This window comes from Amycolatopsis speibonae, assembly GCF_042647925.1.
GTDB classification, from domain to species: domain Bacteria; phylum Actinomycetota; class Actinomycetes; order Mycobacteriales; family Pseudonocardiaceae; genus Amycolatopsis; species Amycolatopsis speibonae.
The window spans coordinates 104,463-160,350 of the sequence record NZ_JBHRWK010000059.1 but is presented as its reverse complement, the minus strand read 5'-3'; the positions used below and the strand labels follow the sequence as shown (position 1 = coordinate 160,350).

51 protein-coding genes, 1 tRNA gene and 1 pseudogene (1 of these 53 running past the window's edge) are annotated in these 55,888 nt (G+C 68.3%); 26 read left to right on the top strand and 27 right to left on the bottom strand.

Annotation, left to right across the window (positions count from 1 at the left end; all coding sequences use genetic code 11):
* Positions 1 to 104: 104 nt before the first annotated feature.
* A complete protein-coding gene (locus ACFOSH_RS32320) occupies positions 105 to 1,583 on the bottom strand; it encodes a hypothetical protein (RefSeq protein WP_378243391.1) in 1,479 nt (492 codons plus the stop codon).
* 113 nt (positions 1,584 to 1,696) lie between these two features.
* On the opposite strand from ACFOSH_RS32320, the gene ACFOSH_RS32315 reads away from it, so the two are divergent.
* Entirely contained in the window at positions 1,697 to 2,869 is a 1,173-nt protein-coding gene (locus ACFOSH_RS32315) for a sensor histidine kinase (RefSeq protein WP_378243389.1), read from the top strand.
* The gene (locus tag ACFOSH_RS32310; RefSeq protein ID WP_378243387.1) at positions 2,866 to 3,534 is read left to right on the top strand and encodes a response regulator transcription factor; all 669 of its coding nucleotides are present in this window, start codon (positions 2,866 to 2,868) and stop codon (positions 3,532 to 3,534) included. The genes ACFOSH_RS32315 and ACFOSH_RS32310 overlap by 4 nt, the downstream gene beginning before the upstream one ends.
* Positions 3,535 to 3,547: 13 nt before the next feature.
* Here the strand turns inward: ACFOSH_RS32310 and ACFOSH_RS32305 are convergent.
* Positions 3,548 to 3,621 (bottom strand) — tRNA-Leu (locus tag ACFOSH_RS32305).
* A 126-nt stretch (positions 3,622 to 3,747) separates the two neighbouring features.
* Between ACFOSH_RS32305 and ACFOSH_RS32300 the strand changes: the two genes are divergently transcribed.
* Positions 3,748 to 3,969 (top strand): DUF3618 domain-containing protein, encoded by a 222-nt coding sequence (locus ACFOSH_RS32300; RefSeq protein ID WP_378243385.1) that lies wholly within the window; start codon positions 3,748 to 3,750, stop codon positions 3,967 to 3,969.
* Between the two features lie 3 nt (positions 3,970 to 3,972).
* Here the strand turns inward: ACFOSH_RS32300 and ACFOSH_RS32295 are convergent, their stop codons facing one another.
* A complete protein-coding gene (locus ACFOSH_RS32295; protein WP_378243383.1) occupies positions 3,973 to 4,383 on the bottom strand; it encodes a hypothetical protein in 411 nt (136 codons plus the stop codon).
* Positions 4,384 to 4,616: 233 nt separating this feature from the next.
* On the bottom strand, positions 4,617 to 5,174 hold the full coding sequence (locus tag ACFOSH_RS32290) for a TetR/AcrR family transcriptional regulator (protein ID WP_378243381.1): 558 nt from the start codon (positions 5,172 to 5,174) through the stop codon (positions 4,617 to 4,619).
* 120 nt (positions 5,175 to 5,294) lie between these two features.
* Here ACFOSH_RS32290 and ACFOSH_RS32285 point away from each other — a divergent pair, with 120 nt between their 5' ends.
* Positions 5,295 to 6,755 carry a flavin-containing monooxygenase gene (locus tag ACFOSH_RS32285; RefSeq protein WP_378243379.1) on the top strand — a complete coding sequence of 487 codons (1,461 nt, stop codon included), beginning with the start codon at positions 5,295 to 5,297 and terminating at the stop codon, positions 6,753 to 6,755.
* 73 nt (positions 6,756 to 6,828) lie between these two features.
* Here ACFOSH_RS32285 and ACFOSH_RS32280 read toward each other — a convergent pair whose 3' ends face one another.
* From ACFOSH_RS32280 to ACFOSH_RS32260, 5 genes are all read right to left on the bottom strand, one after another.
* Entirely contained in the window at positions 6,829 to 7,299 is a 471-nt protein-coding gene (locus ACFOSH_RS32280) for a helix-turn-helix transcriptional regulator (RefSeq protein WP_378243377.1), read from the bottom strand.
* A 176-nt stretch (positions 7,300 to 7,475) separates the two neighbouring features.
* Entirely contained in the window at positions 7,476 to 9,092 is a 1,617-nt protein-coding gene (locus ACFOSH_RS32275) for an LCP family protein (protein ID WP_449224198.1), read from the bottom strand.
* Positions 9,093 to 9,254: 162 nt separating this feature from the next.
* Entirely contained in the window at positions 9,255 to 11,417 is a 2,163-nt protein-coding gene (locus ACFOSH_RS32270) for a phospholipase A2 (RefSeq protein WP_378243375.1), read from the bottom strand.
* 54 nt (positions 11,418 to 11,471) lie between these two features.
* Entirely contained in the window at positions 11,472 to 12,926 is a 1,455-nt protein-coding gene (locus ACFOSH_RS32265; protein ID WP_378243373.1) for a GGDEF domain-containing protein, read from the bottom strand.
* 458 nt (positions 12,927 to 13,384) lie between these two features.
* A complete protein-coding gene (locus ACFOSH_RS32260) occupies positions 13,385 to 14,599 on the bottom strand; it encodes an MFS transporter (protein WP_378243371.1) in 1,215 nt (404 codons plus the stop codon).
* 371 nt (positions 14,600 to 14,970) lie between these two features.
* Between ACFOSH_RS32260 and ACFOSH_RS32255 the strand changes: the two genes are divergently transcribed.
* Entirely contained in the window at positions 14,971 to 15,864 is an 894-nt protein-coding gene (locus ACFOSH_RS32255; RefSeq protein ID WP_378243369.1) for an SDR family NAD(P)-dependent oxidoreductase, read from the top strand.
* A 152-nt stretch (positions 15,865 to 16,016) separates the two neighbouring features.
* Here ACFOSH_RS32255 and ACFOSH_RS32250 read toward each other — a convergent pair whose 3' ends face one another.
* The gene (locus tag ACFOSH_RS32250; protein WP_378243367.1) at positions 16,017 to 16,673 is read right to left on the bottom strand and encodes a maleylpyruvate isomerase N-terminal domain-containing protein; all 657 of its coding nucleotides are present in this window, start codon (positions 16,671 to 16,673) and stop codon (positions 16,017 to 16,019) included.
* A 222-nt stretch (positions 16,674 to 16,895) separates the two neighbouring features.
* Complete coding sequence (locus ACFOSH_RS32245) at positions 16,896 to 18,755, bottom strand: AMP-dependent synthetase/ligase (RefSeq protein ID WP_378243365.1); 1,860 nt, start codon at positions 18,753 to 18,755, stop codon at positions 16,896 to 16,898.
* A 149-nt stretch (positions 18,756 to 18,904) separates the two neighbouring features.
* Here ACFOSH_RS32245 and ACFOSH_RS32240 point away from each other — a divergent pair, with 149 nt between their 5' ends.
* The 7 genes from ACFOSH_RS32240 to ACFOSH_RS32210 all read left to right on the top strand — a co-directional run bounded on the left by ACFOSH_RS32240 (position 18,905) and on the right by ACFOSH_RS32210 (position 25,547).
* Positions 18,905 to 19,552 carry a transcriptional regulator gene (locus ACFOSH_RS32240; RefSeq protein WP_378243363.1) on the top strand — a complete coding sequence of 216 codons (648 nt, stop codon included), beginning with the start codon at positions 18,905 to 18,907 and terminating at the stop codon, positions 19,550 to 19,552.
* Positions 19,536 to 20,717, top strand: a complete 1,182-nt coding sequence (locus tag ACFOSH_RS32235) for a kynureninase (RefSeq protein ID WP_378243361.1) — start codon at positions 19,536 to 19,538, stop codon at positions 20,715 to 20,717. The genes ACFOSH_RS32240 and ACFOSH_RS32235 overlap by 17 nt, the downstream gene beginning before the upstream one ends.
* Positions 20,718 to 20,947: 230 nt before the next feature.
* Positions 20,948 to 21,298, top strand: a complete 351-nt coding sequence (locus tag ACFOSH_RS32230) for a hypothetical protein (RefSeq protein ID WP_378243360.1) — start codon at positions 20,948 to 20,950, stop codon at positions 21,296 to 21,298.
* A 373-nt stretch (positions 21,299 to 21,671) separates the two neighbouring features.
* Positions 21,672 to 24,182 carry a sensor histidine kinase gene (locus tag ACFOSH_RS32225; protein WP_378243358.1) on the top strand — a complete coding sequence of 837 codons (2,511 nt, stop codon included), beginning with the start codon at positions 21,672 to 21,674 and terminating at the stop codon, positions 24,180 to 24,182.
* The gene (locus ACFOSH_RS32220; protein WP_020631067.1) at positions 24,183 to 24,593 is read left to right on the top strand and encodes a roadblock/LC7 domain-containing protein; all 411 of its coding nucleotides are present in this window, start codon (positions 24,183 to 24,185) and stop codon (positions 24,591 to 24,593) included.
* Positions 24,590 to 24,961 carry a DUF742 domain-containing protein gene (locus tag ACFOSH_RS32215; protein ID WP_101610141.1) on the top strand — a complete coding sequence of 124 codons (372 nt, stop codon included), beginning with the start codon at positions 24,590 to 24,592 and terminating at the stop codon, positions 24,959 to 24,961. The genes ACFOSH_RS32220 and ACFOSH_RS32215 overlap by 4 nt, the downstream gene beginning before the upstream one ends.
* Positions 24,942 to 25,547 carry a GTP-binding protein gene (locus ACFOSH_RS32210; RefSeq protein ID WP_101610140.1) on the top strand — a complete coding sequence of 202 codons (606 nt, stop codon included), beginning with the start codon at positions 24,942 to 24,944 and terminating at the stop codon, positions 25,545 to 25,547. The genes ACFOSH_RS32215 and ACFOSH_RS32210 overlap by 20 nt, the downstream gene beginning before the upstream one ends.
* An 82-nt stretch (positions 25,548 to 25,629) precedes the next feature.
* Here ACFOSH_RS32210 and ACFOSH_RS32205 read toward each other — a convergent pair whose 3' ends face one another.
* Positions 25,630 to 26,052: a DoxX family protein gene (locus tag ACFOSH_RS32205; RefSeq protein WP_378243355.1), complete on the bottom strand. Its 423-nt coding sequence runs from the start codon at positions 26,050 to 26,052 to the stop codon at positions 25,630 to 25,632.
* 196 nt (positions 26,053 to 26,248) lie between these two features.
* Positions 26,249 to 26,698 carry a DoxX family protein gene (locus ACFOSH_RS32200; protein WP_378243353.1) on the bottom strand — a complete coding sequence of 150 codons (450 nt, stop codon included), beginning with the start codon at positions 26,696 to 26,698 and terminating at the stop codon, positions 26,249 to 26,251.
* 142 nt (positions 26,699 to 26,840) lie between these two features.
* Here ACFOSH_RS32200 and ACFOSH_RS32195 point away from each other — a divergent pair, with 142 nt between their 5' ends.
* Positions 26,841 to 27,308 (top strand): NUDIX domain-containing protein, encoded by a 468-nt coding sequence (locus tag ACFOSH_RS32195; protein ID WP_378243351.1) that lies wholly within the window; start codon positions 26,841 to 26,843, stop codon positions 27,306 to 27,308.
* A gap of 15 nt (positions 27,309 to 27,323) precedes the next feature.
* On the opposite strand, the gene ACFOSH_RS32190 is transcribed toward ACFOSH_RS32195, so the two are convergent.
* Positions 27,324 to 27,968 carry an HAD-IA family hydrolase gene (locus ACFOSH_RS32190; protein ID WP_378243349.1) on the bottom strand — a complete coding sequence of 215 codons (645 nt, stop codon included), beginning with the start codon at positions 27,966 to 27,968 and terminating at the stop codon, positions 27,324 to 27,326.
* A 148-nt stretch (positions 27,969 to 28,116) separates the two neighbouring features.
* On the opposite strand from ACFOSH_RS32190, the gene ACFOSH_RS32185 reads away from it, so the two are divergent.
* The 3 genes from ACFOSH_RS32185 to ACFOSH_RS32175 all read left to right on the top strand — a co-directional run bounded on the left by ACFOSH_RS32185 (position 28,117) and on the right by ACFOSH_RS32175 (position 32,006).
* Positions 28,117 to 29,706 (top strand): discoidin domain-containing protein, encoded by a 1,590-nt coding sequence (locus tag ACFOSH_RS32185; RefSeq protein ID WP_378243347.1) that lies wholly within the window; start codon positions 28,117 to 28,119, stop codon positions 29,704 to 29,706.
* Between the two features lie 75 nt (positions 29,707 to 29,781).
* A complete protein-coding gene (locus ACFOSH_RS32180; protein ID WP_378243345.1) occupies positions 29,782 to 31,026 on the top strand; it encodes an MFS transporter in 1,245 nt (414 codons plus the stop codon).
* Positions 31,023 to 32,006, top strand: coding sequence for a hypothetical protein (locus tag ACFOSH_RS32175; protein WP_378243343.1), 984 nt, complete (start codon positions 31,023 to 31,025; stop codon positions 32,004 to 32,006). Before ACFOSH_RS32180 ends, ACFOSH_RS32175 begins: the two co-directional genes overlap by 4 nt.
* A gap of 312 nt (positions 32,007 to 32,318) precedes the next feature.
* On the opposite strand, the gene ACFOSH_RS32170 is transcribed toward ACFOSH_RS32175, so the two are convergent.
* The 4 genes from ACFOSH_RS32170 to ACFOSH_RS32155 all read right to left on the bottom strand — a co-directional run bounded on the left by ACFOSH_RS32170 (position 32,319) and on the right by ACFOSH_RS32155 (position 35,596).
* Positions 32,319 to 32,864: an O-acetyl-ADP-ribose deacetylase gene (locus tag ACFOSH_RS32170; protein ID WP_378243341.1), complete on the bottom strand. Its 546-nt coding sequence runs from the start codon at positions 32,862 to 32,864 to the stop codon at positions 32,319 to 32,321.
* Between the two features lie 10 nt (positions 32,865 to 32,874).
* On the bottom strand, positions 32,875 to 33,672 hold the full coding sequence (locus ACFOSH_RS32165; RefSeq protein WP_378243339.1) for an alpha/beta fold hydrolase: 798 nt from the start codon (positions 33,670 to 33,672) through the stop codon (positions 32,875 to 32,877).
* Positions 33,673 to 33,695: 23 nt separating this feature from the next.
* On the bottom strand, positions 33,696 to 34,340 hold the full coding sequence (locus ACFOSH_RS32160) for a DUF998 domain-containing protein (RefSeq protein ID WP_378243337.1): 645 nt from the start codon (positions 34,338 to 34,340) through the stop codon (positions 33,696 to 33,698).
* A 122-nt stretch (positions 34,341 to 34,462) separates the two neighbouring features.
* Positions 34,463 to 35,596 (bottom strand): metallophosphoesterase, encoded by a 1,134-nt coding sequence (locus tag ACFOSH_RS32155; protein WP_378243335.1) that lies wholly within the window; start codon positions 35,594 to 35,596, stop codon positions 34,463 to 34,465.
* Positions 35,597 to 35,732: 136 nt separating this feature from the next.
* Between ACFOSH_RS32155 and ACFOSH_RS32150 the strand changes: the two genes are divergently transcribed.
* A complete protein-coding gene (locus ACFOSH_RS32150) occupies positions 35,733 to 36,593 on the top strand; it encodes a hypothetical protein (RefSeq protein WP_378243333.1) in 861 nt (286 codons plus the stop codon).
* 51 nt (positions 36,594 to 36,644) lie between these two features.
* Here the strand turns inward: ACFOSH_RS32150 and ACFOSH_RS32145 are convergent, their stop codons facing one another.
* Positions 36,645 to 38,906 (bottom strand): ATP-binding cassette domain-containing protein, encoded by a 2,262-nt coding sequence (locus ACFOSH_RS32145; protein ID WP_378243331.1) that lies wholly within the window; start codon positions 38,904 to 38,906, stop codon positions 36,645 to 36,647.
* A 78-nt stretch (positions 38,907 to 38,984) separates the two neighbouring features.
* Between ACFOSH_RS32145 and ACFOSH_RS32140 the strand changes: the two genes are divergently transcribed.
* From ACFOSH_RS32140 to ACFOSH_RS32120, 5 genes are all read left to right on the top strand, one after another.
* Complete coding sequence (locus ACFOSH_RS32140) at positions 38,985 to 39,767, top strand: TetR/AcrR family transcriptional regulator (RefSeq protein WP_378243329.1); 783 nt, start codon at positions 38,985 to 38,987, stop codon at positions 39,765 to 39,767.
* A gap of 10 nt (positions 39,768 to 39,777) precedes the next feature.
* The gene (locus tag ACFOSH_RS32135) at positions 39,778 to 40,209 is read left to right on the top strand and encodes a nitroreductase/quinone reductase family protein (RefSeq protein ID WP_378243327.1); all 432 of its coding nucleotides are present in this window, start codon (positions 39,778 to 39,780) and stop codon (positions 40,207 to 40,209) included.
* Between the two features lie 98 nt (positions 40,210 to 40,307).
* A complete protein-coding gene (locus tag ACFOSH_RS32130; RefSeq protein WP_378243325.1) occupies positions 40,308 to 40,787 on the top strand; it encodes a pyridoxamine 5'-phosphate oxidase family protein in 480 nt (159 codons plus the stop codon).
* Between the two features lie 30 nt (positions 40,788 to 40,817).
* The gene (locus tag ACFOSH_RS32125) at positions 40,818 to 42,365 is read left to right on the top strand and encodes a sensor histidine kinase (RefSeq protein WP_378243323.1); all 1,548 of its coding nucleotides are present in this window, start codon (positions 40,818 to 40,820) and stop codon (positions 42,363 to 42,365) included.
* On the top strand, positions 42,362 to 43,009 hold the full coding sequence (locus ACFOSH_RS32120; RefSeq protein WP_378243321.1) for a response regulator: 648 nt from the start codon (positions 42,362 to 42,364) through the stop codon (positions 43,007 to 43,009). The genes ACFOSH_RS32125 and ACFOSH_RS32120 overlap by 4 nt, the downstream gene beginning before the upstream one ends.
* Here ACFOSH_RS32120 and ACFOSH_RS32115 read toward each other — a convergent pair.
* Positions 43,006 to 43,638: a sigma-70 family RNA polymerase sigma factor gene (locus ACFOSH_RS32115; protein ID WP_378243319.1), complete on the bottom strand. Its 633-nt coding sequence runs from the start codon at positions 43,636 to 43,638 to the stop codon at positions 43,006 to 43,008. The genes ACFOSH_RS32120 and ACFOSH_RS32115 overlap by 4 nt on opposite strands.
* Before the next feature lie 243 nt (positions 43,639 to 43,881).
* Here ACFOSH_RS32115 and ACFOSH_RS32110 point away from each other — a divergent pair, with 243 nt between their 5' ends.
* The gene (locus ACFOSH_RS32110) at positions 43,882 to 45,651 is read left to right on the top strand and encodes a chitinase (protein WP_378243317.1); all 1,770 of its coding nucleotides are present in this window, start codon (positions 43,882 to 43,884) and stop codon (positions 45,649 to 45,651) included.
* Positions 45,652 to 46,195: 544 nt separating this feature from the next.
* Here ACFOSH_RS32110 and ACFOSH_RS32105 read toward each other — a convergent pair.
* The 3 genes from ACFOSH_RS32105 to ACFOSH_RS32095 form a co-directional block, all read right to left on the bottom strand.
* Positions 46,196 to 47,554, bottom strand: a complete 1,359-nt coding sequence (locus tag ACFOSH_RS32105) for a cellulose binding domain-containing protein (RefSeq protein WP_378243589.1) — start codon at positions 47,552 to 47,554, stop codon at positions 46,196 to 46,198.
* 39 nt (positions 47,555 to 47,593) lie between these two features.
* Entirely contained in the window at positions 47,594 to 49,243 is a 1,650-nt protein-coding gene (locus tag ACFOSH_RS32100) for a glycosyl hydrolase family 18 protein (protein ID WP_378243315.1), read from the bottom strand.
* Between the two features lie 262 nt (positions 49,244 to 49,505).
* Positions 49,506 to 49,937 carry an RpiB/LacA/LacB family sugar-phosphate isomerase gene (locus tag ACFOSH_RS32095; RefSeq protein ID WP_378243313.1) on the bottom strand — a complete coding sequence of 144 codons (432 nt, stop codon included), beginning with the start codon at positions 49,935 to 49,937 and terminating at the stop codon, positions 49,506 to 49,508.
* 60 nt (positions 49,938 to 49,997) lie between these two features.
* On the opposite strand from ACFOSH_RS32095, the gene ACFOSH_RS32090 reads away from it, so the two are divergent.
* Entirely contained in the window at positions 49,998 to 50,627 is a 630-nt protein-coding gene (locus ACFOSH_RS32090; protein WP_378243311.1) for a TetR/AcrR family transcriptional regulator, read from the top strand.
* On the opposite strand, the gene ACFOSH_RS32085 is transcribed toward ACFOSH_RS32090, so the two are convergent.
* Positions 50,624 to 51,145 carry a DM13 domain-containing protein gene (locus tag ACFOSH_RS32085; RefSeq protein WP_378243309.1) on the bottom strand — a complete coding sequence of 174 codons (522 nt, stop codon included), beginning with the start codon at positions 51,143 to 51,145 and terminating at the stop codon, positions 50,624 to 50,626. The two genes, ACFOSH_RS32090 and ACFOSH_RS32085, sit on opposite strands and share 4 nt — an antisense overlap.
* Positions 51,146 to 51,204: 59 nt before the next feature.
* Positions 51,205 to 52,230 (bottom strand): medium chain dehydrogenase/reductase family protein, encoded by a 1,026-nt coding sequence (locus ACFOSH_RS32080; RefSeq protein WP_378243307.1) that lies wholly within the window; start codon positions 52,228 to 52,230, stop codon positions 51,205 to 51,207.
* 169 nt (positions 52,231 to 52,399) lie between these two features.
* On the opposite strand from ACFOSH_RS32080, the pseudogene ACFOSH_RS32075 reads away from it, so the two are divergent.
* Positions 52,400 to 53,215 (top strand): annotated as a pseudogene (locus ACFOSH_RS32075) (bile acid:sodium symporter family protein); the annotation flags it as partial.
* Between the two features lie 113 nt (positions 53,216 to 53,328).
* Here the strand turns inward: ACFOSH_RS32075 and ACFOSH_RS32070 are convergent.
* Positions 53,329 to 54,657 carry an aspartate aminotransferase family protein gene (locus ACFOSH_RS32070; protein ID WP_378243305.1) on the bottom strand — a complete coding sequence of 443 codons (1,329 nt, stop codon included), beginning with the start codon at positions 54,655 to 54,657 and terminating at the stop codon, positions 53,329 to 53,331.
* Positions 54,658 to 54,744: 87 nt separating this feature from the next.
* Between ACFOSH_RS32070 and ACFOSH_RS32065 the strand changes: the two genes are divergently transcribed.
* Positions 54,745 to 55,641, top strand: a complete 897-nt coding sequence (locus tag ACFOSH_RS32065) for a LysR family transcriptional regulator (RefSeq protein ID WP_378243303.1) — start codon at positions 54,745 to 54,747, stop codon at positions 55,639 to 55,641.
* Here ACFOSH_RS32065 and ACFOSH_RS32060 read toward each other — a convergent pair.
* Positions 55,562 to 55,888 carry the final stretch of an MFS transporter gene (locus ACFOSH_RS32060; protein ID WP_378243301.1) on the bottom strand. 900 nt of this gene lie beyond the right edge of the window, so only the last 327 of its 1,227 coding nucleotides appear in the window; its start codon lies off the right edge, out of view; its stop codon occupies positions 55,562 to 55,564. The genes ACFOSH_RS32065 and ACFOSH_RS32060 overlap by 80 nt on opposite strands.

Sequence of the window (55,888 nt, the reverse complement as noted above, 5' to 3'; positions counted from 1 at the left end):
GGTCTTAAGTATGACCTCATCTAAGTAAGATTCGATCTTACTTAGATGAGCCAGACCCGTGGTCGGGTTTCAAGGGTGTTCCGCCTGCGGCCCGGACGAGCTCATCAAAGCGTGGCAGCACTAACCCGGCAGCGGCGTTGCCGAAAAAAGGCAAAAGCCAGCAAAACAGCGGCATAGCCACCCAGAACAGCGAGCCCGGCCCACCCCGGCAGCGGGAAGTACCCCTCGGACGGCGAGTAGTGGGCGACCACCTGCGGGTATTCGTGTTTCGCCCGCAGGACGGCGAATCCCGCGGCCGGGGTCAGGCTCAGCAGCCAGTCGGCCAGGGTGTCGGGCAAGAGCGGGAACGCCGTCAGCACAGAGGGAATCACGATCGCGGCGATCGCCACGAGGCTCGCCGCCCAGGCGCGCCGGAACAGCGCGCCGAGGGCGAAGGTGAAGAGGGCGGCGAAGGCGATCAGCCCGGCGACGCCGACGATGATCCCCAGTTCATCGAGCGTGGACATCGGACGGACGGTGCCGCCGTTGGCGCGCATGAACGCCACGCCGACAGGGAGTGCCACGCCTGCCATGACGAGCCCGGTCATGAAGGTCGCGCCACCGAGGACGACGGATCGCGCCGCCGACACCTCGACGCCTGGCCGCCTGAACCGCGCCGCCACGACGATCACGACGACGAGGCCGAGCACCAGGCCGATCAGGGTGTCCGTGACGTCGAAGCCCGGGGCGGTGCCGATCGGCCCGATGTCGCCGGACCCGGTGACGGTGAACGTGCCGTCCGCCGTGACGAGTCCCGGCGCCTGATGCTCGCGTTCCCATTCGGTGCCGCCCATTTCACCCACCGCGTCGGCGCGCCAGCCCGCCTCGGCGACGCCGGTCGGGGTGACGTTGTCGAAGGTGGCGGAGGCTTGGGTGAAGCGGACTTCCGAGGAGCTCCCGCCGAGACCGGTGGGCCTGAGTGTCAGGTCGCCGGGAGAGGTGGCGAACAGTCCTATTTGGACTGTCTCGGCGACGCCGGTGAGGACGGCCGTGCCGACCTGTGTCCAGTGGGCGCCGTCGGGCGACTCGTAGCCGGTGACGGTGTCGCCGGAGCGGGTCAGCCGGAGCCAGCGCGGTGCCTGCGGCGACACTCCGCCGGGGCTGCCTGCCGTGTCGTGGACGTAGTCGGACTGCATCCGCACGCCGTTGGCGCCGGTGAGCATGAGCGCCGCGTAGGAAGAGCCCTGCGTGACACCGTCCTTGATCATGATGCCCGTTTTCGCCCACGGCACGAGGCCGGGCACGATCTCGTCGTGGTCCGGCGGCGGATAGGTGATGGTGCCGGTCATCGAGGTCATCCGGACGGTGATGCCGCCGTCGCCGGTCAGCGACCGGTGTCCGAAGTAGAACGTGTCGCTCACCGCTTCGCCCAGCGGTCCCCGCGGGTCGGCGGGACAGGCGACCTCGACCGTCTCCCGGCTGCAGGTCGAGCGGTTGCTGAAGGCGAAGAGCAGCCCGGACAGGACTACGACAGCCATCGCGACGATCAGCGCGATGGTCCTGCCCCTGCTGAGGAAGGCGCGCCATTCCTGGCGTAGGGCCACGGCGGAAGTTCTGGTGAGTGAAGGCACGCCGCCGGTTCTACGGGCCGGGGCCTGACACCGTCCGAACCGTCGCTGTCATACCGCTGTTAGGTCCGGTGCGGCATCCTGGGCCCATGGACGGCAAGCTACGGCGTCTGACGCGGCCAGTGCGGCTGAGGTTCACCCTCCTTTACGCCGGGCTGTTCCTCGCGTCCGGGATCGTTCTGCTGGTACTGACCAACCTGCTCGCCGGGAACCAGTTGACCGAGACCGTGCCGGCGCGGTCTCCGGGCACGGAGCAGACCAGTCTCGCCGCCGCGCAGCAGGTCATCCACGGCCTGCGGGACCAGCTTTCGGATCTGGAAGCGGCGCGGGCACGCCAACTGCTGGTGGGTTCGCTGATCGCGCTCGCCGTGATGGTGGTGGTTTCGGTGGTGCTGGGCAGGATCGTCGCCGGCCGGGTCCTGCGCCCGCTGCGGACCATCACCGGCGCCACCCGGCAGATCTCCGCCGAGAATCTGCACGAGCGGCTGGCCGTGCCGGGGCCGGCCGACGAGGTGAAGGAGCTCGCGGACACCATCGACGACCTGCTGGAGCGGTTGGAGGCGTCCTTCGCGGCCCAGCGCCGGTTCGTGGCCAACGCGTCGCACGAGTTGCGCACCCCGCTGGCGACGATGCGGGCATCGCTGGACGTGGCCGTGGGGAAACCCCGGCCCCCGGCCCAGACGATCACCCTCGCCGACCGGTTCCGCACCGAGTTGGACCAGGTCGACAGCCTCCTGGAAGGCCTGCTCGTCCTCGCCAGGGCACAGCACGGCGTGCTCGACGACGAAGTGCCGGTTTCCCTGCGTGACCTGGTTTCCGCGGCACTGGCGACACGCGCCGCCGACATCGCGGGCAAGAGCCTGACCGTCGACGACGGCGACCTGCAGGAGACCGCGCGGACCCTGGGCAGCCCCACTCTGCTGGCCCGCGTGGTGGACAACCTCATCGACAACGCGATCACGCACAACCACACCGGTGGCTGGATCCGGGTCGCGACGAAAGAGGAGTCCGGCGCAGTCGCCCTCCTCGTGGAGACGGGCGGAGCGCTTTTCGCCCAGGAACACGTCGACGGCCTCACCCAGCCGTTCCGGCGACTCGCCGCCGACAGGACCGGTTCGGAGCACGGCTCCGGTCTCGGCCTGTCGATCGTCGCGGCCATCGCCGAGGCCCACGGCGGTCACGTGCGGCTGCGCGCGCGACCGGCGGGCGGGCTGGACGTCGTCATCTCGCTGCCGCGGACCGCGGAACGGGTCCCGGCATGAGGGTCTTGGTGGTCGAAGACGCCCGCGCGCTGGCGGACGTGCTGGCCGAGGGGCTCCGTGACCAGGGCATGGCCGTCGACATCGCCTACGACGGGGTCGCCGCCGCCACCAAACTCGACGGCACCGCCTACGACGTCGTCGTGCTCGACCGCGACCTGCCCGGGATCCACGGCGACACCCTCTGCCGGATGATCACCGGGCGAGACGAACGCGCGATGGTGCTCATGCTGACCGCGGCGGGTTCACCAGGGGACCGGGTCAGCGGCCTCACCCTGGGGGCCGACGACTATCTCGCGAAGCCCTTCCACTTCCCCGAACTCGTCTTGCGGGTCCGGGCACTGGGCCGACGCCGCCCCACGGCCCGCGCCCGCACCTTGCGCGGGGCAGACATCGAACTCGACCCGGCGTGCCGCACGGTCACCCGCGACGGCAGGCTGCTCGACCTCTCGGCCAAGGAGTTCGCGCTCCTGGAAGCCCTCCTGCGCGCCGGTCCGGTCTACCTCAGCGCGGAGAAGCTGCTCGAACAGGTCTGGGACGAAAACGCCAACCCGTTCACCAACACCGTCACCGTGACCGTCGGCAGGCTGCGCCGCAAACTCGGCGAGCCCGCGGTCATCACCACGCTGCCCGGCGTGGGCTACCGCATCGCCGGATCGGGGACGTGACCGGTGAACCCTGTGGGCCCGGAGAGACTCGAACTCTCACTGGCACGGACCTAAACCGTGTGCCTCTGCCAATTGGGCTACGGGCCCCCCAGTACTGCCCTGAAAGCGTAGCGTGCGACACGTTCGGCGTTTCTCGGCGTGGCCGGTGCCGCCCGAGGGGGTGGTGTCCTCTAACGTGGGCTTCCAGCAAGTCCGTCGCGGCGAGGAGGACACGTGGCTCGCGATCCCGAGACCATCGAGCGTGAGATCGAGCAGGCCAGGAACGCGCTGGTCGCGACTCTCGACCAGCTGGGCACGAAGGCGAACCCCGCGAAGCTGGTGGATTCCGCGAAGTCCGGTCTGCGCGCCAAGCTGGACGACCCCAAGGTGAAGTACCCGCTCATCGGCGGGGCGGTGCTGATCGGCGTCCTGCTGATCCGCAAGCTCCTGAAGTAGCTCTCAGGAGGTCTGGGCCGCCTTGGCGGGTGTCTTGGCAGGCTCGGCCTTCTCCTCGGGTTTCGCCTCGTCGACGACCTTCGGGAGTTCCTTGCCCTGGGGCACCGGAGGCTTGGCCACGATCTTCTCCTTGGCCTTGCCGTTCGCCGGGGGAGGAACCTCGAGCGGTGCGATCTCCGGGAGCGTCAGCCTCGCCGTCATGTAGGCGGCGGTGAAGTCGAACGCACTGCCGTTGAGCAGGTGTACCACGGTCGACCTCTCCGGCGGGGACAGTTTCTCGACCAGCTGGTCGGCCCTGTCCCGCGCCGCGATGATGCCCGGTGCGCGACCGGTCAGTTCCTTACCGGAGCCGCTGACCGTGACCTTCCAGTCGTCGTCCTCCTGGACGTACGACGCGGTGATCGGTTCGGTCATCCGCCTCACCCCTCTCCTCGCGAGCATGCGTCACTCTGTGGACCTCGCCACGCCCTCGTCATGACGCCACTTTCGGGTGGTGGCGCCCCCTCCTGACCGAGGCCGTGACGGTCCATCAGAGTTTCTACAGTGTCATCGATACAGTAGGACAACTCTGTGTCACAAGACACTGGCGGCAATGTGCTCTGAGTGACGACCGAATGGCCTAATGCACGCGCATCTTCACAGTCGTTTCAGCGGGCCCTCGCGGACAGGCCTGACCAGAGGACATCCATCGCGTATTCGGTCGCCAGTTCGGGGCTGACGTCCTCGTGCCGCTCGCACCAGATCGCGAGCCGTTCGCACGCGCCGACGACGAACTCCGCGGACGCCTCGGCGCGGAGGTCGTCACCCGCGTCGAAGTAGCCGCTCATCAGGGCGGCGATCAGATCGGTCTGCTGACGCCGGGTCTGCTCGATCTCGTCGGCGGCGCCGGTGCCGATCAGCGCCATCTCGTGACGGAGCAGCGACCAGGCCTGCCGTCGTTCCCGGATGAAGACGAAGAAGGCGAGCAGTCCGCGACGCAGCGCGTCCTCGGCGGAGGTCGCGCCGACGGTCGCCCGTTCGGTGACCTCGCGCAGTGCCGCCCGCGACTGCTGGATGCAGGCCAGCAGCAGTCCCTCTTTCGAGTTGAAGTACTCGTAGAGCATCGGCTTGGAGACCCCGACGCGCTCCGCGATGTCGTCCATCGACGCCGCGCCGTAGCCGCGTTCGGCGAAGACCTCTTCAGCGATCTCGATCATTTGCCGCATTCGCTCTGCTCGTGGCATGCGTTTGCGCTTCGCCGTCGTCACCACAACACTCTACCGAAGGTAACCTACTTCAAGTAAGGTGAACTCTCGGTAACAGGTAAACGAGCGAGAGGTCGGGTCATGGGCAACCGCACCGAGACCGGTGTCGTCATCGTCGGAACCGGCTTCTCCGGGCTGGGCATGGCCATCCAGTTGCGAAAAGAGGGCCGCGAGGACTTCGTCATCCTGGAGAAGGCCGACGACGTGGGCGGCACCTGGCGGGACAACACCTACCCCGGCTGCGCCTGCGACATCCCCTCGCATATGTACTCGTTCTCGTTCGAGCAGAACCCCGGCTGGTCCCGGGCGTACTCGCCGCAGCCCGAGATCTGGCGCTACATGCGCGACGTCGCCGCGAAGTACGACCTTCACCGCTTCATCCGCTTCGGCCAGGAGATGACCAGCGCTCGCTGGGACGCCGACGAGAACCGCTGGCACGTCGCGTCGAAGTCGGGCGAAGAGTTCGTCGCGCCCGCGCTGGTCGCCGGAGTCGGCGCGCTGCACCTGCCGCAGATCCCGAAGCTGCCCGGCATCGAGCGCTTCAAGGGCAGGGCGTTCCACTCCGCGCGGTGGGAGCACGACTACGACCTGACAGGCGAACGGGTCGCCGTGGTCGGCACCGGTGCGAGCGCGATCCAGTTCGTGCCGCGGATCGCGCCGGACGTCGCCGAACTGACGCTCTTCCAGCGGACACCGCCGTGGATCATGCCGAAACCGGATCGCGAGATGCCGCAAGCGCTGCAGAAGACGTTCAGCTCGATTCCGCTGCTGCAGCGCGCCTTCCGCAACGTTCTCTACTGGGGCCTCGAAGCCCGCGCGATCGGCTTCAACGGGCAGCCGTGGGTGATGAAAATCGGCCAGCGCATCGCGCGGCGCAACATCTTCAAGGGCGTCAAGGATCCCGAACTGCGCCGGAAACTGACGCCGGACTACACCATGGGCTGCAAGCGCGTCCTGGTCTCCAACGACTACTACCCGGCGCTCGCGCGGGACAACGTCGACGTCGTCACCGAAGGCGTGAAAGAGGTCCGCGAGCACAGCGTCGTCGACGGCGCCGGCGTCGAGCACGAGGTCGACGCGATCATCTACGGCACCGGCTTCCACGTCACGGACGCCTTCGACGACCTGGAGATCATCGGCCGGGACGGGCGCAACCTCGGCAAGGAGTGGGCGGCCGAGGGCATGCGGACGTATCAGGGCATCACCGTGTCCGGGTTCCCGAACCTGTTCTTCCTGCTCGGCCCGAACACCGGGCTGGGGCACAACTCCGTGGTGTTCATGATCGAAGCGCAGATCTCCTACGTCGCGCAGGCGCTGCGGCTCGCGCGCGGCAAGGCGCTCGACCCGAGGCCGGAGGCGCAGGAGCGGTTCAACGGCGAGATCCAGCGCAAACTCGCCAAGGGCATCTGGACCCAGGGCGGCTGCAAGAGCTGGTACCTGGACGCGAAGGGCGTCAACCGCACGATCTGGCCGGGCTTCACCTGGCGGTACTGGCTGGACACCCGCAAGGTGCGGCGCGAGGACTACGAACTCCTCGGCTGAAGCCGCGAAGTGGGGAGGGTCCGTGAAAGCCAGGATGGGGGGCATGGCCTTCACGGACCTGGGGATGCCGCGCTCATGAGGGGTTGAGCCGGCGAAGCCTTCCGATGAGATCGACGGTGGGGATGCCGCAGAGTTCGGCCATCCGCTCCAGCGCCGCGAAGTCGAGGTGGACTTCGGCGGAACCGTTGTCGCCCGACCGTTTGAGCCGGTCGTCCGCCCACCGTCGCAGCGGGAACAGTTCGTCCTGGTCGTCGTTGATCACCAGGCGCAGGTCGATCCGGACCCGGCCAGGTTCGTCCACGAACACCCGGCGATGCACCTTGGCCAGCAGGTCCTGTGGCAGCTCGTCCATCGCCACGCACAGCTCGACCAGCCGCACCACCGAACAGTGCCGGGTGCCCAGCTCGTAGGTGGCCAGCGTCTGGAGCGAGATCTCGCTCTGCAGATGCTGGTTCAGTTCCTTGCGTGTCCAGCCACGTTTACGGCGGAGCTTGCGGAGCTCGTCTCCGAGTATCCGCTGATAGCTCTCAGCGTCGATCAGCACTCTCCCCGACCCCTCTTCTCCACCGGCTCGCCCCCTGTGACAAAAAGCGGCACGAGCGCACTCACGTGTATGAAAGTCGGCAGGTCGCCCGCTCTTACGCGGTTTCGGGGGTGCTTTTCATACCGATTTTGACCTGATGGGCCGAACGGGTGAAGAAAGCGGGTGTTCCGAGGGCGTCAGTTGACGCAGGGGACACCCTCGGCGGTGATCGGCTGCTCGTCGGACTGCTCGGGCGGCGGGGCCGCGGCCGACGAACCGGCGGCGTTCTGCGAGGAGCCGGAGCCCTCCGCGCCGCTCGGCGTCTTGAAGTCCGAGCCGAGGAACACCATCACATGTCCGGCTTCGACGCTCTTGTCCTCTTGGACGGTCGGGTTGCCGCCGAGTTCGTCGGCGACAGCCTGGCCCGCCGCCTTCTGGCCCTTGGCGACCCAGACCACCGTCTTCTTGCGCGCGCTCGCGGTGGCCGTGTCGCCCGCGGTGAAGCCCTTGTCGGTGAGCTGCTTCAGCACCGCCGAGGCCAGTCCGTCCCGGGTCGTGGAGTTGCGGACGTCGACCGTGGTCGCCTTGTTGGGCGACTCGGCGGGCGGCGCCGGCTGTTCGCCGGGCTGCGGGCCCGCGAGTCCCTGGACGAAGTCCTTGACCTGCTTCGGGTCGACCTGGATCGCGGTGCCGTCGTTCGGGGTCTTGTACTCGATGTTGACGATCGGGATCGTCCGGAACTCGAGCTGGCCGCCGGTGAGGCCCTTCATCTGCTGCGCGAAGCCGAAGATGTCCCAGTTCTGGTTGAGCACGACCGACTTCTTGATGGCCGCGATCAGGTCGTTGAGCCTGCCCGGGTTCGTGAGCGTGCCCGCCGAGAGCACCTTGCGCGCCATCCCGGCCATGAACACCTGCTGCCGGACGACCCGGTCGAGGTCGCCGCGCGGCAGCCCGTGGCGCTGCCGGACGAAGCCGAGCGCCTCCACTCCGGAGATGGTGTGCGGGCCCTTGGTGAACTTCGCGCCGGAGAACTGGTCGTCGACGTCGTCGCTGAGGCAGACGTCGACTCCGCCGATGGCCTGGGTGATCTCGCTGAAGCCCAGCAGGTTGATGGCGGCGTAGTTGTCGATGGTCGAGCCGGTCAGCTGCTCGACCGTCTTGATCAAGGTCTTCGCCCCGGCCTCGTTGGCCTTCTGGTCGAGTTCCTTCGGGTCGGAGACGCCGTTCTCCTGCTGCTTTTTGCGCTCGTCGAGCATCGCGCGGGCATACGCCGAGTTGATCTTGTGCTTGCCGAAGCCGCCGGGGATGTCGACGTAGGAGTCACGCGGCAGCGAGATCGCGACGGCTTTGGACCCGTCGTTCGGGATGTGCACGAAGATCAGCGAGTCGGTGTTCAGTTCGCCGTCGGCCTGCCCGGCGCGCAGCTGGGCGAGGACCTCCTTGGACAACGGGTTGCCCTGCGCGTCCGTGCGGCTGTCGAGGCCGACGAGCAGGATGTCGCGGGCGCCGTCGGCGGGCTTGTCGCCCTCGTCGGCGCCGATGCCGACGTTCGCGAAGGTCAGACCGTCCATCGCGGCCCACGCGTAGCCGGTCAGGCCCATGATCAGCAGCGAGACGAGGCCCAGCGCGATCTTGGGCCCGCGGAACGACCGTCGCGGGGAACGCCGCTGTTCCGGGCGCCGGGGCGGAGGGCCCGCGGGCGCCGGGCGGGCGCCACGGGGCGCGGCAGGGCGGGAAGGAACGCGTCCGGGCGCGTCCTGCCGCGGCCGGGCGGGACGTCGATCCCCTTGCCCATTCCGAGGCGGGTACTCCACGCGGTCTGCTCCTTCTGTTCGTTACCGGTTTGACGGTCTGCTCAAGGGACGCATGGTGCCTGTTGCGGGTTGTCGCAGGATTACACATCCCCCCGAAGATGTGTCATGCACCACCGGTTTCCCGTCAAGAGTACGGAGAATGCCTGGTCAGCGCCGCCTGGATCAGGGCAGTACGCGCCGGGCCGCGCGGGCCGGGACCAGTGTGGCGGCGGCCGCCAGCATCGCGACGACGATCGTCGCGACCGGCAGCGCGACGGAGGCGGCGCTCACCTGTCTGCCGTCGAGGGCACCCATCAGGGGCGGCGCGCACGCGACCGCGCACACCAGCCAGGTCCCGGTCATCCGGCTGGTGCCGTTCCGCACGGTGTGCAGCAGGTACACCCCGAGCAGCAGGTTGACCAGGCTCTGGACCGGCCCGAACCGAAGCCCGAGGAGATCGGCGTCGGCCGAGGCGCCGCCGAAGCGGGTCAGCGCGAACCCGAACACGCCGAGCATCGCGTACGCCATCCCGACCGTCGCCGCCGCGCGGCAGAACACCGCGGCGCGCAGGCCCGGCTCGTCGACCGCCCGTTGCCGCGGTCCCGAATGACGTTCGAACCACCAGAAGACGAGCACGGCGGGCACGGCCAGCAGCGCGAGCGCCAGCAGGACCCTCGGCCTGGCGAGCCAGCTGAGCCCGTCCACGAACGGGCCCGGCAGGTAGACGACGGCCACGAGCAGCAGCATCGCGGACAGGAAACCGAGGTAGAGGCTCATCGGGGCGCGAAGGACCAGGCGAGCGGTGGCGGCGACCACGCGACGCGAGCCGAGCCGGGTCAGCGGCCGCGCCGCCAGGCCGAGGAGCGCGAGCTGGATCAGGCCGAGCAGCAGCACGCCCCACGGCGGGCCCGACAGCGCGGCCGGGGCGCCGGGACCGCCGAGCAGCATCGGTCCCTCACCGCGGGCGGCGACAGCGAGGCCCAGCCCGGCGGCGCCGGTGAACGCCGTCGCCAGGAGGACACCCCGCGGCGGTCGGACGCCGTCGGCGTGGGCGAACGCCAGTTGCTGGACGAACAAGGCGAGGAACAACGTCTCGGCGTAGCGCGGGACGGCCGAGCCGGACCACTGCGCAGCGGCCTCGCTCGCCAGGGTCAAGGCCAGCAGCCCGGCGACGGAGGCGATACGCGTCCGTCGGTACAGGGCCAGCAGCGCCGGCGCGAGGACCACGGTCAGCAGGAAGACGCCGAGCAGCCAGAGCGGGTGCAGCGCTATCCGCATGACGGTGGCGTTCGTGCCCGTCGGGATCCCCAGCACCTCCAGCGCGAGCGGGACGACCAGCGCGACGACGGCGAAGATCAGCGCCGGGCGCAGAAGCGGGCTCGCGCGGTCGGCGAGGTACTGCGGATACCGGCCGCCGCTCGCGCGGATCGACCGCCAGCCCGTCTCGTTGATCCGGCCTACCGCGAAGAAGATCACCGGACAGAGCTGGGCGAGCCAGGTGAACGGCCACAACGACCGCTCCGGGGCGCCCGCCCAGTGCGCGAGCGCGACGGCGGATTCGCCGAGCAGCATCAGCACGACACCGGCGACCCCGAGCAACGCCCATCGACCGACCGGGACCATCGGCCGCGGTTCGCGGGGGAGCGTGACGACGGTCCGGCGGACGCGGGCCCAGCCGCGGAGACGGAACACCAGCAGCGCGCCGATCACCAGCACCCCGACGATCATCGGGCCGAGCGGGTCGCCGACCGGCGGTCCCCAGCGCTGGTGCCAGGAGTTGAGCACGAGACCGGCGGTGTAGAGGGAGGCGACGACGTCGCAGGTGCCGCGTGAGTCCATCGGGTTGATGACGCAGGCGTTGTGCATGTCGGTCGAGAGCCGGTCGTCGAGCGAGGCCCTGGCCTCCTGGCCGAGGGGATGCCCCTTGCGTTCGGCGTAGCGGAGGATGTCGTAGCCCAGGTCGTGGGCCTTGCAGGGGATCGCGTAGTCCCATTTGGTGTTGTCGTCGCCCCAGGGCGCCGAGCAGCCGCCGTCGGTGTGGACGGCGCGCACGGTGCCGTCCCGCGCCGTCATCACGCCCGGGGTGATCCCGCTGACGGAGGTGAAGTCGGCGGGCAGTTCGGCGATGACGTTCTCGACCGGGCCCGGCCGCACCAGCGCGTCGACCGCGTTCTGGGCGGCGAGGATGTCACCCGTCGGTGGGCCCTGGTCCGGCGGCGAGGCGGGCCGCGACGCGATCAGGCCGAAGCCGAACACCAGCACCGTGACCAGCAGCAACCAGCCGGAGGTCGACCAGGGCCGCCGGATCCGGGCGGGCTCGCTGTCGGCTGCGGCTGTCGCTGGCATGCCGTTCAGGGTGCCATCCGCCGTTCGGGGCCGACATCCGGATAACCCCCGGGTTCACCCACCGGGTGGCCCGAGGGCGGGGGGAGGAGGAGTAGTCCGTTCCACGTCCTGGGCGAACCGCACCTGGTTCCGTCCGTTCTCTTTGGCCACGTAGACGGCGGCGTCGGAGGCGTGCAGGAGTTCTTCCAGGGATTCACCGTGACGAGGGAACAGAGCCGCCCCGATCGAGGTAGTGCGGCCCGAGATGGTCACGCGACTGCCCCGTTTGTCCGTGGTCACTATATGCAGTTCCGCGATAGCACTGCGCACTCGCTCGGCGGCGAGTTTGGCCGCCGTTTCGTCGATATCCGGCAGAAGGACCAGGAATTCCTCGCCGCCGAACCGGCCGATCACGTCGGCGGGCCGGGTGACCTCGTCCAATTTCTGTGCCACATCGCGGAGGACGTCGTCGCCGGCCGGGTGTCCATATGTGTCGTTAATCCACTTGAAGTGGTCGAGATCAATCATCAGAAGTGCCAGGTTGTCGTCCGATCGGGCAGTCCTTCCGAGCGCCCGATCGGCCGACTCCGACCATCCGCGCATGTTCAGAACACCGGTTTTCGGGTCCGTCCGCGCGTCGTTTTGCAGTTGGTCGATCTCGGCGAGGCGATTGAACACCACTGTCACCACGGCCATCACGATCACCATCGGAGGCATGATCAACAGCAGTACCGCGGTGACCGCGCCGAGGCCGATCGTGATGGCCTCCAGCAGGTTGTCCGCCGCATTGCCGAGCACGGTCGACATAGACGGCCGCTTCGGCGAGCCGATCGCGAGGATGCCGCCGATGTAGGCGATCTGCACCGCTTCGAAGACCATCCCGGCGATGATCAGGACACCGAATTCGCCGAGTGTGTCCCAGCCGGAAATCCGTCCCCATTCATGCGGTCCGAACGCGGCGAAGGTGAGCGAAGCCAAGGTCACCGAAACGCCGTGGGTGACCGACGAGAACACGAAGTTGTGCGCGGGTCGCCGGGCGATGAACCAATGCTGGATCCGGACCAGTGCGATGATGGAAAGCGTCAGTGAAAGCGGCAGGATGACCGCAGCGGGAAATGTCCAGACCGCGGTGAGGTCGATAAGGACGGTGCGGCTTCGATCACGCCGTCTTTCCTCTTGCCGCTGGGTGAGCTGAATATGTGCCGTGGCGCCGACGGCGAGAATTGCGAAACGAACCCAGTCTATTCTTTCCGGATTCGCGGAATCCATCGTCGCGAGGACCATGATCGCGATTCCGATGGCCTCCATCGCGAAGAGGAACGCGATGAATCGCTTCGGCCGCTGCCACAGCGCCCAGGCCCTGGGATCGTACGGATGGCGCTGCGGCGGTTCGGCCTGGTCACCTTCCGGGCTTGCCTGCCCGCGTTCGGTCACCGGTGCACCGCTCTGGGCGTCGGCCGCCGCCGCTCGCCCCTCAGGCTCGCCGGTGCCGTCGCCGTGCTGGCGGCGGTCGCCGGTCTCGGCTGGCAATTGCTACCTCTTTTCCGCGCGGATGGCACGGCTGAGTAATCTCACCGGTACCGACTGACACACCGTTCGTATTCCACGGCCGGTATCATCCCATCGCATCAGTTGTTCGACACCGGCAAGGGTGCCCGCGAACACGGACCGGAGGTGGCAATCGTGTCCCGTGATTTCTGATCTTGGCAGCTGAATGTTTTTCGAGACGCGACGCGGAAGGGGTGACGGATAGTGTCCAGCCGTGACTTCTGAGCCCGGACAAGGTATTAGTTCGCAGTAACGAGGTGGCCGGGAGGTGTCTGACCGTGTCGAGCCGTGACTTCTGATCGAGAGTCGTTTCTTTTTGCCAACGTGCCGAAGACCCCGGTGCCGAAGGTCGGAGCGTCGAAGCAGTGTTCCGTCGAGATTCACGAGTACGAGCCCGCCGGGCGGCAGTGCCGCCCCAGGGGTCGTCCAGTGTGGATTCCTCATGACAGCAACGGTTCCGGGCTGGATCCGTTGATGCGCCCCCAACTGAGTGCGACCAGCACGGCCAGCAGCAGGCCGACCACGCCTGCCAGTGCGATGGCCGAGGTCGCGGCCCCGAGCCGATCGGCGGCGAGCCCGCCGAGTCCCGCCCCTATTCCCTGAGCCACCCGCAACCCCGTGCGATACACCCCGCCGGCACCGCCCCGGAGTTCGTTCGGGACCCAGGTGATGAACGTGGCGCTCACCGTGATCAGGTACGCCCCCGCGGCACCCGCCGCCGCCAGCAGGAGCAGTGCCGGGATCAGCCCCGGTTTGAGCACGAAGCCGATCAAGGCGACCATCGGTAGTGCTGCCAGCACGCCGAGAAGCTTCCGTCGTTGTTCCGCGGAGACGAACCGGGACAACAGGAACGCCCCGATGACGAAACCCAGCGGATCGGCCGCCAGCAACCAGCCGACAGCCTGTTTCCCCACGCCCATCTCAGCGGCGAGCGGCGCGGCGAGCCCCTCGGGGATGACGGCCAGGCCGACCAGCCACGAGAACCAGATCAGCACCCGCAGGTGACGGTTGCCGAAGACCTGCTTCACCGCGCCGAACCAGCTGCCGTTGCCGTCGGACGCAGCCGCCCGCCGCGAGACGGAGAAGCGGACAACGGCCGCGCTGAGCAGGAAGGTCGCGGCGTCCAAAGCCAGCGCCCAGCTCACCCCGACCTGCGTGACCAGCAGACCGCCGCCCGCCAGCCCGAGCAGCATGGCGGTGTTGGTCGAGATGCCCCGGATGTCCTGGCTCTTGAGATAGAGGTCGTCGTCGGTGAACACCTCGCGCGTCAACGCGTTCTGCGCCGCGTTGCCGGGCGCGTTCGCGAGCCGGGCCAGCACCACCAGCCCGCACAGCAGGGCGAGCGGGGCGCCGGGGATCGCCATGATCGCGATCAGCACGCCTTGGATCAGCGAGGAACAGACGAGGACGGTGCGCCTCGGGTAGCGGTCGGCCAGCTGGGAGAGGCCGAGGCCACCGGCCAGCGCGGGCAGGAAGGTCAGGGAGTAGACCACCGCCGAGAGCAGGGCGGAGCCTGTCCTGTCGTAGACGAGGATCGCCAGCGCGACGATGGTGAGCTGGTCCCCGATGAGGGACTGCACCTCGGCGAGCCAGAGTGCGCGGAACTCGCGGTTCGCCAGGGCGGCGGTCATCCGCGGCGCCGCGTTCGTCTTCACTCCGTGACCACCTCCCCCCGATCGGGTGAACTTAGCTCCCTCGCATTCTTGCCTGTCTTGTTACGTGGCCGACGAGGGAGTCACAGTTGTCGACCCGCCGAGCAACGTTCAGTATGCCTCTGACTACAGGGAGACGAACAGAAGACCAGTGAATCCTTCCCCTGTTAGGCCGATCAAGCTACGCCGTCTGACCGGTGAGTGACGCCGGACTGACTCGCCCGCGGGTATCTGCGCGCCGATCGCCCGTCCTTCGCTCGGCGCAGCCCGGACGCCGTTCGCCGCCGGTTGAGTTTCGGTTGAGCCGAATGGGCCAACACTGAGTAGAGACCGGCCTGGAGGTGGAGGCCGGCTGGGCCAAAGGGGTGAAGGCGATGAACGGTTTGCTCGACGACAAGGCCGTCGTCGTGACCGGGGCCGGGAGGGGCCTCGGCGAGGCGTTCGCGGTGCACGTGGCCAGGGCGGGCGGTGCCGTCGTGGTCAACGACGTCGACGCCGAACTGGCCGCGCGGACGGCGGAGAACATCCGGCAGTTCGGTGGCAGAGCGGTCGCCAGCGGGCACAGCGTCGCGGATCCGAAACAGGCGCAGGAGATCGTCGACCTCTGTCTCGCCGAGTTCGGCGCGATCGACGGGCTGGTCAACAACGCGGGACTGAACTACGAGGCGTTGCCGTGGGAGGACGACGTCGACCAGGCCCGCGAACTGGTCGAGGTGAACGTCCTCGGCGTCATGTACACCGGGCTCGCCGCGATCAAGGCCATGATGGCGCGGGGGAGGCCGGGCTCGATCGTCAACATCTCGTCCGGGGCGTCGCTCGGGCAGCGCAAGCTCGGCGTGTACGCCGCCAGCAAGGGCGCGGTCGCTTCGCTGACCTATTCCTGGGCGCTCGACCTGGAGGAGAGCGGGATCCGGGTGAACGCGGTCTGCCCGCTCGCGCACACCCGGATGGTGTGGAAGTCCGAACGGTCACTGCGGTCCTGCCCGCCCGACCGGACGCCGTCGCGGATCGCGCCGGTCGTACTCTTCCTGCTCGGCGCCGGATCCGACGGGATCACCGGCCAGATGATCCGCTGCAACGGGCCGCAACTGCACATCATGGGGCAGCCGTACCTGAAGCAGCCCATCCTCGAACGGCCGGTGTGGGACACCGAGACCGTGCAGCGCGCCTTCGACGAGGTCTTCAGCGCGCACCTGGAGAACTACGGGCTCGAGAAGCGTGTCCCGCCCCGGTTGCGCAAGTGGACGGAGTCGACCCGGACCGCCTAGTTCGCGTGACTCGCGTGATCAGACGGCGAACTCGCGTGATTGGACGGCGAACTCACGTGATTGGAGGCGGAACACGCGAGTTACCCCTTCAATCACGCGAGTTACGCCTTCAATCACGCGAGTTCCGTGTCTGATCACGCGAGTGTCGTCCGCTAGCCGACGACGAAGGGGAGCTTCGCGGCCAGGTCGCCGAGGGCGGCCTTCTCCGCTTCGGTCGGTGAGCGGCGTCCGGTGCCGACCAGGAGCGCGTCGGTGTCGGAGAACGACTCAGGGAACTTCTCGCCGGTGCGCTGCTCCAGGATCTGCCGGGTCCTGGCGAGGCTGTCGGCGGCGGGTCCGTCGAGGTGCGGGAGATGCGCGACGAGGTCGAGGTGGTGCAGCGTCCACTCCAGGACGTACGCGGACAGGAAGTCACCCGCGGACAGGACGATGTCGCGGGTGGCGACCCGCGTCGCGGGGTCGGCGAGGCGCGCGGCACGGCCCGCCGCGGACCCGACGTCGTCGAGGTGGAACTTGAGCAGCCGGGGTTCTCGGTACGCGGCGGCGAGGCGCACGATCAGCGCGTCGAGGTCGTCCTCCCCGGTGGGCGGGGTGCTGGCGACCTCCCAGTAGGTGACCGCGTCGCGGGTGGCCGCCGTTTCGACGGGGGTGGCGAGGGTGATCAGGACGTCCTGGGCGTCGATCACCAGGTGGCACGCCAGATCCTGCACCAGCCAGCCCGCGCAGCCGGACGGTTTGGCGAAGTCTTCGTCGGGGGTTTCGGCGACGGCGGCGAGGAGCGCCGCCCATGAGCGGGAGAAGAGATCCACGGCGGCAAGTTAGCAGCGGCGGCGGCTTGGCGGCGACCTCTTTGCGCGGCTTCACTTGGGTGGGTCGTGAGTGGCGTTTCGTGTTCTGACCCGAATCGCCACTCACGACCAACCTGACCGACGCGTCACCGCCGCTTGGCCGTCTCACGTCCGTGAAGGCCTCCTTACCTACCTTCAGGGTAGGTAAGGAGGCCTTCACGGACAGGCCTTCTCGGCGGCGCGTCAGGAGCCGGCGGCGGGGGCGGGAGTGTCCGACGGGTAGAGGTCCGCGATCGTCGGCGCGTACCGGTCGTTGATGATCCGCCGCTTCAGCTTCAGCGTCGGGGTCAGTTCGCCGCTCTCGGGCGTCCACGCCTTCGGGATCACGTGGTACCGCTTGATCTGCTCGATCCGGGACAGCCGCGCGTTCGCCGCCTCGACGGCCTTCTCGATCTCCGCGCGCACCTGCGCGTTGTCCGCGAGCGACTCGCCCTCGGTGAGCTCGATGCCGTTCGCGGTCGCCCAGCCGGGCGCGATCTCGTCGTCGACGACGATCAGCGCCGTGACGTACGGCCGCTTCTCGCCGATCGCGACGGCCTGTCCGATCAGCGGGTGCTCCTTGAGCAGCCCTTCGATCTTCGTCGGGGCGATGTTCTTGCCGCTCGAAGTGATGATCAGTTCCTTCTTGCGGTCGGTGATCGTGACGAAGCCGCGTTCGTCGATCGTCCCGATGTCGCCGGTGGCGAGCCAGCCGTCGGCGTCGACGTCCGGTTTGATCGAGCCGTCCTCCTGCAGGTAGCCGAGGAACACGATCGCGCCGCGGACCAGCAGTTCGCCGTCCTCGGCGACCTTCACCTCGACGCCTTCCAGCGGACGGCCGACCGAACCCGCCTTGAACGCCGACGGCGTGTTCGAGGTGACCGCGCCGGTGGTCTCGGACAGCCCCCAGACCTCCTGGATCTCGACGCCGAGCCCGGCGATGAAGTACAGGATCTCCACCGGCAGCGCGGCGGCACCGCTGGAGGCGACCTCGACCTTGTCCAGGCCCAGCATCGCCCGCACCGGCGCGAGCGCGGCCGCGTCGGTCCGCGCGATCTTCTCCGCGAGTTCCGGCGGCACCTCCTTGCCGTCGCTGCGCAGTTTGTAGCCCTGTTGCAGCAGTTCGTTCGCGCCGATCAGGCCGTTCCGCTTCTCCTCCGGCAGGGAGCCGAGCAGGTTCTTCAGGCCCGCCACCATCTTTTCCCACACCCGCGGGACGCCGAAGAAGCTCAGCGGATGCACCTGCCCCAGCGCGCCGACGACGGCCGTCGGGTCGCCGACGGTGTGCACGTGCCCGGCCCACACGATCGGCATGTAGATCGACAGTTCGCGTTCGGCGATGTGCGCGAGCGGCAGGTACGCGATGTTCGTGGCGTGCATCGGCGAGTCGTGCAGCCGCATGACCGCGGTGGCCTCGTGGATCGCGTTGCGGTGCGACAGCACGACACCCTTGGGGTCGCCGGTGGTGCCGGAGGTGTAGATCATCGACAGCGGGTCGTCCGGGCTGATCGCGGACCACGCCGTCGCGAACGCCTCCGGGTCGGCCGCGTGCGCTTCGGCGCCGGCCGCGCGCAGATCGGCGAACGACAGGAATCGTTTGTCGTCCTGGGGGAGCACGGACGCGTCGAGCAGGACGACGTGCCGCAGCGCGGGCAGGTCGTCGAGGACCTGGGACCAGCGGCCGAGTTCTTCGGCACCGGCGAGCACGACGACGCCGGCGGCGCTGTGCCGGGCGACGAACCCGATCTGCTCCGGGCTGAGCGTCGCGTACGCGGTGCACGGGATCGCGCCGAGATGGGCGGCGGCGAGGTCGGCGATCAGGTGGTCGGGGCTGCTCGGCGCCATGATCAGCACCCGGTCGCGGGTGCCGACCCCGAGACCGGCGAGCCCGCGCGACACCTCCGCGATGGCGGTGCGGAATTCACGCCAGTTCAGGGTCGGCTTGCCCTCGGCGTCGAGTGAAGTGACCGCCGGCAGATCGCCGAACTCCTCGGCGTTGCGGTGAAGCAGGGCGGGGATGGTCTGGCCTTCGATCTGCTCGGCGACGGTCGGCTGGGTGGTCAACGCTGGCCTCCTCGATGCTGCCTGATCAGGCACACTGTAAGGGCTCTCGTCAGCGGTGGATAGAGAATCGCGGCCACGGTTGCGCTACGCGAAATGTCCACCTTTTCCGTTTTCAGCGCGTCAGTCGCGAACAAGGAGGAGCCTCGACGATGACCGGTTCGGCACGTGAGTTGATCGACGCGGTCCAGGCGGAACTGGCACCCCACGACGACGACAATCGGCTCGTCCCGATGGTCGAGGCGGGTGAAGCGCCACGGGAGGTCTTCTCCGCGATCGCCGCGGAGGAGTACCGGATCGTCCGCAGCGACTGGCGCGGTTTCCTCCACCTCGCCTCACGAGCCCAGGAGCAGAACGCGCGGGAGTTCTTCGCGACCCTGGCCTCGGGCGAGGGGCTGGCGTTAGGCAAGCTGCCTGCCCTCGCCGAGGAGCCGCCGGACTTCGAGCCGCGCGCGGGATGCCAGGCGTATCCGGCGTTCGTCGCCTGGCTGGCGCTCAATGGCGAACCGGCGGACGTCATCGTGGCGATCGTCGCCAACTTCGCCGCCTTCGGCCGGTACTGTGCCGCGATCGCCGCCGCGATGCGGGAGCACTACGGCTTCGACGACGAGGCGTGCGCCTTCTTCGACTTCTTCGGCGCGCCGTCGCCGGAGCTCGAGGACCTGGCCGCCAAGGCCGTCCAGGCCGCGCTCGACGTCGGACAGGTGTCCGAAAAGGACGCCCGGATCCACGCGCGGTTGTTCCAGGCGTACGAACTGGACTTCTGGAACACACTCGCCGACGATGGCGGGCGTGACTGACCTCGTAGCCGAAGCCGCGGCACTGGACGCGGCCGATCCCTTGGCGCACAAGCGAAACGAATTCGACCTCGACGCGGACGTCGCCTACTTCGACGGTAACTCGCTGGGCGCGCCGCCGAAGCACGTGGCCGGGCGGGTCGCCGAGGTCGTCCGCGAACAGTGGGGCGGCCGGCTCATCCGGTCCTGGTCGGAGGGCTGGTGGGAAGCGCCGTTGCGGGTCGGCGAGCGGATCGCGCCGCTGGTGGGTGCCGCGCCGGGGCAGCTGGTCGTGGCGGATTCGACCAGCGTGAACCTGTTCAAGGCGCTGATCGCCGCGACCAGGCTCAACCCCGGCCGCGACGAGATCCTCGTCGACGCGGACACGTTCCCGACCGACGGCTACATCGCCGACGAGGCCGCCCGCCTGACCGGGCGCACGGTCCGCCGGGTCGTCGCCGAGGACATGCCGGACGTGGTGAGCGAGCGGACCGCCGTCGCGCTGATCAACCACGTCGACTACGTCACCGGGCGCGCCCACGACATGGCCGCGCTGACCGCGGCGCTGCGTCGCGCCGGGGCGCTGACGCTCTGGGACCTCTGCCACAGCGTCGGCGCGCTCCCGGTCGAACTGGACGCGGCGGGCGTGGATCTCGCCGTCGGCTGCACCTACAAGTTCCTCAACGGCGGTCCGGGCGCCCCCGCTTTCCTTTATGTGGCAACGAAATGGCTGGAAAGCTTCGAGCAGCCGCTGGCGGGCTGGGCAGGCGACCGTGACCCGTTCGCGATGCGGGGCGCCTACGAGGCCCACGCCGGGATCGCGCGTGGCCGCGCCGGCACGCCCGACATCCTTTCGCTGCTCGCGTTGGACGCGGCCCTCGACGTCTGGGTCGGGGTGGATCGCGGGTCGCTGCGGGAGAAGGGTCTCGCGCTCGGTGACTTCTTCTTCCGATGCGCGGACGAGCTGCTCGACGGCGTGAAGATCCGGACCCCGCGCGGCGCCGACCGCGGGCACCAGATCTCGGTCGTCGACGACGACGCGGCCAAGACGATGGCCGCCCTGATCGAACGAGGGGTGATCGGGGACTTCCGCCCGCCCGACGTGCTGCGGTTCGGCCTGGCACCGCTCTACACCACCTACGGCGAGGTGCTTCGCGCCGTCACGACGCTTCGAGACCTCCGGAAATGACACTCGGGGTGGCGAAAAGCATGAAGTTCATTCGGGAATCGGTGGCAAATAGGTGATCACCTCGCCCCGGTGGGGGAGACACGGCGACCCGTCGCGAATTCGCTGTTAATCTCGACGTTCGCTCTCGCCGCGAGTGTGACGTAGATCCTTCCCCTGTGGCGTAAGGGAAACCCGCGTCGCTCGTCTCAGCGGCGAGGCGCGGCCCACGGCGCCCGGAGAAGGAGGGGATCGTGTCGTTCACCTATACCGCCATCGCCGTGTGCGGTGTCGTCTCCGGTTTCCTGCTCAATGAATTCGGCTCGCGATATCCGGTCGAGACGGCGCTCGTGCTGATCCTGGCCTGCGGAGTGGTGACGCTGTGCTGGGCGGGCGTCCGGCTGCTCCGAGACGCGTCCGGGCGGGTCGACGCGCTCCTCGAAGACGAGCTCGGCCGTGTCGACGAAGATCATTTCGCCGAAACCGCGGCGATAAGCTTCGGAAATTCTCGATTCCGTGGTTCGAACGGCGTTACGGCGGCCTTCCTCCGCGGTGATGTCGTTCGCAAACCGAACGGTATGTGGAGCTCTGGTCCGAAAGCGTGAGCGAGGTCACGGCGAGTAGTTTTCGTCGACTTTTCGGCTGAGACGCGAACGCGGCGAGCTGTGACTTGATCGAGTCCGATGAACGTCGATCAAGCCGCTGCCTGCGGTAAACCGCCAGGTGATCTACTGGCGAGTCACTTGGCGGGGTGTCCTGGTCCACGTGGTGGACTTTCGAGGTCCACCGAGCTCTCGTCAGCTGGTCACGGCCATACGCGACTACCCTTCGCGTCCGGACTTGACTCACCCGTTTGGGTCTCCTAGCGTCTTCGCGGGCGGAGCGGACCACGCTGTGTTGATCCGGCTATCGGATCCCGCGGGTATGAGATCCCCGGCGACCCGACACCAATAACTGCCGGAAGGAAAACGGACCACGGTGAAGCAGATTTCCCTTCGACGAGGCCGCGGCTCTTCGATTCGTTCGCGCGTTCTCACGATCGCCCTCATTCCGAGCACCGCGCTGATGCTCGTCGGTCTCGCGATCGGCGGCTACTTGATCTTCGACGCGGTGAACGGCCGCGACTACGCGCAACGGATCCGTGACTCGGAGGCCCCCTCCGTCCCGTTCTTCGCCCAGATCCAGGAGGAGCGACGGCTGACGCTGCGCGAGCTCGCGGGCGACCGCTCGCAGCACGCCTCGCTCGTGGAGCAGCGCGCCAAGACCGACGCCGCCACCCAGGGCGTCGTCACGCACCTCCAGAAGTTCATCGGGGACTCGCCCGACAGCGTGCAGCGCAACATCGCCACGGTGAACGGGCTGTTCCAGAAGATGCCGCAGATCCGTCAGTCGGCCGACTCCGGTCAGCTGCCGCTGCTGGACGCTTTCACCTTCTACAACCAGATCCTCGACCAGTTCGTCGAAGGCCTCACGGGTCTCGCGCAGGACGCGCCGAACGCCGAGAACGCCTACCAGCGCATCACCGCGGTGCCGTTGTTCACCGCGATCGACCAGTTGCAGCGCGCGAACTCGCTCGCCGCCGCGGCGGTCGCGGGCGGTGGCTTCACCGACGAGACCTACCGCGCCTACGTCAGCCAGGTCGGTTCGTACCGCTCGCTGCTCGAGTCGTCCGTCTCGCGGATGCGCCCGGACGTCAAGGCGAAGTTCGACCAGCTCGTCGCGAGTGATCCGTGGAAGGCCGTCAACTCGGTCGAGAACACCTTCCTGCAGAACAGCAAGGCCACGCTCCCCATCCCCGAGCAGACGTGGCTGCAAGCGGCGCGCGGCGTCGGTGACGCGATGATGCGCGGCTTCGTCGAGCAGAGTGGTGCCGCCACGACCGAGGCCATCGACGAGGCCGACCGGACACTGATCACCTCGGCCATCGCCGCGGCCATCGCGCTGCTGGTGGCGATCGGCGTGTTCATCATCGCCCTGCGGCTGTCCAACCGGCTCATCGGCAGGCTGGCCCGGCTGCGCGAGGACACCCTCGACGTCGCCGAGATCCGGCTGCCCGAACTGGTGGACCGGGTGCGCGCGGGCGAACCCGTCGACCTCGACGACAAGGGTCACTTCCTCGACCACGGCGACGACGAGATCGGCCAGGTCGCCGAGGCCTTCAACAAGGCACAGCAGACCGCCATCGCGGCCGCCGTCGAAGAAGCCAGGACCCGTGAAGGCACCAAGACGGTGTTCCTCAACATCGCGCACCGCAGCCAGGTGATCGTGCACCGCCAGCTCAAGGTGCTCGAGCAGGCCGAGCGCAAGCAGGAGGACCCGGAGCAGCTGGAGACGCTCTTCCAGCTGGACCACCTCTCCACCCGTGCCCGCCGCAACGCGGAGAACCTGATCATCCTCGGTGGCGGCCAGCCCGGCCGTCAGTGGCGCAAGCCGGTCACGCTGGCCGAGCTGACCCGCGGCGCCTCGGCCGAGACCGAGGACTTCGCCAGGGTGAAGACGGCGAAGATGCCCGCGGTCGCGGTGCAGGGCCCGGTCGTCGGCGACCTCGTGCACCTGCTCGCGGAGCTGATCGACAACGCCACCTCCTTCTCGCCGCCGCAGTCGCGGGTCGAGCTGCGGGGCAACGTGGTCGGCAAGGGCGTCGTGATCGAGGTCGAGGACCAGGGCCTCGGCATCGAGCCCGAGCAGGCCGCCGAGCTGAACGCGATGTTGGCCGATCCGCCGGATTTCGGCATCATGGCTTTGTCAGCCGAGCCGCGGCTGGGCCTGTTCGTGGTCGCGCGCCTCGCCGCTCGCCACGGGATCTCCGTGCACCTGCGCGAGTCCGCGTACGGCGGCACCAGGGCCATCGTGCTCGTCCGCACCGACCTGCTCGCGCCGGTCCCGTCTGATCAGCCGGAGGACGAGGTGGACCCCGAGAGCACCGAGGTGCCGGACGCCGCGCCGCTGCTGCCGGGCCGCCGTGCCCGTCACCGCACGGAGTTCCCCGTGGAGCGGCCCGAACTGCCCGTGCCGATGCCGGTGGCTCCCCAGTCGGAGTTCCCGCAGGAACAGCCCGGTGCCGCGCTGCCGCCGCTGCCCTCGCGCCAGCCGCGCGTGCCCCGGCCCGAGACGCCCAGGCTCGACCCGGCCCGGCCCGAGCCGATCCGCCCGGAGCCTGCGCGTGCCGAGTCACGGCCGCAGGCGGTGCAGCCGCCGGCGTGGCCGCCCGCCGACACCCGACCGCAGGACGGCCGTCCGCCGCAGACCCGGCGACCCGGCCCCGAGGCGCCGGGCAGGCCACCGCTGCCGCAGCGCCGACGTCAGACGAACCTGGTCCCCCAGCTGATGGAGGACCGGCCTGCCGACCGGCGCGAGGACGTCCGCGAGGACACCCCCGAGCTGGCCAGGAACCGCCTCGCCGCCTTCCAGCAGGGGACGCGCCGTGGCCGGGACACCGAACCCACCGACGAGTACACCGACCACGACATGTACGGAGATCGTGACTAGATGGCCAACGCGGGAGTCAGTGAACTCGACTGGTTGCTGGATGACCTGGTCAAGCGTGTCAGCGGTGCCGACAGGGCGGTAGTCCTGTCAGCCGACGGCCTGCTCATCGGACGGTCCGGCAACCTGTCGGAGCAGGACGGCGAGCACCTGTCCGCGGTCGCGTCGGCGTTCCAGAGCCTCGCGCGGGGCACGGGACGGCATTTCGGTGGCGGCAACGTCCGGCAGACCATGGTCGAGATGGATCACGCCTTCCTGTTCGTCACCGCGGCGGGCCGCGGCGCGTGCCTCGCGCTGCTGGCGAAGGAAGACGCGGACATGGGTCTCGTGGCCTACGAGATGAACCTGATGGTCAAGCGGGTCGGCGCGGTACTCACTTCGGCGCCTCGCGCCGCGACTCCCCTGTCGCCATGAGCGGGCGGCACGAGTCGTGGTTCGAGGACGAGGCAGGGCCGCTGGTCCGGTCGTACGCCGTCACGGGCGGGCGCACCCGCTCGGATACGCTCGGCCTCGACCTGATCACCCTGGTGGTGGCCATGCGCACCGCGCACGAGGTCGCCGGCTTCGAGCCGGAGTACGGGCGGATCCTCAACCTGTGCCAGAGACCGACCTCCGTCGCGGAGGTCGCCGCGCGTATCGATCTGCCGCTGCCGGTGGTGAAGGTGCTGCTGAGCGACCTCATCGAACAGAACCTCGTGCTGTTCCGCACCGCGACCCCGGTCACCGACACCCCCAACAAACACGTACTCCAGGCGGTTCTTGATGGCATCCGGAAACTCTGAGCCCCGGCGATCCTTGACCGCGAACGCGGTCAAGGTCCTCATCGCCGGCGGGTTCGGGGTCGGTAAGACCACGATGGTCGGCTCGGTCAGCGAGGTTCCCCCGCTGCGCACCGAAGAGGTCATCACCGCGGCGTCCGAGGGCGTCGACGATCTCACCGGCGTCGAGAAGAAGACGACCACCACGGTCGCCCTCGACTTCGGCCGCATCACCATCAACCCCGAGCTGATCCTGTACCTGTTCGGCACGCCGGGACAGGACCGGTTCTGGTTCATGTGGGACGAACTGGCCGAAGGTGCGCTCGGCGCCGTCGTGCTGGCCGACACTCGGCGGCTCGACAGCTGCTTCGCGGCCGTCGACTTCTTCGAGCGCCGCGGACTGCCGTTCGTCGTCGCCGTCAACTGCTTCGACAACGCGTATCGCTACGGCACCGAGGAGGTCCGGCAGGCGCTCGACGTCAGCATGGACGTCCCGCTGCTGCTGTGCGACGCGCGGGAACGCGACTCGACGAAGCAGGTGCTGACCGTGCTGATGGAGCACGTGCTGGCGCTGTCCGATCTGGCGGCAGGGCTGCCCCAGGGACGCTGATCTTCCCGCACCTGAACGCCATGAAAGGTCCTTTCCTTGCCAAATTTGCAAGGAAAGGACCTTTCATGGCACTTGGTGAGGCTCAGGACTTGCGGCGGCGGCGCAGTGTGTCGAGCGCGTAGGTGCCCGGGCCGACCACTGCGAACAGCAGGAAGACCCATGAGTACAGGGCGGCCATCTCACCCTTGTTCTGCAACGGCAGCAGCGCGTCGGGCTGGTGTACGACGAAGTACGCGTACGCCATCGTGCCCGAAAGCAGTACCGAGACCGGGCGGGTGAACAGGCCCGCCAGGAGCAGCAGCGATCCGGCCAGTTCGATCACCCCGGCGTACCAGCTCGGCCAGGTGCCGACGGGGACGGCGGGCTTGTCGAAGAAGCCCATCGACTGCAAACCGTGACAGAGGAACAGGAACGAGACCACTACGCGGACGACGGAGAGGGCCAGACCCTGCCATTTGGCTGTCTGGCCGATCTCGGTGGTCGTGGCGGTGGCTGTCTGGGTCATGACGCATCCTTCCGGCTCAAGGTGGTCTAAACCATTGATGCGATAAAGGATGCCGGATACCCCCATCCGTAGGGAACTTTCTTTTGGGGGGTAATTCCATGGTATGGCCGAATTTATTGACAGCGAATCGACAGGTACGCAATAAAGAGGCCCCTTTCCTGGAATCATTCCAGGAAAGGGGCCTCTTTATCGGCGTTCAGCGGCGGCGGCGCAGTGTGTCGAGCGCGAAGGTGCCCGGGCCGACCACCGCGATCAGCAGGAAGATCCAGCAGTAGAGGGTGGAGAGCTCGCCCATGTTCTGCAGCGGCAGCAGGCCCTCCGGCGCGTGGACGGTGAAGTAGGCGTAGGCCATGACGCCGGAGAGGAGCACCGCGACCGGCCGGGTGAACAGGCCCACCAGCACCAGCACGGCACCGACGACCTCGATCACGCTGCCGTACCAGCCGGGCCAGGAGCCGAGTTCGACGGAACCGCCCGCGCCGTCGACGCCACCGAAGAAGCCGAATCCCTGCAAGCCGTGGCAGAGGAAGAGGAACGAGACGACGATCCGGACGGCCGACTGGATCGCACCCTGTGCCTTGGCAGCACGCGGGGTGGCGGTGGTCGTGGTGGCGGTGGTCTCGGCGGGGGTGATGGTCTGCGTCATGGTTCCGGTCCTTCCGGGAGGTTTCTGTCCGGCTGCTTCTGCTCATGCGTCGGACGAGCCGGGCGCCAATCGACATGCGAGCGGAAAGTTTTTTCGCGGGCCGGTCACATCACCCGGTCGGCCCAGCGTCAGACTGGTCGCCATGGCGGGTAAGACGAGTGCCGGGATCCTGCTCTTCCGCAGGTCGGGCGAGGTGACCGAGGTGCTGCTCGGGCATATGGGCGGGCCGTTCTGGGCGAAGAAGGACGCGGGCGGCTGGTCGATACCCAAGGGCGAGTACGAGCCGGACGAGGCGCCGGAGGACGCGGCGCGGCGTGAGTTCCGGGAGGAACTGGGGCTGCCGGCGCCGGAGGGCGAGTACCTCCCGCTCGGTCAGGTGAAGCAGTCCGGCGGCAAGGTCGTGACGGTCTGGGCGGTGGAGGGCGACCTTGATCCGGCTCAGGTCGTCCCCGGCACCTTCGAGATGGAGTGGCCGCCGCGGTCGGGCCGGACGCAGGAGTTCCCCGAGGTCGACGGGGCCGCCTGGTTCGGGCTCGCCGAAGCGGAGGAGAAGCTGCTCAAAGGTCAGCGCCCGTTCCTCGTCCGGCTGGGTGAACTGCTCAACGGCTGAGTAACCGGCGCGGCCCTACCGCTCCAGTAATTCGCCCAGCGGTTTGTCGGCCAGCGATCCCAGTACGAGATCGGCGTGGTCGAAGTTCAGCACCGCGGTGATCGGGTTCGGCACCGCGACGCACCGCAGTCCGGCGGCCTTCGCCGCGGTGACACCGTGCGGTGAGTCCTCGAACGCGATCGCCTCGGTCGCGGGCAGGTCCAGCGCGGCGAGCGCGGCCAGATAGAGGTCCGGGCTCGGCTTCGCCTCGTGGAGGTCGCCGGTGAGGACGGCCTCGAACGCGTCCGCGAGGCCCAGCCGGTTCAGATGCGTGGAGACCCAGTCGCCGGTCGAACTGGACGCGATGGCCAGCCGCAGGCCCTGCTCCTTCGCGTCTTCGAGGTACTCCTGGACGCCGGGGCGCGGCCCCTCGGACTCCAGCAGTTCGGTGACCCGGGCGCGGACGCCGGTGCGGACCGCGATCCTGTCGAGGGTCTCGTCGTTCTTCTCCAGCAGTTCGAACATCGCGACGGCGGTGTTCTGGGTGCCGATCACGGTGTGCCAGACGTCGAGGGGGAGCTCGTCGCCGCGCTCGCGGAAAGTCTCTTGCCAGGCCACGAGGACGGCCGCCTCGGTGTCGACCAGCGTTCCGTCGAAGTCGAAGATCAAGGCACCGGTCATGGGACGAGTCTATGTCTTGACTCACTGAGTGGTACGGATTACCGTACGCATTCGTTAGGAAAGTTACCAAACGAACAAGTGTACTCGAAGTGAACGCCGCGCACCCGTCCCTCTCAACCCGCCGCCACGGATTCCCGGGGAGATCGATGTGAAGGCCCGTACCCGACTACTGCCCTTAGGCGCGGCCGTAATCCTGCTGCCGACGCTGCTCAGCGGCAACGCGCAAGCCGCCGACGTCCTGTTGTCCCAGAACAAACCCGTCATCGTCTCCTCGGTGGAGTCCTCGTCGTACGCCGGCGCGCTCGCCGTCGACGGGAAGACCAGCACCCGCTGGGCGAGCGTCGAAGGCGCGGACCCGCAGTTCATCCGTATCGACCTGGGCGGCCCCTCCGCCGTCAACCGGGTCAAGCTGAACTGGGAGGCCGCGTACGCCACCGCGTACAAGCTGGAAGTCTCCAACGACGGCTCGGCGTGGACCTCGATCAAGTCCGTCACCAACGGAAACGGCGGAACCGACGACCTCACCGGCTTGTCCGGCAAGGGTCGCTACCTGCGCCTGGTCGCGACCAAGCGGGCCACCAGCTACGGCTATTCCCTTTGGGAGATGCAGGTCTACGGAACGTCGGACTCCTCCAGCGACACGCAGGCTCCCACCGCGCCCACGAACCTCAAGGCCGGTTCGATCACCGCGTCCACAGTGGACCTGACGTGGACCGCGTCGACGGACAACGTCGGCGTCGCCGGTTACGAGGTGCTGCGGAACGGCCAGGTCGTCGGCACTACGGAAAGCGCTTCCTTCGCCGACACCGGACTCACCGCCGCGACCGCGTACACCTACAGCGTCCGGGCGAAGGACGCCGCGGGCAACACCTCGGCCGCCAGCGGCGCTATCCAGGCGACCACACAGGCGGGCGGCGGTTCGTCGTTCGTGCTCGCCGCTTCCGGTGACATCGCGGAACAGTGCACCGCGTCCTCGTCGTCGTGCGTCCACCCGAAGACCGCCAACCTGGTCGGGCAGATGAACCCGGCCGCGGTGATCACCATGGGCGACAACCAGTACGACGATGCCCACATCGAGGACTTCACGAAGTACTTCGACAAGACCTGGGGCAAGTACAAGAGCATCATGCACCCGATCCCGGGCAACCACGAGACCTACGACGACACCCCGCTGGGTGCCTACAAGAAGTACTTCGGCAAGATCGCGACGCCGAACGGGAAGACCTACTACAGCTGGGAAATGGGCAACTGGCACTTCGTCGCCATCGACAGCACGGAGTTCTCCCCCGGTCTCGCCGCGAACGCGGTCAGCGACGAGCAGTTGAACTGGATCAAGCAGGACCTGAAGAACAACACCAAACCCTGTGTCGCCGCGTACTACCACCACCCGCGCTACACCTCGGGTGACCACGGCGACAACGACAAGATGGCCACCCTCTGGGAGACCATGGTCGGAAACAAGGTCGACCTGGTGCTCAACGGCCATGACCACCACTACGAGCGGTTCTTCCCGCAGAACGCCGACGGCGACAAGGACGCGGCCGGTCCGGTGCAGATCATCGGCGGTGGCGGTGGGGCGACCCTGTACCCCGTCAAGACCGAACACCCGGCCACGGCGAAGGCGATCTCGACCTACGGCGTGCTCAAGCTGAACATGTCGGAGAACGCCTTCTCGACCCAGCTGATCGGTCTCGACGGCAAGACCATCGACTCCTCTCCCACCTACACCTGCCACTGATCCTCGCGATCAGGTGCCGGGTCGCGGCCGTGTGCACCGCGACCCGGCACCTCCTCGCGGCGTAGGAGGTCTCCCATGTACATCGCCACCGCCAGGGGAGCGGACACCGCGGCGGAAGTACCGAAGAGCGGCATGAAACGGGCCGTCACCGGGAACGTCGTCGCGCTCGGCCTGGTCAGCCTGGTCACCGACATCTCGTCGGAGATGGTGACCGCGGTCCTCCCGCTCTACCTCGTCCTCGGTCTCGGCCTGAGCCCGCTGCAGTTCGGCGTGCTCGACGGCCTCTACTCCGGTGTCACCGCCGTCGTCCGGCTCGTCGGCGGGCATCTCGCGGACCGGTGGCAGCGGCTCAAAGCCGTCGCCTGCTTCGGTTACGGGCTCTCTGCACTGGGCAAGATCGGCCTGATGCTGGCGGGTTCGTCCACCGTGGCGATCGGCGCCGTCCTGGCGGCCGACCGCACCGGCAAGGGCGTCCGGACCGCGCCGCGGGACGCGCTGATCACCTTGAGCAGCGACCCCGAACACCTCGGCCGCGCGTTCGGCGTGCACCGCGCTATGGACACCTTCGGCGCTTTCCTCGGCCCGCTGGTCGCCATGGCCGTGCTGTGGCTCAGCCTCGGCAGCTACGACTCCGTGTTCTTCACGAGCTTCTGTATCGCCGCGATCGGCGTGATCATCCTGGTGATGCTGGTCAAGGACCACCAGCCCACGCCGAGGGCCGAGCGGCCCAAGGTCTCCTTACGGGAGACCGCCGGCTTGATCCGCCAGGCGTCGTTCCGCCGAATCTGCGTCTGGGCGGCCCTGCTGGGCTTGGTCACCCTCAGCGATTCGTTCCTCTATCTGGTTCTGCAGCGCCGTTGGGAACTCGGCGCGGTCTTCTTCCCCTTGCTGCCACTGGGAACCGCCGGTGTCTATCTGCTGCTCGCCGTTCCGTTGGGCAGGCTTTCGGACCGGATCGGCCGCTGGAAGGTGTTCCTCGGTGGACACGTCGCGCTGGTCGTCGCGCTGCTGGCGCTGCTCGGACCGGTGGACGGCGGCATCCTCGCGGTGCTGGCGCTGGTGCTGCACGGTGTCTTCTACGCCGCCACCGACGGCGTCCTGATGGCCGCCGCCGGGCCGCTGCTGCCCGAGCATCAGCGGGCGAGCGGGCTGGCGCTGGTGCAGACCGGGCAGGCGACGACCCGGATGTTCGCGTCCGTCCTTTTCGGACTCGCGTGGACCACTTGGGACCTGCACGCCGCGGTCCTGGTCGCCGCGGGTGCACTGGCCGTCGTGGTCGTCGCGGCCGCCGTCCTCCGTCCTTTGAGGACTTACGCATGAGGGCGCGGATCCTGGGCGTGGTGGCGGCGGTCGTCGTCCTGATCGCGGCGGCCGTCGGCTACGGCCTCTACTCGCGGGACCGCGGGCCGGAGGTCAACTCCGTCGCCGTCGTCACCGGGCAGCCGGTTTCGGTGCAGGCCAAGGGACAGCTGCTGTTCCGCAATACCGCCGAAGGCCCCGATTTCGGTCACCTGGCCACCGTCCCGGTCGATCGGCCTGGCGAAGCGCGAAAGGTGTCCGGCCTCAGTTGTGACCGGTTCGCCGCATCGGCGGGGACGGCGCTGTGCCTGGCCGCGCAGCCGGGAGTGCTGCCGCCGATGACCGACGTCATCGTGCTGGACAAGGACCTCAACGAGATCCGCCGGATCGAACTGCCCGGCACACCCAGCCGCGGCCGGGTCTCGCCGGACGGGAAGCTCGCCTACTGGACGTTGTTCGTCAACGGGGATTCCTACGCGGAGACCGGGTTTTCGACCAGGGCCGGCATCTTCAACGTGTCGACCGGGAAACTGACGAAGAGTATCGAGGAGATGACCCTCCTGCTCGACGGCAAGCCGTACTACTCGTCCGACGTGAACTACTGGGGGATCACCTTCGCCGCCGACGGGAAGAAGTTCTACGCGACCGTGGGGACGAAGGGGAAGACCTACCTCGTCGAGGCGGACTACGAGAAGCTCGTCGCGAGGATGATCCGTGAGAACGTCGAATGCCCGTCGCTTTCGCCGGACGGGAAGCGGATCGCCTTCAAGAAGCGGGTTTCCGCCGACATCGCGGCGCCTTGGCGGCTGGCCGTCCTCGATCTGGCCTCGGGGAAGGAGACCATGCTGGCCGAGACGCGGAGCGTGGACGACCAGGCGGCCTGGCTCGACGACCGGACCGTGGCGTATGGGCTGGAGTCGGGGATCTGGGCTGTTCCGGCTGACGGAAACGGGGCGGCTCGGGAGCTGGTGCAGCACGGAAGTTCGCCGGCGGGGGTGTAGGTGGCTCGTGAGTGGTAAGTGCCGTTAGAACGGCACTTACCACTCACGACCACCTGGACCGACGCGTCACCGCCGGCCTGGCTACTTGAGGTACTTGGGGAGGTGAGGGTCGAGTTTCCTCGGCTGAGCCGAGGGAAGGGGGCCTTCACGCGCGGCCGCTGTGACTGCTGGTGCGCGTGGGGCGAACGTGGCGATCACGGAGGTAGTGAAGGCCTCCTTCCCTACCTTCAGGTTAGGCAAGGAGGCCTTCACGGACTGGACGTGCGAGCGACCGCAGCCAGAATCCAGTAGGTACCTAAGACATTGTCGGCCTTAAACCGAATCACCACCCACGCCGAGCGCGTCCGCCTGCTCCCGGAACACGTCGTAGGCCGCGGTCCCGAACAGCACGAACCGCACCAGTTCCACCGAACACGAGCCGGTCGAAAGCGTGCTCAGCACGGCCTCCAGCGCGATCTCCGCCGCGGATTCGACCGGCCACCGGTAGATCCCGGTCGAGATCGCGGGGAACGCCACGGTGTGCGCGCCGAGATCGGCGGCCACGTGCAGACAGTTGCGGTGGCAGGCCGCCAGCAGCGCGGACCGGTCTTCGTCGCCGGACCACACCGGCCCGACGGTGTGCACCACCCAGCGCGCCGGAAGGCGGCCCGCCGTGGTGGCGACCGCCTCTCCGGTCTTCAGCCCCTTGCCGTAGTGCCCCGCGCGCAGCGCCCGGCATTCGGTGAGGATCTCCGGCCCGCCGCGGCGGTGGATCGCGCCGTCCACCCCGCCGCCGCCGAGCAGGGACGAGTTCGCGGCGTTGACCACGACGTCGACCTGTTGTTCGGTGATGTCGCCTTCGACCAGTTCGATCCTCATGATCGCTCCGTCAGTCGTTGAAGTATTCGATCAATACCGGGGCCACCGCCTTCGGCTTGAGCATATGCGTCTGGCCTTCGATCGTCCGGTGCTCGGCGCCGGGGACCGCCTTCGCCAGCGCGGCGACCCCGTTGCGGATCCACGCGGGGCTCTTGCCGCCGTCCATGACCAGCGTCGGCACGGAAACGCTCGCCCAGCGGCCTTCGGGCAGCGGGGTGCCGTCGTGCAGGCCGTCGAACAACGCGGCGTCGTAGCGCAGGGTCGGCGCGACCTTCTTCAGCTTCGGCCAGGCGGGCATGAACTGCATCATGAACACGACCGGCGCCGGGACCCGCACGCCTTCCCGCATGAAGGTCTTGATCGCGGTGCCGGGCTTTCCGGTGGCGACGGCCTTTTCCAGCCGTTCGGTGTAGTCGGCCGGGACCGGCGGGCGGGTGTCGTCGACGACCAGCGGGAATTCGTAGACCGCCAGTTTCGTGATCGGCAGCCCGGCTTTCGCGGCTTCGAGGGCGAGCGCGGCGCCGGAGGAGATCCCGTAGACGCGGGCTGTCCCACCGGCTTCCTTGATCAGCGCCGCGATGTCCTCGACTTCGCGGGCGACGGAGAACGGGGCGGTGTCGCCGCTTTCGCCGCGGCCGCGACGGTCGTAGGTGTAGACGGTGAAGTGCGGGGCGAGCTCGGCGGCCAGCGGTTTGGCCGGGCCGAACTCGCGGTGGCACATCGCGCCGTCGACCAGGATGACGGCGGGGCCGGAGCCGGTGCGGGTGTAGGCGATGGTGGTGCCGTCTTGCGAGGTCACGGTGCTCATGGCGGGAATTCTCCTAGGGTTGTCTAGCGGGATTCGCGGAGGACGACGGCGGTGACCCAGCCCCAGGCCAGCATCACGGTGGCCCAGAAGGCGAGCATCACGACGGCGTTCGCGTTGCCGGAACTGATCCCGGCGAAGGAGGCGAAGAACGCGATGCCGGTGGCGCGGGAGTAGACGGCCCAGCCGCGGTGGCCCGCACGGGAAAAGCGGCTCGCGAACACGAAGGTCGCGATGATCAGCGACAGGAAGCCGACCGAGCCGGCTGCCATGTGCAGGATCCCGGCGGTGCTGATGGTGGCCGGGCCGGAACCGACCGGGAAGCCATTGCCTGGGTCGGCCTTGAAGACCGCGGCGAAGAGCAGGCTGGCGCCGAAGACGCCCAACAGCCGTGGGCCCCACGTACTGCCTCTGCCCGGTTCGAGCGTCCGGCTCAAGCCGATCGCGCCCGCGATCATCAGGATGCCGGTGACCAGGAAGTTCGTCACCTGGATCCAGCCGGCGTCGCCGTTGCTCAGCATGCTCGCCGGGTGCTTCGTCGGGTCGAAGCCGTCGCGGACGGCGGCCTGGGTGAGCGAGATCAGGAAGTACAGCGGGCCGGAGGCCGCGCCGCAAGCGAGCAGGGCGCGGGTCGGGACGGTGGTGGTGGCGCGGGTGGCGGCGATGGTCATCGTTTCGGCCTTTCGGGGCGGGAGTGCGTTGGCACAACCTTCGCTCCGAAAGTCCCGATTGTCAAGACAAAAAAAATTGTCGGTGACGCCTGCTGTGACCCCGAAGGGTCGCAATCAGCGGACTACTTGCTGTTTCGCAAGGTCAGAAGGGTGATCTCGCTCGGCGCGAAGACGCGCAGCGGCGGTCCCCAGAAGCCGGTGCCGCGGCTCGTGTAGAGCTGCGTGCGCTCACCGTGGCGCGAAAGCCCGGCCAAAACAGGCTGGTCGAGCCGCACCAGGAGATGGAACGGCCAGATCTGGCCGCCGTGGGTGTGCCCGGAGATCTGGAGGTCGATACCGGCCTCGGCGGCCTGCTTGACCTGCTTCGGCTGATGGGCGAGCAGGACGACCGGGGTGCTCGCGGCGACGCCGTCGAGCGCGGCGGGGAGGTCGGGGCCGTGACCGGGCAGACCGGAGGCGGTGCCGGTCGGGTCGTCGATGCCGGCGAAGACGAGCGTGTCCCCGCCCTGGGAGACCGGCAGGTGCCGGTTGTGCAGCGGTTCCCAGCCGAGGTCGCGCATGTGGTCGAGCCAGGCCTGCGCCTCGCCGAAGTACTCGTGGTTGCCGGTGATGTAGAACTTGCCGAGCTTCGCGCGGACCTTCCCGAGCGGCGCGACCTGCTGCGCGCGCTTGGCGACGGAACCGTCGGCGAGGTCGCCCGCGTGGGCCACGACGTCGGCGTCGAGTTCGTTCACCACCTCGACGACCTTCTCCGACCACTTCGTCCGGTTCAGCGGGCCGAAGTGGGTGTCGGTGATGATCGCGAAGCGGAGACCGTCGAGTCCCGCGCCGAGGCGGGGGATCACGACGTCGAGCTCCTTGAGCCTCGGCACGCGCCGGGCTTCGACCATCCCGTACGCCGCCAGCGCCGCAAAAGCCGCCAGGACGACGCCGGACACGATTCCCGCCGCACTGTCCACTCCGGACACCGCGAGTACGAGCCGCAGCACGTTTCCGAGTACCGACAAGGAGAACAGCAGCCAGATCAGCCCGAGGGAGAGGTCGCCGATCTTCGCCGCGAGGTCGCGCTGCCAGGGGCCGTGGCCGAGGATCATGCACGCGGGCACGGCGACCGCCGCCGCGGCGAACACGATCGTGCCGAGGACTTCGAGCGCGGACGGGAGTTCGGGGGAGCCGACGATCGTCCACCACGGCACTCCGAACAGGAGGGCGAGAACGGCGATCAGCGCGGCGACGCGGGCGAGGATGCGAGGCATGATGACGCCAGGCTAACAGACCGTCGGTCTCTACCGCGGTCTTCGCTGAGGGGCTCTCAGGTACGTCGCCGGACGTAGACGAGGTGTCGCTTCACGGCCGACGCTTCCCATCGAGCTCCGGAAGACACTCTTGGACATGAAGGAAATACGGACCATCGAACGCGTCGCCTACGTGACCGGGGCGCTCCTGTTCCTCAGCGGTCTCGTGCACGCGGCCGTGCTGATCGCGTCCGGCGGTTCGTGGACCGGGCCGCTTTCGCTGCGGAAGGCGGTCACCTTCGGGTGGTCGTTCGGGCTGACGCTGGCGACCGTCGCCTGGGCGACCTCGTACGTCGCGGTGCGGCCGCGCGTGCGGAACGTGCTGCTCGGCGTTTTCACCGGCGCGAGCGTCGTCGAGACGGTGCTGGTGAGCATGCAGGCCTGGCGCGGGGTGCCGTCGCACTTCAACTTCGAGACCGGTTTCGACAACGCGGTGTCGACGACGCTCGCGGCGGGCGGTGGCGTCCTCATCCTGACGGCGGTCTCGTTCACCGCGGCGGCGATGCGCGGCGAAGGGGAGATGACGGCGAGCATGCGGCTCGCGGTGCGGTTCGGCTTCGTCGCGCTGCTGGTGGCGCTGGGCGCGGGCGCGGCGATGATCGCGAGCGGCGTCGTCGAGGCGCGGGGCGGGAACCCGCAGGCCGCGTACACCACGGCCGGCGCGCTGAAGCCGCTGCACGCGGTGGCGATGCACGCGATCCTCATCGTGCCGGGACTCGCCTGGCTGCTGCGGTTCGCGGACTGGACGGAACGGCGGCGCGTGCGGCTGGTGTGGGCGGCGATCGGTGCTTACGCCGTGCTGACCGCGGTGGTGGGGGTGGAGTCGGTGACCGGGGTTTCGCCGCTGGCGGCTTCGCCGGTGGAGATGGTGACCTCGGGGCTGGCGCTGGGGGTGCTGGGTCTTAGCGGTGCGGTGGCCGCTCGTGAAGCGGTTCGGCGTCGGTCCCGGGCGCTATGAAAGGTCCTTTCCTTGCAAAATTTGCAAGGAAAGGACCTTTCATAGCGCGCGCTACCGGCCCACGTAAGCGCGAAGGTGCTGTGCGGTGAGCGTGTCACCGGAGGCGACCAGATCGGCCGGAGTCCCGGTGAAGACCACCTGACCCCCGTCCGAACCGGCGCCCGGCCCCAGGTCGACGATCCAGTCCGCGTGCGCCATCACCGCCTGGTGGTGCTCGATGACCACCACCGTGTTGCCGTCGTCGACGAGCCTGTCCAGCAGCCCCAGCAGCTGGTCGACGTCGGCGAGGTGCAGGCCGGTGGTCGGTTCGTCGAGGACGTAGGTCGCCGACTTCTCTGCCATCCGGATGGCCAGTTTGATCCGCTGCCGTTCCCCGCCGGACAGTGTCGTGAGCGGCTGCCCGAGCCCGAGGTAGCCGAGGCCGACGTCGGAAAGCCGGTCCAGGATCGTCCGCGCCTGGCCCGAGGGGAAGAAGTCGCGCGCCTCGGCGACCGGCATCGCGAGGACCTCGCTGATGTTCTTGCCGCGCAGCCGGTAGGTCAGGACTTCGGCGGTGAACCGCTTGCCTTCGCACTCTTCGCAGACCGTCGCGACCCCGGCCATCATCGCCAGGTCGGTGTAGATCAGCCCGATGCCCTTGCACTTCGGGCACGCGCCTTCGGAGTTCGCGCTGAACAGGGCCGCCTTGACGCCGTTGGCCTTGGCGAACGCGGTGCGGATCGGGTCGAGCAGGCCGGTGTAGGTCGCCGGGTTGCTCCGCCGCGAGCCGCGGATGGGCGACTGGTCGAGCACCACCACGTCGTCCCTTGTGGACAGTGAGCCGTGGATGAGCGAGCTCTTGCCCGAACCGGCGACCCCGGTGACCACGGTCAGCACGCCCAGAGGGATGTCGACGTCGACATCGCGCAGGTTGTGCCGGGTCGCGTTCCGGATCTCGATCCGCCCGGCAGGCTCGCGGACGTCGGCGCGCAGCCGCGCCCGGTGGTCCAGATGCCGTCCGGTGAGCGTGCCGGACGTGCGCAGCCCGGCGACGTCGCCGGTGAAGCAGATCTGCCCGCCGTTCGGCCCGGCGCCCGGGCCGAGGTCGACGACGTGGTCGGCGATCTCGATCGTCTCCGGTTTGTGCTCGACGACGAGCACCGTGTTCCCCTTGTCCTTCAACAGGAGCAGCAGGCCGTTCATCCGCTGGATGTCGTGCGGGTGCAGCCCGACTGTCGGCTCGTCGAAGACATAGGTGACGTCGGTGAGGCTGGACCCCAGGTGCCGCACCATCTTCACGCGCTGCGCCTCGCCGCCCGAAAGTGTCCCGGACTCACGGTCGAGGCTCAGGTAGCCGAGGCCGATCTCCACGAGCGATTCGAGCGTGCCGCGCAGGGTCTGGATCAGCGGGCCGACCGACGGATCGTCGAGTTTGCGGACGACGTCGGCCAGGTCGCTGATCTGCATCGCCGAGCAGTCGGCGATGGTCAGCCCGTCGATCTTCGAGGACAGCGCCGCCTCGTTGAGCCGGGCGCCGTCGCACGCCGGGCACAGCCGGAAGGTGATCGCCCGGTCCACGAAGGCCCGGATGTGCGGCTGCGTCGCTTCCTTGTCCTTGGCCAGGAACAGCCGCTGGACCTTCACCAGCAGGCCTTCGTAGTTCGTGTTGATCCCGCCGAGCTTCATCTTGGTGGCGGGCTTGTACATGAAGTCTTCCCACTGCCGCGGGGTGTAGTCCTTCAGCTTGACCGCCGGATCGACGAAGCCGGACTCAGCCAGCCCCTTCCAGTACCAGCCGCCCGGCGCGAAGTTCGGGACGGTGATCGCCCCTTCGTCGAGCGAAAGCTCCTTGTCGACAAGCTGGTCGACGTCGATGGTGGAGACCTTCCCCAGCCCCTCGCAGTCGGGGCACATCCCCTCGGGAAGGTTGAAGCTGAACGCGCCCGACGTCCCGATATGCGGCTGTCCCAGCCTGCTGAAGACGATCCGCAGCATCGTGTGGGCGTCGGTCGCGGTACCGACCGTGGAGCGGGAGTTGGCCCCCATCCGCTCCTGGTCGACGACGATCGCGGCGCTCAGGTTCCGCAGCGCGTCCACGTCCGGCCGTCCGACGGGGGCCATGAAGGACTGGATGAACGCGGTGTAGGTCTCGTTGATCAGCCGCTGCGACTCCGCGGCGATGGTGCCGAACACCAAGGACGACTTCCCCGAGCCCGAAACACCGGTGAAGACGGTGAGGCGGCGCTTGGGGATGTCGACCGAGACGTCGGCGAGGTTGTTCTCTCTGGCTCCTCGGACCTGGATCATGTCGTGGCTGTCGGCGGCCGAAGGCATGGCTCTCCCCTGATTGGAACTCTTTAGCCTGTAAAGTGAGGGTAGCAGAGGTTAGTTTATGCTGTAAGGAGTTAGCGAGTGGTCGTCTACGCGGCTCAAGGGGACCCTCGGCGGTCGATGGCGCTGCTGTGGCGGACGGACTCGCCGGACGCCGAACGCCCTGGTCCCAAGCAGGGGCTCTCGGTGGAGCTGATCGTCGACACCGCCATCGCCATCGCGGACGCCGAGGGGATGGCCGGCCTGTCGATGCGGGCCGTCGGAGACACGCTCGGCCGCACGGCCATGGCGCTCTACACCTATGTCCCGAGCAAGAGCGAACTGCTCGATCTCATGTACGACAAGGTGCTCGCCGAACTGCCGGCTTCCCGGGACGGTGGCGGCTGGCGGGCCGACGTCGCGCGCTGGGCCGAGGATCTCTGGGACTTCTACCTGCGGCATCCCTGGGTCCTGCGGATCTCGCAGGCTCGGCCGGTACTGGGGCCGAACGAGTACGTCGTGCTGGAGGCGCTCGTGAAGAGCCTGCGCCGGACCGGGTTGCGCCCGGTCGTGCTGCGGCGGCTGGTCAGCGCGCTGTACGCGTGCGTGCGCGAGCCCGCCAGGACCGCTTCGGAAACGCGGCTGGCCGAGAAGGTGACAGGGCAATCCGGCGACGAGTGGTGGTACGCGCGGTCCGCGCATCTGCGGGAGGTCTCGCCGGACTTCGCCGAACGATTCCCGACGCTGACCTGGATGGAGGGCGAGCACGCGTTCCGGATGGAGGACGAGACGGTTTCCTATCTGGAGCAGGAGGCGAGGGAGGCTTTCGAGCTCTCGCTGGCTGTTCTCCTGGACGGAATCGAAGTCGCGATGAAAGCGGAGTAGCCTTCTCCGCATGCCCAGTGATTTCGCTTTGAAGACCATGAACGCCGTCCACCGCGTCATCCAGAAGGTCAGCGGCGGCCGCGCCGGCTGGGAGGTCGCCGGGATGACCGTCCTGGAACTGACCACCATCGGCCGCAAATCCGGCCAGCCGCGCACCGTGCTGCTGACTTCACCGCTGCGCGAGGGCGACGCGTACGTCATCGTCGCCTCCCGCGGTGGCGACGACCAGCACCCGGCGTGGTTCCTCAACCTCCGCGACAACCCCGACGTCCAGGTCACCCTGAAGGGCGAGACCGCCCGGCCGATGGTCGCGAGCGTCGCCGACACCGAGTTGCGTGCCCGCCTGTGGCCGAAGATCACCAAGGACTTCAAGAACTACGCGCAGTACCAGACCAAGACCGAGCGGGAGATCCCCGTGGTCCTGCTCTCGCCCAAGGCCTAACACGCGCATCCCCCGCATGAGGCGGGCCCATTGGCCCTACCGGTGAGTCGGCAGGCCGGGGACCGTGGACCTCGACACAGGACTACGAGAACGCGGGGATGCCGATGTCCGACTCCTTGGGTCTCGAGACGCTCGACCGCGAGCAGTGCCTGGCGCTGCTCGCGGGCGCCGGGCTCGGCAGGGTGGTGTTCACCTCCCGCGCCCTGCCCGCGATCCAGCCCGCCCGGTTCGCGCTCCACCACGGCGCGATCGTGGTGCGGACCCCGGCGCAGAGCGCGTTGTTCGCCGGGGTGCTCGACAGTGTGGTGGCGTTCGCGGTCGACGAGTTCACCGCGGACCTGGGAACAGGGTGGTTCGTCACCGCTCTCGGCCGCGCCTCCGAGGTGCGTGATCCGATCGTGATCGCCGAGCTCTCGACCTTGCCACTGGGCTGCTGGACTGGGCGAACGGACTCCCGCTACCTCCGGATCCCGGTCGAGTCGGTAACCGGACGAAGGATCCTCGGCGTGTGCAGTAACGAAGCACTGTCCGTGATCGACGCACCAGATGAGCGATCCGGGCGCGTTTGCCATTCCTGACCTCACTGCCCGGGGCGTTACTCCGGGACGGTGACGGCGGTGCGGCGGGTGAGTGCGGCGGGTGACGCCAAGGCGCCCAGGATTCTGGACGCGGTGGCCGGGATCGCTCACGATCTCAGCCCCTCCGACGTGCTGCGGCGTATGGTCGAGTCCGCCTGCGAGCTGACCGGTGCGCCGTTCGGCGCGCTGAGCGTCCTCGATTCGGGTGAATTCATCCGTTTCGCCGACGCCTGGGTAAAGCCGCCGTCCGAGGACGAGTCCCGCGTGATCCCGCTTCGCGTGCGCGGCCGTATCTTCGGGATGCTGTACCTCGCCCGCAAACCGGACGGTGAGGAGTTCACCGAAGCCGAGGAAGGCCTGCTCGTCGCCCTCACCGCCGCGGCCGGTGTGGTGATCGAGAACGCCGCCCTGTTCGACCAGGTACAGCGGCGTGAACGCTGGCTCGAAGCCTCCTACCACGTCACCGGTGCGCTCCTGACCGACCAGGATCTGACCGCGACCCTGCACCTCATCGCCGAACGCGCCCGCGTCGTCGCCGGTGGCACCGCGGGGGCGGTGGCCCTTCCCAGCGGCGACGGGAAGCTGGTCTTCGAGATCGTCGAGCCGCCGGGGCCGGACGCCGACAAGCTCGCCGGCGTCGCCGTGCCGACACAGGGCACCGCGACCGGGATGGCGTTCACCAGTGGGAAACCCGTCGTGGTCCGGGACTACGGCGAGAAGGTGCTCGAATACCAGGGCGACAACGCCTCCGCGATGCCCGCGGCGATCAAGGACCTGGACTCCACGATCGCCGTCCCGCTGATCGTCGGCGAGCAGAAGCTCGGTGTCCTGCTGGTGGCGAAGTTCCGAGACAAGACGCCGTTCTCCGCCTACGACGTCCAGCTCGCCGAGACCTTCGCCGCGCACGCCGCGCTCGCGGTCGAATTCGCCCGCGCGCAACAGGACAGGCAGCGGCTCGCCGTCTTCGAGGACCGCGACAGGATCGCCCGCGACCTGCACGACCTGGTGATCCAGCGGCTGTTCGCGATCGGGCTCGGCCTGGAGGGACTCAGCAGGCTCGCGGCCGAACCCGCCGTCGCCGACCGCGTGACCGGCTTCGCACACGAGATCGACCGCACGATCCGCGAGATCCGCAACAGCATCTTTTCGCTGCAGGAACCGGCGGAGGCGCAGGGCAGCCTCCGGTCGGAGCTGCTGCGTGTCGCGCTGGACGCGGGCTGCGCGTCCGAACCCCGGGTCGGGTTCGACGGACCGCTAGATTCGACCGTGCCGGACACGGTCCGCTCGGACCTCATCGCGACCCTGCGCGAAGCATTGTCCAATGTGGTCAGACACGCTGGGGCGACGACGGTGGCGGTCGACGTCTCGGTCGACCGCGACGGGCGGTGGCTGAGGCTTTCGGTGGTGGACGACGGGGTCGGCATGCCCGTCGAGCCCGGCCATCGCAGCGGGGTCGCGAACCTCGCCGAACGCGCGGCCCGCTGGAGCGGGTCGTTCAGCGTCGAAGCGAGGCCGGAAGGCGGGACGAGGCTCGACTGGTCGGTGGAGTTGCCGGCCCGACAGGGGAGTGTGGGATGACGATTTCGGTGTTCCTGCTGGACGATCACGAACTCGTCCGCACCGGGTTGAAGACCGTCTTCGAAGCCGAAGACGACCTCACGGTGGTCGGCGAGGCGTCCACGGCCGCCGAGGCCTACGTGCGGATCCCCGCGGTCAGACCGCAGGTCGCGGTGCTCGACGTCCGGCTGCCGGACGGCGAGGGGGTCAGCGTCTGCCGGGAGATCCGGGCGTCGATCGACCCGCCGCCCGCCTGCCTGATGCTGACGTCCTACTCCGACGACGACGCGTTGTTCGGCGCGATCATGGCCGGCGCGGCCGGGTACATGCTCAAGCAGGTCTCCGGCGGCGCGCTCGTCAAGGCCGTCCGCACGGTCGCCGCGGGGGGATCGCTGCTGGACAGCACCCTGACGGCGTCGGTGATGAACCGGCTGCGCGGCGAGACCGACCTGCCGGACCCGCGCTACGAACAGCTGAGCCCGCAGGAGCGGCGGGTGCTCGACCACATCGCCGACGGGCTGACCAACCGCCAGATCGCGGAAAAGCTGTACCTGGCGGAGAAGACGGTCAAAAACTACGTGTCGTCCCTGCTGCACAAGCTCGGTTTCGAACGCCGCACCGCCGCCGCCGTCTACGCCACGCAGCGCCGGAAGCCCACCTCCTAGAAGAAGGTGAACCCGCCGGCGAAGTCCGGGTTCTCGCGCAGTACCCGGCGCAGTTCGTTGAGCGCCCGGTGCTGGGTGACGCGGACAGCGCCCGCGCTCGCCATGCCCAGCGCGCCCGCCGTCTCCTCGGCGCTGAAGCCGTGGATCACGCGGAGTACCAGCACGTCACGCTGCCTCGCCGAGAGGACCTCGAACAGCCGGGAGAGGCGGCGGCTGCGATCCGCCTTCTCGACCTCTTCGAACGTCGGGTTCCACGGTCTGTCCAGTTCGGGCTCCGGATCGGGCACCGGCGCGGACGGGTCGCGGGCGAGGTTCCGGCGGACGTCGGCGACCTTGTGCGAGGCGATCCCGAAGACGTAGGGCAGGAAGCTGCTGTCCTGATAGCTGTAGCGCGGCAAGGCGACCAGCACGGCCATGAGGACTTCCTGTGCGCAGTCCTCGGCGTTGGAGATGCCGCGCGTGGTCCCGCCCAGCCGGCCCGAGCAGTACCGGATCACGATCGGCCGGAGAAGCGTCAGCAGGGCCCCGACGGCCCGCCGGTCACCACTGATCGCCGCGCGGATCAATTCGCCGTCCGGCTCTCCCGGCCGAGGCGAATATGTCGGGCGCACGGCTTCGGCCACGGCCATCACGCCGGATGGGCCGTTCTCGGTGTGCCCCTGTGCGTTCCCATTGTCCCCACCTCCCGAAAGCCCCCAGCCCTCTTTGGCCCTTCCGACGTTACGGAGCGCGCTCGCGCGTCACACCGGTACAGCAGCCCGGAGTAGTCAGGTCTTTAGGCCCTGGTGCCCAGGAGGTATGGACTTTCCCTGGATTGGTCTAGACAATTAGCCCAGTGCGGCGGCAGGCCGCCCTTTCACGGAGGAATCGCGATGAGGCGTTCCAGATCCCTGGCCTTTCTGGCCGTTTTGGTGCTCACCTTCACCGGGCTCATAGCGGGGGGCGGCACCGCGAGCGCGGCCAATCTGCTCCTCAATCCCGGTTTCGAGGCGGGTTCGACGTCCGGCTGGTCCTGTGCGGCAGGCGCGGCCGTCACCACACCGGTCCACTCGGGCGGTCACGCCGTCTCGGTCACGCCCGGCTCGACGATCGGGAAGTGCGCACAGACGGTATCCGTCAAGCCCAGTACGACCTACGCGGTTTCCGCCTGGGTGAACGGGAACCCGGTCTACCTCGGGGTCACCGGCGGACCGTCGACCTGGACCGCCGCGACGTCGTACACGCAGCTTTCGCTGTCGTTCACGACGTCGGCCACGCAGACGACGGCGGAGGTGTACGTCCACGGCTGGTACGGGTCGGGCACCTTCTACGCGGACGACATCAGCCTCGACGGTCCTGGCGGCGGGACCCCGGGAGCACCTCCGGCGCCCGGGAATCCGGCCGCGGGCGCGGTGACGAACTCGTCGATCGCGCTTTCGTGGGGAGCCTCGGCGGGCACGGTCACGGGGTACCGCGTGTACGAAGGCGGGAACGTGGTCGCGACGGTGACCGGGACCTCGGCGACGATTTCGGGGCTGACGGCCTGTACTTCGCACAACTACTCGGTGGCCGCGTACAACAGCGCCGGTGAATCGCCGAAGAGCGCGGAGGCGGGCGGCACAACGACAGGCTGCGTCGACACCGGCCTGCCGAAGCACGCGCTGATCGGCTACCTGCACGCGAGCTTCGCCAACGGTTCCGGCTACACGCGGATGGCTGACATCCCGGCCGCCTGGGACATCATCAACCTGTCCTTCGGTGAGCCGACTTCGGTGACCTCGGGTGACATCCGCTTCACGCGGTGCCCGGTGGCCGAATGCCCGACGGTGGAAAGCGACGCGGACTTCATCGCCGCGATCCGCGCGAAGCAGGCGCAGGGCAAGAAGGTCCTGATCTCCATCGGCGGGCAGAACGGGCAGGTCCAGCTGACCACGACCGCCGCGCGCGACGCTTTCGTCAGCTCGGTTTCGGCGATCATCGACAAGTACGGGCTGAACGGGCTCGACATCGACTTCGAGGGACACTCGCTGTACCTCAACTCCGGCGACAACGACTTCCGCAATCCGACCACGCCGGTGATCGTCAATCTCATTTCGGCCCTGAAGACGCTGAAAGCCAAGTATGGTGCGGGATTCGTGCTGACGATGGCACCGGAGACGTTCTTCGTGCAGACCGGGTACCAGTACTACGGCGGTCTCGGCGGCGCCGACAACCGGACGGGTTCGTACCTGCCGGTGATCCACGCGATGCGGGACGCGCTGACCGTGCTGCACGTCCAGGACTACAACTCCGGGCCGGTGATGGGCCTGGACAACCAGTACCACTTCATGGGCGGCGCGGACTTCCACATCGCGATGACCGACATGATCAAGGCGGGCTTCACGGTGTCTTCGACCGGGTTCCGGTTCCCGGGGCTGCGTGAAGACCAGATCGCGTTCGGGCTCCCGGCCGCGGTGAGCGCGGGCAACGGGCACACCGCGCCGGCGGCGGTGCATTCGGCGCTGAACTGCCTGGTGAAGAACTCCGGATGCGGTTCGTACACGTTGCGCGGCGGTGCTTCGCCGGCGTTGCGCGGGTTGATGACGTGGTCGATCAACTGGGACCGGTACTACGGCTGGGAATTCCAGAACGCTCACGAACCGTTCCTGAACGCCCTGCCCTGATCCCGCGTTTAGTCCTCTGAATGCGCCTCTGGGCTTGAGTACTTGACGGGGTCGTGAGTGTTGAGTGTCGTTCTAACGACACTCAACACTCACGACCCCTCTTGGCGCGAGGGGATGCCCTCCATGCATGCGATGCGGCGAAAGTCCCCTTCGCCCTGCGCACCCCGGCCAGGCTGGGCACCCAGCGCGAGCTCGTCCCGCCCTCGGCCCGCATCCAGAGGACGAAATGCGAGACGTCGCACGTCCTCGGCCCGCGTTTAGAGGACGAAATGCGGGGAGTCGGGTGCCTGCTGTTGATCTTGGGGACAGGGCGGCCTGGCCGGAGCCGGGACGTGGGCTTGAGCAAGTACCCGGGCCCGCGAAGTGCCGCATTCAGAGGACTGATCGCGTAAAGGAGCGGGCCCGCACCGTGCAGCTCGGCGCGGGCCCGCAGTTCGGGGAGTCGGGAGCTGAAGGGGACTTTCTCCGCATCTGACGTGGCGAAGGCTCCCTTCGCCACGTCAGATGCGGTTATGGGCCCCTTCAGCCCACCGAGCAAGGGACGTCAGAAGCCCGCGGTGATCCGCGTGAAGTCCCAGTCGTTCTGAGCGATACCACTGCAGTTCTCGGCGACCCCGCCACCGGGGCACGGCCGGTCACGGTTGGCCGACCAGAACGCGAGCCTGGCGATCTTGTTCGTCTTGGACCAGTTGGTGATCTTGGTCCAGGCGTCGAGGCTCGTCAGTTCCTGCTGGTCCGAAAGGCCGTTCATCCCGCTGATGCCCAGGTGGCTGTACGCCGTGGCGTCGTCCCACCCGAAGGTCGACTTCAGCTTGTCCCGCAGGCCGTTCGCGGCCTTGATGGTGTTGCCGTACATGTCCGCGCCGCCACCGAAGTCGAACGGCATGATCGTGTAGACGTCGACACCGGCGTTCAGCGCCTTCGACTGGTCGATGAGCCGGTTGCCCCAGGAGTTCGGGCCGCTGGTCGTCGTGCCGAAGGTGAGAATGGTCTGGATACCGGCGTTCTTCGCCTTCACGATCTTCAAAGCGTTGAGGACGCGATCCTGCACGGTCGCGTTCTCGAACTCGTCGGTGTTCTCGATGTCGATGTCGATCGCCTTGAGACCGTAGGCGTCGATCACCTTCTGGTAGGCACCGGCGAGCAATTCCGGCGTCGAGCAGTTCGGGCCGAGCTTGTTGCCGCTCCACCCGCCGAAGGACGGCACGATCTGCCCGCCCGCGGCCTTGATCTGCGCGATCGCGTTCGCGTCGACGCCGCCCTGCAGCGGACGGCTGCCGTCCCACGCGGGGTTGCAGCCGTTCGAAGCCAGCACGAACGCCAAGGTGAACCACTTGATCCCGGTCGCGTTCATGACCGTCTGCGGGTTCGGCGGGCTGCCCCAGCCCATGTACAGATACGGCGCGCCACGGCCGCCGGGCAGCGGCGGATTGCTCGTGGTGGTCGTGGGCGGGTTCGACGTCGACGTGGTGGTCGTCGGCGAGGAGGTGGTCGTGGTCGGTGTCGTGGTGGGGCCACCGCCGCCCGGATCACACGAGCCGCCGTTGATCTTGCAGTTCGCCGGGGCGACGTAGCTTCCGGAGTACTTGACGTTGAACCCGAAACTGGTGCTGCCCCCGTTGCCGAGGTTGCCGTTCCAGGTGTTCTTCACCGTCACGTGCTGTCCGGAGGCGGAGTAGCTGCCGTCCCACAGCGAGGCGATCGAATGTCCCGCGGGAAGGTCGAATTCGACCGTCCACGTGGGAAGGCTCGATCCGGAGTTGTTGCTGATCGTGTACTTGCCCTCCCAGCCGGAGCCCCAATCGGAGCCCTTGCTGAAGGCGGCGCCGACGCCGCCGGCCGCGGAAGCCGGCGCGATCACGAGGACCGCGCCGGCCGTTGCGGCAGCGGCGGCCAGGCCCACGGCCTGGATCCAAGTCCGCTTAGCCACTTCTCAAACCTCTCAGTTAAGGCCGTTACGCATGGCCGTGACGAGCTCGCCGTTGCCGGTGTCGCCGGTGAGTTCCCAGAAGAACGCGCCGCCGAGACCCTGGTTCTTGGCCCAGCCCATCTTCGAATTGATGGTTGCGGGAGTGTCGTAGCTCCACCAGTTGTTGCCGCACTTCGCGTACGCGGTGCCCGCGATCGTGCCGGTTGCCGGGCAGGAGTTCTTCAGGACCTTGTAGTCCTCGATGCCCGCTTCATAGGTGCCAGGTGCCGCGCCGGTCGCGGTGCCGCCCGGGGCGTCCTGTGTGACGCCGGTCCAGCCACGGCCGTAGAAACCGATACCCAGCAACAGTTTGTTCGCCGGGACGCCCTTGGACTTGAGCTTCTGGATGGCGTCGTCGGTGTTGAAGCCCTGCTGCGGGATGCCGGGGTACGCGGTCAGCGGCGAGTGCGGGGCCGTCGGACCCTGCGCCGCCCAGGCGCCGAAGAAGTCATAGGTCATGACGTTGTACCAGTCGAGGTACGCCGACGCGGGGCCGTAGTCGGCGGAGTCGATCTTGCCGCCGCTGCTGGCGTCCGCGGTGATCGCGGCGGTGACCAGGAACGAGGAGCCGAACTTGGTGCGCAGCGCCTGCGACACGTTCTTGATGGCGGCGGGGCCGCTGGTGTCACAGGTGAGACCACAGGCGTTCGGGTACTCCCAGTCGATGTCGATGCCGTCGAAGACATCGGCCCACCGCGGGTCCTTGATCAGCTTGTAGCAGGATTCCGCGAACGCGGTGGGGTTCTTCGCCGCCTGGCCGAAGCCGCCGGACCAGGTCCAGCCACCGAACGACCACAGCACCTTCAGGCCCGGGTACATCTTCTTCAGCTTGCGCAGCTGGTTGAAGTTACCGCGAATCGCGCCCGCGTCCCACGAGTCCGCGACACCGTCCACACTGGACCCGGCGTCGTAGAACTTGTCGTAGTCGGCGTAGGTGTCGTCGTTCGCCGTGCAGGAACCGTTGGTGACGTTGCCGAACGCGTAGTTGATGTGCGTCAGCTTCGCCGCGGATCCGGAAGTGTGGATGTTCTTCACGTGGTAGTTACGCCCGTAGACGCCCCACTGCACGAAGTAGCCGAGGTTCTTCTTCGCGCCCGGGTTCGGGTTCGAAGTCGTCGTGGTCGGCGGGTTGCTCGTGGTGGTCGTGGTGGGCGGGTTCGACGTCGTGGGGTTGGACGTCGTGGTCGTGGGCGGGTTGCTCGTCGTCGGGGTGCCGCCACCCGGGTCGCAGGAGCCGCCGTTGATCTTGCAGTTCGCGGGCGCGGTGTAGGCGCCGGAGTACTTGACGTTGAAGCCGAAGCTGACGGAAGCGCCGTTGGAAACGTTGCCGTTCCAAGTGTTCTTGACGGTCACGTGCTGGCCGGAGGCGGTGTAGCTACCGTCCCACAGCGAAGCGATCGAATGTCCCGCCGCGAGGTCGAACTCGAGGGTCCAGGAGGTGAGGCTCGATCCCGAGTTGTTCGTGATCGTGTACTTGCCTTCCCAGCCGGAGCCCCAATCCGAGCCCTTGGTCAGCGTGGCCCCGACCCCACCCGCCGCGGCCGCGGGCACGGTCACCAGACCGACCGCCAGTGCCGCGACGGCCGTGAACAGGCCGACCAGATGCCATCTCTTTCTTGACATTTCACTCCTTACAACACGGTGCAGGGAAATGATCTTGGAGAAGGATTTCGTCAGTGCGAAATCGGCGACATCGCGTTGCCGCGGCCGAAGCCGGGCAGGCGGGGATGCGTCTTCATCGACCACCTCCATGCGGAACGCTTTGTTGCGGGAGACGGTACGTGGTCTGGACCAATATGGGAAGCGTCACTACGTAGAGTGGCGATTTTCCTGCGAACGGCCTAATACGTTCGACAGCGTTAACCGTTCACTGGTTCGGTGCTGTTCACCGACGGAATTCGTCCATTTCCCCGAGCCGGGCGATATTCGCCGTTTCGTCGGGATCCGGCGCGATACCGGAAAGGAACACCTCGGTGATTTCGACGGCCACGTCGGGGGCGAGCCGTTTGAGGCTCAGCGCCAGTACGTTCGCGTCGTTCCACTTGCGCGCGCCCGCGGCGATCCAGGTGTCCCAGGCCAGCGCCGCCCGCACCCCGGGGACCTTGTTGGCCGCGATGGCCGTGCCTGTCCCGGTCCAGCACATCACCACGCCGAAGTCGGCCTCGCCGTCGGCGACAGCCTTGCCCACCGCCGAGCCGAGTTCCGGCCAGTCGTCCGACGTCGCCGGGCGGATCACCTCGTGTCCGGCCTCGGTCAGGAAGGCCTGGACGGCGTCCGTGGTGGCGTTCCGGTCGTCGGCGGAGAAGGCGATCCTCATGTCCGGATCGTAACGCCGCGTCAACAGGTGACGAACCGGAAGTCATGGGAGGATCTCGTCGTGGACTCGTCTGCGGAGGAGCGTCAGGTCCAGCGTGACCAGGAGATCGCCAGGGCGCGGATTCTCGACACCGCCGCCCGCCTCATCGGCGAGGCGGGTTTCGCCCGGCTCAAGATCGGCATGATCTGTGCCAGGACCGGCTATCACAGCGCCATCGTCTACCAGCTGTTCGGCTCCAAGGAAACGCTGGTACAGCGGCTCGTCGAGTTCGCCGCGGAGAAGTTCGCCGACGTCTTCGGCGCCGCCGTCGCCACCCGGACCGGTGGGCTGACACCGAGCCCGATGGACATGCTGCGCGCGCTGCTGGACATCTTCTTCGAACTGCTCACCGACATGCCGCCGCTGAACCGGGCGTTCGTGGTGCTCTGGACGGACGCGACGGTCGGCGATCCGGCGGTGCGGTCGGCGATGACCGAAGCCGACCGCCGGTACCGGTTCGCCATCGCGCAGACCGTCGCCGCCGGGATCGCGGACGGTTCCATCGCCGGCGTCCGCGATCCGGACGCGTACGCGGCGGCGCTGGTGGGGCAGCTGCGGGGGATCGCGGTGGCCACGATCATCGATCCCGGCGGAATCGATCTGCGCGCCGTCCGCGCGGAAATGGAATACGCCGTGGACCGCCTTGCCTAGACCGTTTTGGTCAGCTGGGCCGCGCCGAACGACACGTCGAACCGGTCGCACCAGATGGTCACGCTCGAGTACCGCGCCAGATCGGTGCCCGCGGGCAGGGGGTAGTTCTGGCTTCCCTTGTTGCCCCTGAGTTTCCCGGCGCTCACGTGCGCTCCGTCGTCGAACACGAACCAGCCGTCCTTGCCGGGGAGCACCGGCGCGTCGGTGAGCCAGACCCGCAGATCCGGGCCGTTGCTCGTGTCGAGATTCTCCAGGCGCAGCACCAGTGATCCGTCTTCCGCCCGCAGGATCCGGACGGCACCGCTGGTCGCGTGCTCGTGATCGATCAGTTCGCCGGTCGCCACGACCGTGGGCTTTTTCGGGGCAGGCGCGGCACTTTCGGTGACTTGGGCCATCGGAAGCGCCTCCTGGACCGTCTCGTTCACCCAGAGCTTCCACGGCTGGAACCAGTAGAGGCCCGCGGCCACCGCCACCACCAGTCCGGCCGCCAGGACGGTGAGCACCCGCTTGCGTTTCATGAGGGTCATTCAACCGCGCGAACCGTCCGGATCGCCGGGTTCGCGCGGTTACCGAACCCTTACGGCGTGAGCACCACCTTGCCCGCGACAGTCCCGGATTCGGCCAGCCGCATCGCTTCCGCGACCCGGCTCAATGGCAGCCGCGCCGCGACCTGAGCCGTGATCGCGCCGTCCTTGAGCGCCGCGAAAACCTGGGTGAGGTCTTCGCGCAGGCGAGCGCGGAACCGGTCCTTGGCGAAGGACCGTCCCGCCCAGACGTTGAAGAAGTACGCGCTCCGGCCGTTGGGCAGGGTGTTCCACAGCATTACGCGGGCGAGGATCTTGAGTACGGGCAACTGCTTGGAGCCCTCGTCGTCGCGGGTCGCCGCGCTGCCGTAGGAAACGAGCGTGCCACCGCGGGCGAGCAGCTTCCACGACGCGGGCACGCTGGCGCCGCCGACGTGGTCGAAGACGGCGTCGACACCCTCGGGCGCGAGCTCGCGGACGCGGGCGGAGACGTCCTCGGTCCGGTAGTCGATCGGCATGACTCCCCAGCGCCGCAACGCTTCGTGGTGCCGCTTCGACGCCGTGCCGATCACCTGCACACCCGCCTGGACGGCGAGCTGGACCAGCAGCGAGCCGACCCCGCCGTTCGCGCCGTGGACCAGGATCGTCTGCCCGGCGCGCACCCGGGCCTTGCGATGCAGCATCTGCCAGGCGGTGATGCCGTTGACCACCGCGGTCTCGGCCTCTTCGGCGCCGAGGCCGTCCGGGACGGGAACGACGTCGGCGGCGTCGAGGACCACATGGCTGGCCCAGCTCCCGACCTTCGTCAGCGCGGCGATCCGGCGGCCGGCGAGTCCGCTGTCGACCCCGTCGCCGGTGGTCAGGACCGTGCCGACCAGGTCGTAGCCGGGAACGAAGGGAAAGGGCGGCTGGTCGTAGTACTTGCCGCGGCGCATCTGCTGTTCGGCGAACGAGACCCCGGTCGCCTCCATCGCGACCACGACCTGGCCGGGACCGGCCTCGGGGAGCGGGCGTTCCCGCAGCTCCAGGCCTTCCGGCTCGACCTTGCCCGGCAGTACGACCTCGGTCAGCGTGCTCATCTCGTTCTCCCTGATTGCTTCTCGTGCTCGTTATAGCTTGTAACTATAGTGAGCACTGCTCTCGGAAAAGTCAAGTGGGGTCACGTCTGGGTTTCGGTGCCTTGACCGGGTTCTCGCCGCTTGGCACGATTGCCGAGCTGAAAAGGGCATATCGGACGGAGGCCCCTGGATGGGTTCGGCGATGTTTTCGATCCTCTTGCCCGTCGCGCTGGCGCTCGTCATGTTCGGGCTCGGGCTGACCCTGGCCGTCGGCGACTTCACACGGGTGCTGAAGTACCCGAAGGCCGCCGTCATCGCGCTGGTGTGCCAGATGATCGTGCTGCCCACGATCTGCGTCGGGCTCATCCTGTTGTTCGGCCTCGAAGGCGTGCTCGCGGTCGGGATGATGTTGCTCGTCGCCTCACCCGGCGGGACTTCGGCGAACCTGTTCAGTCACCTCGCCGGCGGCGACGTCGCCCTCAACGTCACGCTCACGGCGATCAACTCCGTGCTGGCCGTGTTCACGCTGCCACTGGTGGTCGGCCTGTCGATGGCCGGATTCCTCGACGGCGGTGCCTCTGTCGGGCTCCAGCCCGCGAAGTTCGTGCAGGTGTTCGCGATCGTGCTGATCCCGGTCGTGATCGGGATGGCGGTGCGGAGCCGGTTCACCGGCTGGGCCGAGCGGATGCGCAAACCGGTCAAGATCGGCTCCGCCGTGGTGCTCGTGCTGGTGATCGCGGCCGCGATCGCGCAGGAGTTCCGGACCCTGCTGGACAACATCGGGACGCTCGGGCCGGTGGCGCTGGCGCTTTCCGTGCTCAGCCTCGCGATCGGGTACTACGTGCCGCGGCTGTTCCGGGTGGACCGCGGGCAGTCGATCGCGTCCGCCATGGAGATCGGCGTCCACAACGCCACCCTCGCGATCGCCGTGGCGATCTCCGTGCTCGGCGACAAGACGATGGCCGTGCCCGCCGGGATCTACGGCGTGCTCATGTTCTTCCCCGCCGGGATCGTGGCCGTCCTGTTGTCCCGCGGCAAGGAGCCCGCACGGGTACCGCGGGTCGGGTTGGTCGTGAGTGGTAAGTGTCGTTCAAACGACACTTACCACTCACGACCCACTCACGCTGAAGCGTCCCCGATCGCCTGGTCCAGCACACCCAGCCCTTCCGCCAGTTCGTCCTCCGTGGCCGTCAGCGGGGGAGCGATCCGGAAAACCCCGCCCATCCCTGGCAACTGCACGATGTTCATGTGCAGCCCCAGTTCGAGGCAGCGCCGCGTGACCAGTGCGCCCAGTTCGTCGGAGCTCTGTTTCGTGGCACGGTCCACGACGAGTTCCACACCGACCAGCAGGCCCCGCCCGCGGATGTCGCCGATGACGGGATGACGGTCGGCGAGGTTGTCGAGGCCGTGGCGGAGGAAGGCGCCCAGTTCGGTGGCGCGTTCGTCGAGGCGGTCGCGGGTGAGGACGTCGAGCACGGTGTTCCCGACGGCCGCCACCAGCGGGTCCGCGACGTGCGTGGTGAAGAACAGGTAGCCGCGGTCGTGTGCCTCCTGCTCGATCTCCGCGCTGGTGATCACGGCCGCCAGCGGGAGCCCGGCGCCGAGCGTCTTGGACAGCGTCAGGATGTCGGGGACGACGCCGTCGCGTTCGAAGGCGTACCAGTTTCCCGTGCGGCACAAGCCTGTCTGGGCTTCGTCGAGGATCAGTAGCATCCCGCGTTCACGGCATTTCTCTTGCAAGGCCGCGAAATAGCCGGGCGGCGGCTCGATGATGCCGCCGGAGCTGAGGATCGGTTCGACAATGCAGGCCGCGAGGCTGCCGACGGACTGGGCGTCGATCATCTCGAAACCGAAGTCCAGCTGGCGCCGCCAGTCCAGTTCCCCTTCGGTCGTAAGGAAGTCCGGCCGATAGGAATTCGGCGAGGGAATGGCGAAGTTGCCCGGCGCGGTCGGGCCGTAGCCCTTGCGGCCCGCGCTGTAGGTCGCGTTCGCCGCCGCCTGCGTCATCCCGTGCCACGACCGGGCGAACGAAACGATCTCGTGCTTCCCCGTCACCAGTTTCGCCATCCGGATCGCGGCCTCGTTCGACTCCGCCCCGGTGGTCAGCAGCAGCGCCTTTTCCAGCGGTGACGGCAAAGTCTCAGCCAGGCGCCGCGCGAGGTCGACGACGGGACGGCTCAGCATCCCGCTGAACAGATGGTCGAGAGAGCCGATCTGACGTCGCACGGTCTCGACGATCTCGGGATGCGAATGCCCGAGGATCGCGCTCATCTGCCCGGACGTGAAGTCGAGGATCCGCCGTCCGGACTCGGTGAACAGATAGCTCCCGGCGGCGTGGTCGATGATCTCGCGGGTGAAGTCGCCGGCCCCGGCGTAGCGCACGAGGTGCCTGTCGGCGTCGGCCCAGAAACGTTCGGCGGTGGACGAGTCGGTGATCGGAGCAGCCATGCTTCGACGGTAAGCCGGAGCCGAGCGACACGTCCAGCTCACGATTCCGGCTGTGCTGTTCGGCTGATCCGTACAACAATGGGCGTCATGCTCAACCCTTGGAGGCTCAGCCTGCTGAGCCGGCTGGACACGCTCGGCACCGTCCGCGCGGTCGCGAAGGCGGCCAACCTGAGCGCGTCGAGCGTGTCCCAGCAACTCGCGGTCCTCGAGGCCGAGACACACACGCGACTGCTGGAACGCACCGGCCGCCGGGTCCGGCTGACCCCGGCCGGGTTGTTGCTGGCCCGCCGCGCGAGAGCGATCCTCGACCACATGGACACCGTCGAGGCCGAGTTGCGCGGTCTCGGCGACGCGACGGCGGGGCTCGTCCGCCTCGGCGCCTTCCAGAGCGCGATCCACACCATCGCCGTCCCCGCGGTGACCCGGCTGGCCCGCTCGCATCCACAGCTGGACATCGAACTGCTCGAACTCGAACCGCACGTCAGCATGCCCGCGCTCCGCGTCGGCGACGTCGACGTCATCGTCACCACCACGGACTTCGTCGACCAGCCGCTCGGGCCGGACATCGACCTCGTGCCGCTCGCGGCCGACCCGATCGTGCTCGTCGTCCCGCCCGGCCATCCGGCCGCCGGACGGGGCCCCGCCGATCTCGCCGCCTACGCGAGCGAGCCCTGGGCGTTCGACATCCCGCGGTCCTACATGGCGAACCTCGCCACCCGGCTCTGCCGTGAAGCGGGCTTCGAGCCCCGAGTGGTCGCCCGGTACAGCAACTACATGATGACCCTCCAGCACGTCGAAGCCGGGCTCGCGATCGCCCTCCTGCCCGGCCTCGCCGTCGACAAGCGCTACCGCGTCGCCACCCGTGAGCTCGCGACGCCGGTCACCCGCGCCATCACCGCGGCGATCAGGCGCGGGTCCGCGCCTCGCGCGGCTGTCGACCTGGTTCTCGAGGCGATCCGGAGCCATCCGGAGCTGCCGCTGTGAACCCGTGCCGTCGCGCCACCAGCACGACGGCCAGGGTCGGGACGAGCAGCGCCAGGACGCTCCAGGGGAACGACTCGGCGCCGAAACCGGCGAGGAGGACGCCGCCGGCGATCCCGCCGCCCGCCATCGCCGCGTTCCACAGGGTGACCAGCATGGCCTGCGCGATGTCCGCCGCGCCGCCCTGGTCGCCCGCCTGCGCGGCGGCGGTCTGCAGCAGCGTCGGGACGCCGCCCCAGCCGAGCCCCCA

Coding starts and splice junctions, on each gene's coding strand:
- ACFOSH_RS32315 (WP_378243389.1), top strand. CDS start 1,697: ATGGACGGCAAGCTACGGCGTCTGACGCGGCCAGTGCGGCTGAGGTTC.
- ACFOSH_RS32310 (WP_378243387.1), top strand. CDS start 2,866: ATGAGGGTCTTGGTGGTCGAAGACGCCCGCGCGCTGGCGGACGTGCTG.
- ACFOSH_RS32295 (WP_378243383.1), bottom strand. CDS start 4,383: ATGACCGAACCGATCACCGCGTCGTACGTCCAGGAGGACGACGACTGG.
- ACFOSH_RS32290 (WP_378243381.1), bottom strand. CDS start 5,174: ATGCGGCAAATGATCGAGATCGCTGAAGAGGTCTTCGCCGAACGCGGC.
- ACFOSH_RS32285 (WP_378243379.1), top strand. CDS start 5,295: ATGGGCAACCGCACCGAGACCGGTGTCGTCATCGTCGGAACCGGCTTC.
- ACFOSH_RS32270 (WP_378243375.1), bottom strand. CDS start 11,417: ATGCCAGCGACAGCCGCAGCCGACAGCGAGCCCGCCCGGATCCGGCGG.
- ACFOSH_RS32255 (WP_378243369.1), top strand. CDS start 14,971: ATGAACGGTTTGCTCGACGACAAGGCCGTCGTCGTGACCGGGGCCGGG.
- ACFOSH_RS32240 (WP_378243363.1), top strand. CDS start 18,905: ATGACCGGTTCGGCACGTGAGTTGATCGACGCGGTCCAGGCGGAACTG.
- ACFOSH_RS32235 (WP_378243361.1), top strand. CDS start 19,536: ATGGCGGGCGTGACTGACCTCGTAGCCGAAGCCGCGGCACTGGACGCG.
- ACFOSH_RS32220 (WP_020631067.1), top strand. CDS start 24,183: ATGGCCAACGCGGGAGTCAGTGAACTCGACTGGTTGCTGGATGACCTG.
- ACFOSH_RS32215 (WP_101610141.1), top strand. CDS start 24,590: ATGAGCGGGCGGCACGAGTCGTGGTTCGAGGACGAGGCAGGGCCGCTG.
- ACFOSH_RS32210 (WP_101610140.1), top strand. CDS start 24,942: ATGGCATCCGGAAACTCTGAGCCCCGGCGATCCTTGACCGCGAACGCG.
- ACFOSH_RS32205 (WP_378243355.1), bottom strand. CDS start 26,052: ATGACCCAGACAGCCACCGCCACGACCACCGAGATCGGCCAGACAGCC.
- ACFOSH_RS32200 (WP_378243353.1), bottom strand. CDS start 26,698: ATGACGCAGACCATCACCCCCGCCGAGACCACCGCCACCACGACCACC.
- ACFOSH_RS32195 (WP_378243351.1), top strand. CDS start 26,841: ATGGCGGGTAAGACGAGTGCCGGGATCCTGCTCTTCCGCAGGTCGGGC.
- ACFOSH_RS32190 (WP_378243349.1), bottom strand. CDS start 27,968: ATGACCGGTGCCTTGATCTTCGACTTCGACGGAACGCTGGTCGACACC.
- ACFOSH_RS32180 (WP_378243345.1), top strand. CDS start 29,782: ATGTACATCGCCACCGCCAGGGGAGCGGACACCGCGGCGGAAGTACCG.
- ACFOSH_RS32175 (WP_378243343.1), top strand. CDS start 31,023: ATGAGGGCGCGGATCCTGGGCGTGGTGGCGGCGGTCGTCGTCCTGATC.
- ACFOSH_RS32170 (WP_378243341.1), bottom strand. CDS start 32,864: ATGAGGATCGAACTGGTCGAAGGCGACATCACCGAACAACAGGTCGAC.
- ACFOSH_RS32165 (WP_378243339.1), bottom strand. CDS start 33,672: ATGAGCACCGTGACCTCGCAAGACGGCACCACCATCGCCTACACCCGC.
- ACFOSH_RS32160 (WP_378243337.1), bottom strand. CDS start 34,340: ATGACCATCGCCGCCACCCGCGCCACCACCACCGTCCCGACCCGCGCC.
- ACFOSH_RS32155 (WP_378243335.1), bottom strand. CDS start 35,596: ATGCCTCGCATCCTCGCCCGCGTCGCCGCGCTGATCGCCGTTCTCGCC.
- ACFOSH_RS32150 (WP_378243333.1), top strand. CDS start 35,733: ATGAAGGAAATACGGACCATCGAACGCGTCGCCTACGTGACCGGGGCG.
- ACFOSH_RS32145 (WP_378243331.1), bottom strand. CDS start 38,906: ATGCCTTCGGCCGCCGACAGCCACGACATGATCCAGGTCCGAGGAGCC.
- ACFOSH_RS32135 (WP_378243327.1), top strand. CDS start 39,778: ATGCCCAGTGATTTCGCTTTGAAGACCATGAACGCCGTCCACCGCGTC.
- ACFOSH_RS32130 (WP_378243325.1), top strand. CDS start 40,308: ATGCCGATGTCCGACTCCTTGGGTCTCGAGACGCTCGACCGCGAGCAG.
- ACFOSH_RS32120 (WP_378243321.1), top strand. CDS start 42,362: ATGACGATTTCGGTGTTCCTGCTGGACGATCACGAACTCGTCCGCACC.
- ACFOSH_RS32115 (WP_378243319.1), bottom strand. CDS start 43,638: ATGGCCGTGGCCGAAGCCGTGCGCCCGACATATTCGCCTCGGCCGGGA.
- ACFOSH_RS32110 (WP_378243317.1), top strand. CDS start 43,882: ATGAGGCGTTCCAGATCCCTGGCCTTTCTGGCCGTTTTGGTGCTCACC.
- ACFOSH_RS32100 (WP_378243315.1), bottom strand. CDS start 49,243: ATGTCAAGAAAGAGATGGCATCTGGTCGGCCTGTTCACGGCCGTCGCG.
- ACFOSH_RS32095 (WP_378243313.1), bottom strand. CDS start 49,937: ATGAGGATCGCCTTCTCCGCCGACGACCGGAACGCCACCACGGACGCC.
- ACFOSH_RS32085 (WP_378243309.1), bottom strand. CDS start 51,145: ATGAAACGCAAGCGGGTGCTCACCGTCCTGGCGGCCGGACTGGTGGTG.
- ACFOSH_RS32080 (WP_378243307.1), bottom strand. CDS start 52,230: ATGAGCACGCTGACCGAGGTCGTACTGCCGGGCAAGGTCGAGCCGGAA.
- ACFOSH_RS32070 (WP_378243305.1), bottom strand. CDS start 54,657: ATGGCTGCTCCGATCACCGACTCGTCCACCGCCGAACGTTTCTGGGCC.
- ACFOSH_RS32065 (WP_378243303.1), top strand. CDS start 54,745: ATGCTCAACCCTTGGAGGCTCAGCCTGCTGAGCCGGCTGGACACGCTC.